The sequence below is a fragment of the Sphingomonas sp. FW306-05-A genome, from assembly GCF_058782275.1.
Genome location: NZ_JBYSXN010000002.1, coordinates 1,311,937 through 1,368,160 on the forward strand (window position 1 = coordinate 1,311,937; position 56,224 = coordinate 1,368,160).

The 56,224-nt window shown below is 66.0% G+C and carries 58 protein-coding genes (2 of these 58 running past the window's edge); 28 read left to right on the top strand and 30 right to left on the bottom strand.

Translation table 11 applies throughout. The features are described 5' to 3' along the window. Positions 1–665: the start of a glucuronate isomerase gene (gene uxaC, locus AC3WJR_RS14840; RefSeq protein ID WP_492725707.1), read on the bottom strand. It extends 760 nt beyond the left edge of the window; the window shows 665 of its 1,425 coding nt (coding positions 1–665); its start codon is at positions 663–665; its stop codon lies off the left edge, out of view. A 149-nt stretch (positions 666–814) separates the two neighbouring features. Here uxaC and AC3WJR_RS14845 point away from each other — a divergent pair, with 149 nt between their 5' ends. Further along, positions 815–2,263 carry a mannitol dehydrogenase family protein gene (locus AC3WJR_RS14845; RefSeq protein ID WP_492725708.1) on the top strand — a complete coding sequence of 483 codons (1,449 nt, stop codon included), beginning with the start codon at positions 815–817 and terminating at the stop codon, positions 2,261–2,263. Positions 2,264–2,267: 4 nt separating this feature from the next. Here the strand turns inward: AC3WJR_RS14845 and AC3WJR_RS14850 are convergent, their stop codons facing one another. The 6 genes from AC3WJR_RS14850 to AC3WJR_RS14875 all read right to left on the bottom strand — a co-directional run bounded on the left by AC3WJR_RS14850 (position 2,268) and on the right by AC3WJR_RS14875 (position 7,308). After that, entirely contained in the window at positions 2,268–2,711 is a 444-nt protein-coding gene (locus AC3WJR_RS14850) for a cytochrome c-type biogenesis protein (RefSeq protein WP_492725709.1), read from the bottom strand. A gap of 77 nt (positions 2,712–2,788) precedes the next feature. Next, the gene (locus AC3WJR_RS14855; protein WP_492725710.1) at positions 2,789–3,316 is read right to left on the bottom strand and encodes a redoxin family protein; all 528 of its coding nucleotides are present in this window, start codon (positions 3,314–3,316) and stop codon (positions 2,789–2,791) included. After that, positions 3,313–5,271: a heme lyase CcmF/NrfE family subunit gene (locus tag AC3WJR_RS14860; protein WP_492725711.1), complete on the bottom strand. Its 1,959-nt coding sequence runs from the start codon at positions 5,269–5,271 to the stop codon at positions 3,313–3,315. The genes AC3WJR_RS14855 and AC3WJR_RS14860 overlap by 4 nt, the downstream gene beginning before the upstream one ends. A gap of 160 nt (positions 5,272–5,431) precedes the next feature. Continuing rightward, complete coding sequence (gene ccmE, locus AC3WJR_RS14865; RefSeq protein WP_354278890.1) at positions 5,432–5,866, bottom strand: cytochrome c maturation protein CcmE; 435 nt, start codon at positions 5,864–5,866, stop codon at positions 5,432–5,434. Between the two features lie 97 nt (positions 5,867–5,963). After that, positions 5,964–6,713, bottom strand: a complete 750-nt coding sequence (gene ccmC, locus AC3WJR_RS14870) for a heme ABC transporter permease CcmC (protein WP_492725712.1) — start codon at positions 6,711–6,713, stop codon at positions 5,964–5,966. Between the two features lie 58 nt (positions 6,714–6,771). Next, positions 6,772–7,308 (bottom strand): winged helix-turn-helix transcriptional regulator, encoded by a 537-nt coding sequence (locus AC3WJR_RS14875; protein WP_492725713.1) that lies wholly within the window; start codon positions 7,306–7,308, stop codon positions 6,772–6,774. Positions 7,309–7,437: 129 nt separating this feature from the next. On the opposite strand from AC3WJR_RS14875, the gene AC3WJR_RS14880 reads away from it, so the two are divergent. The 3 genes from AC3WJR_RS14880 to AC3WJR_RS14890 all read left to right on the top strand — a co-directional run bounded on the left by AC3WJR_RS14880 (position 7,438) and on the right by AC3WJR_RS14890 (position 11,042). Next, complete coding sequence (locus AC3WJR_RS14880; RefSeq protein ID WP_354278887.1) at positions 7,438–7,755, top strand: CC_3452 family protein; 318 nt, start codon at positions 7,438–7,440, stop codon at positions 7,753–7,755. Positions 7,756–7,887: 132 nt separating this feature from the next. Then, positions 7,888–9,978: a RelA/SpoT family protein gene (locus AC3WJR_RS14885; RefSeq protein ID WP_492725714.1), complete on the top strand. Its 2,091-nt coding sequence runs from the start codon at positions 7,888–7,890 to the stop codon at positions 9,976–9,978. Between the two features lie 68 nt (positions 9,979–10,046). After that, a complete protein-coding gene (locus tag AC3WJR_RS14890; RefSeq protein WP_492726178.1) occupies positions 10,047–11,042 on the top strand; it encodes an SDR family oxidoreductase in 996 nt (331 codons plus the stop codon). 26 nt (positions 11,043–11,068) lie between these two features. On the opposite strand, the gene AC3WJR_RS14895 is transcribed toward AC3WJR_RS14890, so the two are convergent. Then, the gene (locus AC3WJR_RS14895; RefSeq protein WP_492726179.1) at positions 11,069–12,358 is read right to left on the bottom strand and encodes a DEAD/DEAH box helicase; all 1,290 of its coding nucleotides are present in this window, start codon (positions 12,356–12,358) and stop codon (positions 11,069–11,071) included. 196 nt (positions 12,359–12,554) lie between these two features. Here AC3WJR_RS14895 and AC3WJR_RS14900 point away from each other — a divergent pair, with 196 nt between their 5' ends. Together AC3WJR_RS14900 and AC3WJR_RS14905 are read left to right on the top strand one after the other, a co-directional pair. Continuing rightward, complete coding sequence (locus tag AC3WJR_RS14900; protein WP_492725715.1) at positions 12,555–14,375, top strand: DUF885 domain-containing protein; 1,821 nt, start codon at positions 12,555–12,557, stop codon at positions 14,373–14,375. 264 nt (positions 14,376–14,639) lie between these two features. Continuing rightward, positions 14,640–15,689, top strand: coding sequence for a glycosyltransferase family 2 protein (locus AC3WJR_RS14905; protein WP_492725716.1), 1,050 nt, complete (start codon positions 14,640–14,642; stop codon positions 15,687–15,689). On the opposite strand, the gene AC3WJR_RS14910 is transcribed toward AC3WJR_RS14905, so the two are convergent. After that, positions 15,608–16,351, bottom strand: a complete 744-nt coding sequence (locus AC3WJR_RS14910; protein WP_492725717.1) for a class I SAM-dependent methyltransferase — start codon at positions 16,349–16,351, stop codon at positions 15,608–15,610. The two genes, AC3WJR_RS14905 and AC3WJR_RS14910, sit on opposite strands and share 82 nt — an antisense overlap. Positions 16,352–16,384: 33 nt before the next feature. Then, the gene (locus AC3WJR_RS14915; RefSeq protein ID WP_354278882.1) at positions 16,385–16,813 is read right to left on the bottom strand and encodes a GtrA family protein; all 429 of its coding nucleotides are present in this window, start codon (positions 16,811–16,813) and stop codon (positions 16,385–16,387) included. Positions 16,814–16,875: 62 nt separating this feature from the next. Here AC3WJR_RS14915 and AC3WJR_RS14920 point away from each other — a divergent pair, with 62 nt between their 5' ends. Then, a complete protein-coding gene (locus AC3WJR_RS14920; protein WP_492725718.1) occupies positions 16,876–18,693 on the top strand; it encodes an AcrB/AcrD/AcrF family protein in 1,818 nt (605 codons plus the stop codon). 228 nt (positions 18,694–18,921) lie between these two features. Here AC3WJR_RS14920 and AC3WJR_RS14925 read toward each other — a convergent pair whose 3' ends face one another. From AC3WJR_RS14925 to AC3WJR_RS14950, 6 genes are all read right to left on the bottom strand, one after another. Further along, positions 18,922–19,314 (bottom strand): hypothetical protein, encoded by a 393-nt coding sequence (locus AC3WJR_RS14925; RefSeq protein ID WP_492725719.1) that lies wholly within the window; start codon positions 19,312–19,314, stop codon positions 18,922–18,924. Positions 19,315–19,446: 132 nt separating this feature from the next. Then, entirely contained in the window at positions 19,447–20,067 is a 621-nt protein-coding gene (locus AC3WJR_RS14930; protein ID WP_354278878.1) for a MarC family protein, read from the bottom strand. 40 nt (positions 20,068–20,107) lie between these two features. Then, complete coding sequence (gene folD / locus AC3WJR_RS14935; protein WP_492725720.1) at positions 20,108–20,983, bottom strand: bifunctional methylenetetrahydrofolate dehydrogenase/methenyltetrahydrofolate cyclohydrolase FolD; 876 nt, start codon at positions 20,981–20,983, stop codon at positions 20,108–20,110. Between the two features lie 16 nt (positions 20,984–20,999). Next, positions 21,000–21,302 (bottom strand): YggT family protein, encoded by a 303-nt coding sequence (locus tag AC3WJR_RS14940; protein ID WP_492725721.1) that lies wholly within the window; start codon positions 21,300–21,302, stop codon positions 21,000–21,002. A 229-nt stretch (positions 21,303–21,531) separates the two neighbouring features. Next, positions 21,532–22,431 (bottom strand): acetylglutamate kinase, encoded by a 900-nt coding sequence (argB, locus tag AC3WJR_RS14945; protein ID WP_354278875.1) that lies wholly within the window; start codon positions 22,429–22,431, stop codon positions 21,532–21,534. Between the two features lie 22 nt (positions 22,432–22,453). Then, positions 22,454–23,128 (bottom strand): queuosine precursor transporter, encoded by a 675-nt coding sequence (locus AC3WJR_RS14950; RefSeq protein ID WP_492725722.1) that lies wholly within the window; start codon positions 23,126–23,128, stop codon positions 22,454–22,456. A gap of 300 nt (positions 23,129–23,428) precedes the next feature. Between AC3WJR_RS14950 and AC3WJR_RS14955 the strand changes: the two genes are divergently transcribed. Further along, positions 23,429–24,694, top strand: a complete 1,266-nt coding sequence (locus AC3WJR_RS14955; protein ID WP_492725723.1) for a NupC/NupG family nucleoside CNT transporter — start codon at positions 23,429–23,431, stop codon at positions 24,692–24,694. 137 nt (positions 24,695–24,831) lie between these two features. Here the strand turns inward: AC3WJR_RS14955 and AC3WJR_RS14960 are convergent, their stop codons facing one another. Next, positions 24,832–25,836 carry a bile acid:sodium symporter family protein gene (locus AC3WJR_RS14960; protein ID WP_492725724.1) on the bottom strand — a complete coding sequence of 335 codons (1,005 nt, stop codon included), beginning with the start codon at positions 25,834–25,836 and terminating at the stop codon, positions 24,832–24,834. 73 nt (positions 25,837–25,909) lie between these two features. Between AC3WJR_RS14960 and AC3WJR_RS14965 the strand changes: the two genes are divergently transcribed. The 4 genes from AC3WJR_RS14965 to AC3WJR_RS14980 all read left to right on the top strand — a co-directional run bounded on the left by AC3WJR_RS14965 (position 25,910) and on the right by AC3WJR_RS14980 (position 28,897). Then, entirely contained in the window at positions 25,910–26,767 is an 858-nt protein-coding gene (locus tag AC3WJR_RS14965) for a LysR family transcriptional regulator (RefSeq protein WP_492726180.1), read from the top strand. A 295-nt stretch (positions 26,768–27,062) separates the two neighbouring features. Beyond that, entirely contained in the window at positions 27,063–28,187 is a 1,125-nt protein-coding gene (locus AC3WJR_RS14970) for a calcium:cation antiporter (RefSeq protein ID WP_492725725.1), read from the top strand. 90 nt (positions 28,188–28,277) lie between these two features. Beyond that, positions 28,278–28,643, top strand: coding sequence for a DUF4440 domain-containing protein (locus tag AC3WJR_RS14975; protein ID WP_492725726.1), 366 nt, complete (start codon positions 28,278–28,280; stop codon positions 28,641–28,643). Positions 28,644–28,657: 14 nt separating this feature from the next. After that, on the top strand, positions 28,658–28,897 hold the full coding sequence (locus tag AC3WJR_RS14980) for a hypothetical protein (protein WP_492725727.1): 240 nt from the start codon (positions 28,658–28,660) through the stop codon (positions 28,895–28,897). A gap of 129 nt (positions 28,898–29,026) precedes the next feature. Here the strand turns inward: AC3WJR_RS14980 and AC3WJR_RS14985 are convergent, their stop codons facing one another. The 8 genes from AC3WJR_RS14985 to AC3WJR_RS15020 form a co-directional block, all read right to left on the bottom strand. After that, positions 29,027–29,767: a sigma-70 family RNA polymerase sigma factor gene (locus AC3WJR_RS14985; RefSeq protein WP_492725728.1), complete on the bottom strand. Its 741-nt coding sequence runs from the start codon at positions 29,765–29,767 to the stop codon at positions 29,027–29,029. After that, entirely contained in the window at positions 29,764–31,815 is a 2,052-nt protein-coding gene (flhA, locus tag AC3WJR_RS14990; RefSeq protein ID WP_492726181.1) for a flagellar biosynthesis protein FlhA, read from the bottom strand. Before flhA ends, AC3WJR_RS14985 begins: the two co-directional genes overlap by 4 nt. A gap of 34 nt (positions 31,816–31,849) precedes the next feature. Continuing rightward, positions 31,850–32,743 (bottom strand): lytic transglycosylase domain-containing protein, encoded by an 894-nt coding sequence (locus tag AC3WJR_RS14995; protein WP_492725729.1) that lies wholly within the window; start codon positions 32,741–32,743, stop codon positions 31,850–31,852. A gap of 226 nt (positions 32,744–32,969) precedes the next feature. After that, on the bottom strand, positions 32,970–33,323 hold the full coding sequence (locus AC3WJR_RS15000) for a flagellar protein FlgN (RefSeq protein WP_354278865.1): 354 nt from the start codon (positions 33,321–33,323) through the stop codon (positions 32,970–32,972). Then, a complete protein-coding gene (locus AC3WJR_RS15005) occupies positions 33,320–33,586 on the bottom strand; it encodes a flagellar biosynthesis anti-sigma factor FlgM (protein WP_492725730.1) in 267 nt (88 codons plus the stop codon). The genes AC3WJR_RS15000 and AC3WJR_RS15005 overlap by 4 nt, the downstream gene beginning before the upstream one ends. Before the next feature lie 93 nt (positions 33,587–33,679). Next, a complete protein-coding gene (locus tag AC3WJR_RS15010; protein WP_354278863.1) occupies positions 33,680–34,219 on the bottom strand; it encodes a flagella basal body P-ring formation protein FlgA in 540 nt (179 codons plus the stop codon). A gap of 6 nt (positions 34,220–34,225) precedes the next feature. Beyond that, complete coding sequence (locus tag AC3WJR_RS15015; RefSeq protein WP_492725731.1) at positions 34,226–34,807, bottom strand: OmpA family protein; 582 nt, start codon at positions 34,805–34,807, stop codon at positions 34,226–34,228. Continuing rightward, positions 34,804–35,463 (bottom strand): motility protein A, encoded by a 660-nt coding sequence (locus tag AC3WJR_RS15020; protein WP_354278861.1) that lies wholly within the window; start codon positions 35,461–35,463, stop codon positions 34,804–34,806. The genes AC3WJR_RS15015 and AC3WJR_RS15020 overlap by 4 nt, the downstream gene beginning before the upstream one ends. Positions 35,464–35,731: 268 nt before the next feature. Between AC3WJR_RS15020 and flgB the strand changes: the two genes are divergently transcribed. The 15 genes from flgB (at position 35,732) to AC3WJR_RS15095 (ending at position 48,065) form a co-directional block, all read left to right on the top strand. Further along, the gene (flgB, locus tag AC3WJR_RS15025) at positions 35,732–36,088 is read left to right on the top strand and encodes a flagellar basal body rod protein FlgB (protein ID WP_354278860.1); all 357 of its coding nucleotides are present in this window, start codon (positions 35,732–35,734) and stop codon (positions 36,086–36,088) included. A gap of 3 nt (positions 36,089–36,091) precedes the next feature. Next, positions 36,092–36,502: a flagellar basal body rod protein FlgC gene (gene flgC, locus AC3WJR_RS15030; RefSeq protein ID WP_354278859.1), complete on the top strand. Its 411-nt coding sequence runs from the start codon at positions 36,092–36,094 to the stop codon at positions 36,500–36,502. A gap of 2 nt (positions 36,503–36,504) precedes the next feature. Then, entirely contained in the window at positions 36,505–37,194 is a 690-nt protein-coding gene (locus tag AC3WJR_RS15035; protein ID WP_492725732.1) for a flagellar hook assembly protein FlgD, read from the top strand. Between the two features lie 40 nt (positions 37,195–37,234). Next, the gene (locus tag AC3WJR_RS15040) at positions 37,235–38,482 is read left to right on the top strand and encodes a flagellar hook protein FlgE (RefSeq protein WP_354278857.1); all 1,248 of its coding nucleotides are present in this window, start codon (positions 37,235–37,237) and stop codon (positions 38,480–38,482) included. 23 nt (positions 38,483–38,505) lie between these two features. Next, entirely contained in the window at positions 38,506–39,249 is a 744-nt protein-coding gene (gene flgF, locus AC3WJR_RS15045) for a flagellar basal-body rod protein FlgF (protein ID WP_492725733.1), read from the top strand. 11 nt (positions 39,250–39,260) lie between these two features. Continuing rightward, entirely contained in the window at positions 39,261–40,049 is a 789-nt protein-coding gene (gene flgG / locus AC3WJR_RS15050; protein ID WP_354278855.1) for a flagellar basal-body rod protein FlgG, read from the top strand. A gap of 11 nt (positions 40,050–40,060) precedes the next feature. Next, positions 40,061–40,738: a flagellar basal body L-ring protein FlgH gene (locus AC3WJR_RS15055; RefSeq protein ID WP_492725734.1), complete on the top strand. Its 678-nt coding sequence runs from the start codon at positions 40,061–40,063 to the stop codon at positions 40,736–40,738. Positions 40,739–40,749: 11 nt separating this feature from the next. After that, positions 40,750–41,844: a flagellar basal body P-ring protein FlgI gene (locus AC3WJR_RS15060; RefSeq protein WP_492725735.1), complete on the top strand. Its 1,095-nt coding sequence runs from the start codon at positions 40,750–40,752 to the stop codon at positions 41,842–41,844. Continuing rightward, a complete protein-coding gene (locus AC3WJR_RS15065; RefSeq protein WP_492725736.1) occupies positions 41,841–42,221 on the top strand; it encodes a rod-binding protein in 381 nt (126 codons plus the stop codon). The genes AC3WJR_RS15060 and AC3WJR_RS15065 overlap by 4 nt, the downstream gene beginning before the upstream one ends. Then, positions 42,218–43,558 (top strand): flagellar hook-associated protein FlgK, encoded by a 1,341-nt coding sequence (gene flgK, locus AC3WJR_RS15070; protein ID WP_492725737.1) that lies wholly within the window; start codon positions 42,218–42,220, stop codon positions 43,556–43,558. The genes AC3WJR_RS15065 and flgK overlap by 4 nt, the downstream gene beginning before the upstream one ends. A 19-nt stretch (positions 43,559–43,577) precedes the next feature. After that, positions 43,578–44,492: a flagellar hook-associated protein FlgL gene (flgL, locus tag AC3WJR_RS15075; protein ID WP_492725738.1), complete on the top strand. Its 915-nt coding sequence runs from the start codon at positions 43,578–43,580 to the stop codon at positions 44,490–44,492. A gap of 200 nt (positions 44,493–44,692) precedes the next feature. Beyond that, positions 44,693–45,556 (top strand): flagellar motor stator protein MotA, encoded by an 864-nt coding sequence (gene motA / locus AC3WJR_RS15080; RefSeq protein ID WP_354278850.1) that lies wholly within the window; start codon positions 44,693–44,695, stop codon positions 45,554–45,556. Then, the gene (locus AC3WJR_RS15085) at positions 45,553–45,960 is read left to right on the top strand and encodes a hypothetical protein (RefSeq protein WP_492725739.1); all 408 of its coding nucleotides are present in this window, start codon (positions 45,553–45,555) and stop codon (positions 45,958–45,960) included. The genes motA and AC3WJR_RS15085 overlap by 4 nt, the downstream gene beginning before the upstream one ends. Next, positions 45,960–46,865, top strand: a complete 906-nt coding sequence (locus AC3WJR_RS15090; RefSeq protein ID WP_492725740.1) for a flagellar motor protein MotB — start codon at positions 45,960–45,962, stop codon at positions 46,863–46,865. The genes AC3WJR_RS15085 and AC3WJR_RS15090 overlap by 1 nt, the downstream gene beginning before the upstream one ends. 63 nt (positions 46,866–46,928) lie before the next feature. Continuing rightward, a complete protein-coding gene (locus tag AC3WJR_RS15095; protein ID WP_492725741.1) occupies positions 46,929–48,065 on the top strand; it encodes a GNAT family N-acetyltransferase in 1,137 nt (378 codons plus the stop codon). Between the two features lie 15 nt (positions 48,066–48,080). Here the strand turns inward: AC3WJR_RS15095 and AC3WJR_RS15100 are convergent, their stop codons facing one another. From AC3WJR_RS15100 to AC3WJR_RS15120, 5 genes are all read right to left on the bottom strand, one after another. Continuing rightward, the gene (locus tag AC3WJR_RS15100) at positions 48,081–49,697 is read right to left on the bottom strand and encodes a hypothetical protein (RefSeq protein WP_492725742.1); all 1,617 of its coding nucleotides are present in this window, start codon (positions 49,695–49,697) and stop codon (positions 48,081–48,083) included. 89 nt (positions 49,698–49,786) lie between these two features. Then, complete coding sequence (gene phbB, locus AC3WJR_RS15105) at positions 49,787–50,509, bottom strand: acetoacetyl-CoA reductase (RefSeq protein ID WP_492725743.1); 723 nt, start codon at positions 50,507–50,509, stop codon at positions 49,787–49,789. 39 nt (positions 50,510–50,548) lie between these two features. Further along, the gene (gene hemH, locus AC3WJR_RS15110) at positions 50,549–51,562 is read right to left on the bottom strand and encodes a ferrochelatase (protein WP_492725744.1); all 1,014 of its coding nucleotides are present in this window, start codon (positions 51,560–51,562) and stop codon (positions 50,549–50,551) included. Then, entirely contained in the window at positions 51,562–53,817 is a 2,256-nt protein-coding gene (locus AC3WJR_RS15115) for a xanthine dehydrogenase family protein molybdopterin-binding subunit (RefSeq protein ID WP_492725745.1), read from the bottom strand. The genes hemH and AC3WJR_RS15115 overlap by 1 nt, the downstream gene beginning before the upstream one ends. A 258-nt stretch (positions 53,818–54,075) precedes the next feature. Further along, a complete protein-coding gene (locus AC3WJR_RS15120; protein WP_492725746.1) occupies positions 54,076–55,770 on the bottom strand; it encodes a class I adenylate-forming enzyme family protein in 1,695 nt (564 codons plus the stop codon). 102 nt (positions 55,771–55,872) lie between these two features. Between AC3WJR_RS15120 and lgt the strand changes: the two genes are divergently transcribed. Continuing rightward, on the top strand, positions 55,873–56,224 hold the beginning of the coding sequence (gene lgt / locus AC3WJR_RS15125; protein ID WP_492725747.1) for a prolipoprotein diacylglyceryl transferase. The gene runs 557 nt beyond the window's last position; 352 of the gene's 909 nt are visible here — the first part of the coding sequence; its start codon is at positions 55,873–55,875; its stop codon lies beyond the right edge, outside the window.

The window sequence follows — 56,224 nt, forward strand, 5'->3', positions numbered from 1 at the left end:
TCCTCGCCGGTCAGCTCGGCGAAGCGCGCCATTGCGGGGGCGAACTGCTCGTGCTCGACGTCGATCACCCCGTCGGGGCGATAGGTGGTGACGACGCGACCGTTCCAGCCCGACTCCTGGATCCGGTGGTGCGCGCCGAGATCGTCCTGCGGCCCCTCGGTGGTCGCGAGAAACGCGATGTCGAACCGGTCGAACAGCGCGCGCGGGCGGAACGCCGGGGTCGCCAGTTTCTCGGCGATCGTATCGAAATACAGGTCGGCGGTCGCGCCCTCGAGCGCGACGTCGAACCCGAACACCTCGGCGAAGACGTGGTCGAGCCACATCTGCGACGGCGTCCCCCGGAACAGTGCGATGTGATCCGCAAAAACGCGCCACGCCGCGCGCGGGTCGGTCGCGGGAACGCCCGAACGGCTCGGGATCGCCAGCGCATCGAGCGGGATCCCCTGGCTGTAGAGCATCCGGAAGATATAGTGATCGGGCGCGAGCAGCAGGCCGGTCGCGTCGGTCCACGGCGCATCGTCGGCGAACCAGCGCGCGTCGGTATGGCCGTGCGGGCTGACGATCGGCAGGTCGGCGATCTCGGCGTAGAGCGTCCGCGCGATCGCGCGCGTGGTCGGGTCGGCGGGAAACAGTCGGTCGGGGTGCAGTTCCAGGCGCCGCGTCATCGTCTTCCTTCCGAACCAGGGTCGTACGGAGTCTGGTAAGCGCTGGTGCCGCCACGAACAAGTTGCGAGAGATTGCTGCTGGCATTGCGCAGGGTGGCGGGGGTAACGCTATCGCTTCCCGCCTTGAGCACCACGGAAGCGAGACGACGATGCAGCATGACCGCCCGCGACTGAGCTACGCCGCGCTGGACCGGCTGCCGTCCTCGATCGCGCGACCCGCGCGGCGCAGTCCTGCGCCGGTCGGGATCGTCCATTTCGGCCCGGGAGCGTTCCACCGCGCGCATCAGGCGAGCTATGTCGACACGCTGCTCGCGACCGATCCGACCTGGGGCATTGCTGCAGTCTCGCTGCGCAGCAAAGGCACCGTTGCCGACCTCGCCGCGCAGGAGGGGCTGTATACGCTGGCCGTGCGCGACGCCGAGTCCGGACACCGCGTAATCGGCGCGCACAGCGCGTTTCTGGGTCCCGACGATGCCGCGCAGATTCGCACGCTGCTTGCGGCCCCGACGACGCGGCTCGTCACCACCACCGTGACCGAAAAGGGCTATTGCCTCGCCGCCGACGGCAGCCTCGATTTCAACCATCCCGACATCGCGCACGATCTTGCCGGGGCTGAAGTCCCGCGCAGCGTGATCGGCTGGATCGTCGCGGGGCTTGAGGCGCGCCATGCCGCGGGGACCGATGCGTTCGTCGTCATGCCGTGCGACAATCTCGCCAATAACGGCGCGAAGCTCCACGCCGCGCTGATTGCTTATGCCGGCGCGCTCGACCCGTATTTCGCGGAATGGATCGCGGGCGAAGTGCGCGTGCCCGGCACGATGGTCGATTCGATCACGCCCGCCTCGGATGCGGCGCTGTACGACGATGTTGCGGAAGCGTTAGGCGTGGAGGATCGCGCCGCAGTCCAGCGCGAGGCGTTCACGCAATGGGTGATCGAGGATCTCGGCGACCCCGCCGGCGCTGCGCTCGCCAGCGCAGGCGCGACGCTCACTGACAATGTCGCGGGTTATGAACAGGCGAAGCTGCGCGTGCTCAACGGATCGCATTCGACGCTCGCTTATGCGGGATTGCTGCGCGGCGCGACCAGCGTGGCGGACGCCATGCGCGATACAGCACTCGCCGCGTTCATCGATGCGATGATCCGCCACGAGATCCTGCCGACGCTGCCGCAGGTCGCGGGGTTCGACCACGACGCCTATCGCCAGCAAATCCTCGCGCGTTTCCGCAACCCCGCGATCGTCCACCGGCTCGACCAGATCGCAGGGGATGGCAGCCAGAAGATCCCGTACCGGCTGGGCGACACGCTCGCCTGGCACCGCGTGCGCGGGGAAATGCCGCGGCATGTCGTCGTGGCGCTCGGATGCTGGATCGCGTTCCTGATGCAGCGGTCACGCGGCGGCATCGCGATCGTCGATCCGGCGGGCGCGGCGCTGGCGACGGCGGCAGCGGAGGGCGACGCGGCGGCGGTGCTCGCGCGGCTGGTGTCGGGCGGGCTTGGGTTCGATCCGGCGTTGGCCGGTGACGATGCGGCGATGGCGGCGATTGCCGATTCGGCGGATGCGGCGTTTGCGGGCGCGTGGGACGGGCTGCTCGGGTAAGCGGTTAGCGCGTTCCCCGCCGCTTGAAGCTCGCCCGCGCGAGCCACGCGCCGAGCGCGAGCAGCACCAGCGGCGTGATCCACAAGGGTGCGGTCACCGCGCTGAACGGCGGATCGTAGCTGATATAGTCGCCATAGCGTGCGATCAGCCAGTCGCGGATCTGCGCGGGGCTCTGCCCGCCTTCGATCCGCGTGCGGACGAGCGAGCGCATGTCGCCCGCCATTTCGGCGTCGCTATCCGCGATCGACTGGCCCTGGCACACCACGCAGCGCAGCGTCGCCATCAACGCCTGCGCCTGCGCTTCCTTGGCGGGGTCCTTGAGCTGGACGTTGGCGAGCGGCGCGGGCGGCAACGTGCTGTCGGCGAGGACCGGCGTGGTGAGGAGGGCCAGTATCAACGCGGCGCTTCCCCGGCGAAGGCCGGGGCCCAGTCGAGGGCGGCCCGACATCGGGCGCAGTCCGCGATAAAACCCGCCATCGCTACTGGGCCCCGGCCTTCGCCGGGGAAGAAGAACGGGGAACCCCCTCACTTCAACCCCCGCACCAGCGCGATCAGCCCCGGCACTTCGTCCTCGCGGATATCGCCGACATGCTGCTGGACGATCCGCCCGCGCCCGTCGATCACGAACGTCTCGGGCACGCCCGACGACCCCAAAGCCAGTTGCAGCGAACTCGTCCTGTCATCGCCGATCGCGGCATAGGGATCGCCGTTGCGCGCGAGGAAGTCGCGGATCGCCGCAGGCGTATCGCGGATCGCGACCGCGTCGATCACCACGCCCGCCTGTTTCAGCCGGAGCAATTGCGGCGCCTCCGCCACGCACGGGATGCACCAGCTCGCGAAGACGTTGAGCAACCGCGGTTTGCCCGTCGCGAACTGCGCGGTGGCAAGACCCGGCTTGGTCGGCACGATCGGCGGCAGGTCGAACGCGGGCAAGGTCTGCCCGACCAGCGCCGAGCGCACGGTGCGGTCCGCCGGCTTGTACAACCCCCAGGCAATCAGCGCGAGCAACCCCAAAGCAAACGCAAACGGGATCCAGATCAACCGCGCGCTCATGCGTAGGCCTCGCCCCGCACGCGCTCGCGGCGACTGCGCGTCAACCGCCCGATCAACGACAACGCCCCGCCCAGCGCGACTAGCGCGCCGCCCAGCCAGATCAGCGTCACGAACGGCTTCCACCACAGCCGCATCTGCCAGCGCCCCTGCGCATCGGGTTCACCGAGCACGGTATAGAGCTGCCCGTCCCAGCGAGTCGCAATCGCGGACTCGCTCGTCACGGTAACGGGATTGGAGAAGAAGCGCGATTGCGGCCGCAGATAGAACACGCCGCCATCCGTCCCCCGCCGCGCGCTCAGCCGCGCCTCGATCGCGGACCAGTTCGGGCCGATCACCGGCTTCACCCCGTCGAGCGTCACGGTGTACGGCCCAACCCGCTGCGGCTCGCCGACGCGCGCCGCGACCAGCGTCGCCTGCGTGAACGCGGTGTCACACGCCATCCCCGCAAGGCTCACCGCGATCCCGAGATGCGCGGTCACCATGCCGTAGGTGAACAGCGGCGTGCGGCGCAAATTGCGCTTCCACAAGGGTGCGACGCTCGCCGCCGCCAGCCCCGCCGCAAGCGCCAAGCCCAGCAACGGCAGCAACGCGATCCCACCGGTCGTCGCCGCGACCACGATCAGCACCACGCCCGTCACCGCAATCGGGATCGTCACGCGCGCGATCGCCGCCTGCGCACTGTCGCGCCGCCAGCGGAGCAACGGCCCGACCGCCATCACCGCGATCAGCACCAGCGCGACCGGCCCCGCCGCCTTGTCGAAGAACGGCGGCCCGACCGACAATTGCGTTCCGAACCCCGCTGCGACGATCGGGTACAACGTCCCGATCAGCACCACGCCGAGGATCACCGTCAGCAACAAATTGTTGGCGACCAAGGCGCCTTCGCGGCTGACGAAATCGAACGTCGTCCCCGCGCGCACCGTCCCCACGCGCAACGCGAACAGCAACAACGCGCCCCCGATATAGATCGCCAGCAGCGCAAGGATGAAACTCCCGCGCGTCGGATCGACCGCAAAGGCATGGACGCTGGTCAGGATGCCCGAGCGGACCAGGAACGTCCCGATCATCGACATCGAGAACGCCACCACCGCGAGCATCAACGTCCAGGCGCGCAGGCCATCGCGCGTCGCCAGCACCGTCACCGAATGGAGCAACGCGGTCGCCGCGAGCCACGGCATCAGCGACGCATTCTCGACCGGGTCCCAGAACCACCAGCCGCCCCAGCCAAGCTCGTAATAGGCCCAGTAGGAGCCCGCGGTGATCCCGAGCGTCAGGAAGATCCACGCGCCCAGCACCCACGGCCGCATCGCGCGCGCAAAAGCGGGGCCGACGTCGCGCGTGATCATCGCGCCGACCGCGAAGGAGAAGGCGATCGAGATGCCGACATAGCCGATGTACAGCGTCGGCGGATGGAACGCCAAGCCGGGGTCCTGCAGCAACGGGTTGAGCCCGTTGCCGTCGGCGGGCGGCGGGTCGATCCGCGCGAACGGGTTCGACGAGAACAGCAGGAACGCGTAGAATCCGAGCGCGATCGCCGCCTGCGCGCCGAGCGTCGCGATCAGGGTCGGGCGTGCAAGCCCGCGTTCGAGCAGCGCCACCGCCGCGCCCGCCACCCCGAGGATCGTCACCCACAGCAGCATCGAGCCCTCGTGGTTCCCCCACGCGCCTGCGATCTTGTACATCAGCGGTTTCGCGGAGTGGCTGTTCTCCGCGACGAGCAGCACCGACATGTCGCTGCGTACGAACAGCTGCACCAGCAACAGCATCGCAACCAGCGCGAGCACCCCTTGCACCACCGCGACCGGACGCACCGCGCGCATCAGATCCTCGGTCATGCTCGCCTCCGCCAGCGCCGGCTTCGCCGAGCGCCAGACGCCGAGTGCGGCCAGCAGAAGCTGCAATGCCGCCAGCGCAGCGGCGAACCAGAGCGCGGCAAGGCCTGCCTCAGCGATCATGTGTTCCTACCCCGGTGGTCGCCGAAGTCTCGTCGTTCTCCCGCGAAAGCCGGAGCCCAGGAGTTCCGAATACCAACAGGCGCGGCGCTACTCAGCCCTGGGTTCCTGCCTGCGCAGGAACACGGCGGAAAACCCAAGGATGCAACCGTCAAACCAGCCCTCATTGCACCAGCGTCTTCGTCTCGTGCATCTTGCCCGCCATTTCGGGGGGCATGTATTTCTCGTCGTGCTTCGCCAGCAGGTTGCTCGCGGTGAAGCTGCCGTCGGGGTTGAACTTGCCTTCCGCGACGACGCCCGAATTTTCCTTGAACAGATCCGGCGCGATCCCGCGGAACGCGACCGGCACGCGCGCGACGCCGTCGGTGACGACGAACTGCATCGTCACGCCGTCCGCCATCCGGTGGAGCGACCCACCCGCGACCATCCCGCCAAGCCGCACCGCGCGCCCGAGCGGCAAGGCATCCCGCTTCACGTCGCCCGGCGCATAGAAAAACGCCGCCTGGTCCTTGAGCGCGGAGAGCGCGAGCGCGCTCGACCCGCCAACCGCGGCGACCGCGAGCGCCGCGAGCGTCAGCCGCTGGTGTTTGGCCTTCACTTTTCCGCCTTTCGCATCGCCAGATAGCTCGAAACCGCCAAAGCGACCGATCCGATTGCGGTTAGGCCGTAGGCGGCGATGATGAAGGGCCAGTGGTTCACGCGGTCACCTCGACATGATGCGCGCGGCGGCGCAGGCGCGCCTCGGCCTTGCTCCGCGCAAGGATCGTCCGCATCCGCATCAGCACGATCCCTGCGAAGAACAGGGTGAAGCCGCTGAGCGTGAACCACAAGGGCCACAGGATCGCAGGGTCGATCGTCGACTTGGTCAGCCCGATGCTCTGCCCCTGGTGGAGCGTGTTCCACCACACCACCGAATAGCGGATGATCGGCAACAGCACCGATCCTGCGACGCCGTACAGCGCGGCGATCCGCCCGCCGCCGCCGAAACCCGCACGCTCGTCCTCCGCACGGACCAGCGCGATGAAGCCGAGATAGACGAAGAACAGCAGCAGCATCGAGGTCAGCCGACCGTCCCACTGCCACCACGTCCCCCATGTAGGACGCCCCCAGATCGACCCCGTCGCAAGGCATATCGCGGCAAAGGTCGCCCCCGGCAGCGCGATCGCACGCGCCGCGATCATCGCCAGCGGATGCCGCCATACCAGGAACACCAGCGACGACACCGCGATCCCGCTCCACCCGCCCATGCCGAGCCATGCAGTGGGAACATGGATGTAAAGGATTCGGACGCTTTCCTTCTGGAGATAGTCTGGCGGGGTCTGGGTCAGCCCGGCCCAGCATCCGAACAGGAGAAGTGCGACGCCCGCCCAGAACAGCACCGGCGTCAACGGCCGTGCGATCGCCAGAAAGCGCGCCGGATTGGCGAGGGCATGAAGGCTAGGCACGTGACAGGGATACGCAAGATTGCGGCGCGAATCCATCGGTCATTGCGGGGTCACCGCGTCATTCCGCCGCGCGCATGGCGGATGCCAGGCCGTCGCCCTCCGGTGCATCCCCGACCGCCTGATCCGCGCTGTCATCGACATCCTCGGGCAGTGCCCACAGCAGATCGCGCTTGGTCAGCACGCGCCCGTCCCACGATCGTACCTCGATCGGGCCGATCGGGCGTCGGTCGCGCGCGTCGACCAGCACGGGCGACGCGCGGAAGCCGGTTTCCCAACGCTCCCCCCATTGCCGCAGCGCCAGCATCGCCGGCAACAGCGCGGCACCCTTTTCGGTCAGTTGATACTGGATCTTGCGCCGGTCCTTGATCATCGCGTCCCGCGTGAGGATGCCGTGCTCGACCAGCCGACCGAGCCGGTTGGCGAGGATATTGCGCGCGATCCCCAGCTCGGACTGGAATTCCTCGAAGTGATGCAGCCCATTGAACGCGGCGCGCAGGATCATGAAGCTCCACCGCTCGCCCATCACTTCCAGCGCGGCAGGCAGGCCGCAATTGACCAGCTGTTCGCGCAACGGTTCTCGCAGTTTTTCGTCCATCGTCCGGTATCGTATCCCATTTTGGCGGCACAAGGAACCGATCCGATCCGCACCCCGTATTTTCAGTTGCAACTCGCAACCTACCTTGTTAATTGCTGCATCGCAACGTTCTCAACGGAGTCGTCCCTCATGTCCTCGATCCTCCGCGCCGCGGCGCCATTCCTGCTGTCTGCCCTTCTTGCGGTGCCGACGATCGGTCACGCCGCCGACGGCGGCCCTTATTATGTCGCCACCCCCAGTGCTGCACCTGCACAGGAAACGCTGATCACCAGCGGCACGATCTGGAAGTGGCATGAGCCCGCCTTCACCGCCAACAAGGGACCCCAGCGCGAGGCGATCATGTGCGAGATGGTCGTGCGGCACACCGGCAAGCTGACCGCCTTCAGCGCGGGCGGGAAGGCGTTCGAGCCCGATGCGCTCGCCAAGTGCAACACCCGCGCAAAGTGATCGCCACCTGACGCGTTTATCCTCCGCTTTGGTGGTGTTTCCCCTCCCGCTCTCGTGCCGCGGGAGGGGTTTTTTCGGCTTATTGCGCAAACAGGTTGCAAAACAAGCCGTCGCAACGCCATCTTGATGCGGATGTTGCGTCAGTATGAACTTGTCGATCGGGTCCTGGACTACGATCCCACGGCGAACGAAGCGCTGCTCAATCGCGCTTATGTCTTTTCGATGCAGGCGCATGGCAGCCAGAAACGGGCGAACGGCGACCCGTATTTCAGCCATCCGATCGAAGTCGCGGGGATCCTGACCGACCTTCATCTCGACGACGAGACGATCGCAACCGCGATTCTCCACGATACGATCGAGGATACGGTCGCGACGCCGGAAGAAATTACGCGGCTGTTCGGGGCGAACGTCGCGCGGCTGGTCGACGGCGTCACCAAACTCTCCAAGATCGAGGCGCAGACCGAAAACGAGCGCGCCGCCGAGAATCTGCGCAAGTTCCTGCTCGCGATGTCGGACGACATCCGCGTGCTGCTGGTCAAGCTTGCTGACCGGCTCCACAACATGCGCACGCTGCATTTCATCAAGAACCCCGACAAGCGCAAACGCATCGCGCGCGAGACGATGGACATCTACGCGCCGCTCGCCGAGCGGATCGGCATGTACGAGTTCATGAAGGAGATGCAGACGCTCGCCTTCGAACAGCTCGAACCCGAAGCGTATGAATCGATCGTGCGACGCCTGGCGCAGCTTAAGGAAGGTGGCGGCGACCGGATCGCCAAGATCGGATCGGGGCTGAAGCTGCTGCTCTCGCGCCACGGGCTCGAGGCAGAGTTATCGGGGCGCGAGAAACACCCCTTCTCGATCTGGAAGAAGATGGCCGAACGGCACATCAGTTTCGAGCAGCTGAGCGACATCATGGCGTTCCGCGCGATCGTGCCGAGCGAGGAAGCCTGTTACGAAGCGCTGGGCGTGATCCACCGCCGCTGGCCGATGGTGCCGGGACGGTTCAAGGATTATATCTCGACCCCCAAGCGCAACGGCTATCGCTCGCTCCACACGACGGTTATCCACGCCGACAACACCCGCGTCGAGATCCAGATCCGCACGCACGAGATGCACGAGGAAGCCGAACTCGGCCTCGCGGCGCACTGGGCGTACAAGCAGGACAAGGTTCGCCCCGACACCCAGCACAGCTGGATCACCGATCTGGTCGAGATCCTCGACAATGCCGAGAGCCCGGAAGAGCTGCTCGAACATACCCGCATGGCGATGTACCAGGACCGGATCTTCGCCTTCACCCCCAAGGGCGAGCTGCACCAGCTTCCCAAGGGTGCGACGCCGATCGATTTCGCTTATGCGGTGCATACCGATCTTGGCGACCAGGCAGTCGGCGCGAAGATCAACGGGCGCGTCGTGCCGCTACGCACCACGATCGACAATGGGGATCAGGTGCAAATTCTGCGCTCAAAGGCGCAGGAACCGCAGCCAAACTGGCTTAATTTTGCTATAACCGGCAAGGCGCGTGCTGCAATCCGACGTCATTTGCGTCAAAAAGAACGCACCGAGACGCAGGCATTGGGCCGCAAGATGTACGACGAACTCGTCTCGCGCCTCCCCGCGCCGCTGTCGAGCGAGGCGCAGGCGGTCGCGCTCCAGCGGCTGAAGGTGGTCGACGAACCCGCGCTGCTCGAAGCGATCGCGCGGCGCCGGATCACGGATGCCGCTGTAATGGAAGCACTTATGCCGGGGTCGGCGGGCACCGAAGCGATGCGCGACCTGCCCCCGCAGTCGAGCGCGATCTCGATCCTCGGGCTGACGCCGGGCGTCGCGTTCGATCTCGCCGAATGCTGCCATCCGGTCCCCGGCGACCGCATCGTCGGCCTGCGCCGCCCCGAAGCCGGGATCGAAGTCCATGCAATTGATTGTGAAATTCTGAGCGACGCGGACGATGCCGATTGGGTTGACCTGTCGTGGGGCGACGAATCCGAGGGCGCGACCGGGCGAATCTCGGTCGAGGTCAAGAACGAACCCGGCGCGCTCGGCACGATCGCGACGATCATCGGCGCGCAAAAGGCGAACATCGTCAACCTGCGGCTCGACAATCGCGATACCGGTTTCCACACCAATACGATCGACGTCGAGGTCCACGACGTCCATCATCTGATGCGCGTGATCGGCGCGTTGCGCGCGGCGGACGCGGTCAACGGGGTCGCGCGGGTCTGAGGTTCCCGCGCTGAACCAAAGGGTTCATGGCTCGTTCCCCACCCGATGACGGCGACGGGACACTGGCGATGGACAACGGAACTTCACGACGCGGCGTGCTTGGCGCGGCGGCAATCGGCATCGGCGGGCTGGCGGCAACGCAAGGCGTGAGCGCACAGGGCGCTGCGGCAACCCCGGGCACCACGCCGCTCCGCGACCCGCGCACCAAATACACCAACACCCCCTTCCCCGAACAGCGCCAGCAATGGCCAGGTCTCCAGTCCAAGATGACCCCCAAACCCGATTGCGGCGAGCGCAGCTATCGCGGGTCGGGCAAGCTCGCCGGGCGCAAGGCATTGCTGACAGGCGCAGATTCTGGAATTGGGCGCGCCGCCGCGATCGCTTTCGCGCGCGAGGGGGCCGACGTTGCAATCAACTATCACCCCGACGAGGAGCCCGACGCGCGCGAAGTGGTCGACCTGATCCGCCAGGCCGGTCGTAAGGCGGTCGCGATCCCGTGCGACCTGCGCACACTCGAAGGCTGTGAGGCGATCGTCGCGGCCGCGCGCAAGGGGCTTGGCGGGATCGACCTGCTGGTCAACAACGCCGCCTATCAGCAGTCGAAGGAGGACATCTTCGCGATCAGCGACGAGCAGATGGTCCGCACCTTCGAGACCAACATCTTCGCCTATTTCCGCATTGCCAAGGCGGTGGCGAAGGACATGCCGCCGGGCTCGGTGATCCTCAACACGGGGTCGGTCAATTCCTACGATCCGGGGGTCGAACTGCTCGATTACGCCTCAACCAAGGGCGCGATCCTGATCTTTACCAAAGGGCTGGCGAAGCAACTCGCCAAGCGCGGGATCCGCGTCAACATGATAGCGCCGGGGCCGATCTGGACCCCCCTGCAAGTCGCTGGCGGGCAGTTGCCGGGGCAGATGGGCGAGTTCGGGCAGGACACGCCGCTGGGCCGCGCGGGCCAGCCGGCCGAACTCGCGGCGTTGTATGTGATGCTCGCCTCGGACGACACGAGCTTCTCGACCGGCACCGCGGTCGGCGCCCATGGCGGCAAGGGGAGCCCGTAACCCCTTCCGCCCGGTTTACCCGTCGCTCAGGCGGCCTGCGCCGCGAGCCGTGCGGCGAGCTTCTCTTCTTCGGTCCACACCTTGCGCTCGCGCGGTGGCTTGGGCGGCTTGACCTGCTTGACCGGGCCGCCGCCGAGCACGGGCGCGCGCTTGGTCGAGTGACGCGCGACTTCACAATGCCATTCGTGATCGTCGTGGACCGCGAGCGTCCGCCCGATTTCGCGCTCGACGTCGTGCAGCCATGCGCGCTGCTCGGCATCGCACAGCGTGATCGCAAAGCCGCTGCGCCCGGCACGCCCGGTCCGGCCGATGCGGTGGACATAGCTTTCGGGCAGGCTTGGCAGATCGTGATTGAACACGTGCGTCACCGTGTCGACGTCGATCCCGCGCGCGGCGATGTCGGTCGCGACCAGCACCTGCACGGTGCCAGCCCGGAAGGCATCGAGCGCGCGCTCGCGCTGGCCCTGCGACTTGTTGCCGTGAAGCGCCTCGGCGGTGATCCCCGCCTCGGTGATGAACGCGCAGACTTCGTTGGCGATGTTCTTCTGCAGCGTGAAGACGACCGCCTGGCCGATCTCGGGGGTCCGGAGCAATTCCAGCAACGCGGCTTTCTTGTGCGCCGCATCGAGGAACATCACCGACTGCGCGATCCGGTCAACGGTCGTCGAAGGGCGCGCGATTTCGACGCTGGCGGGGTCGGTGAGCAGGCTTTCGGCGAGCGCCGCGATCGCCTTGGGCATCGTTGCCGAGAACAGCAATGTGTGCCGGTCCTTGGGCAGCGTCGCGACGAGCCGCTCGATCGGCTTGGCGAAGCCCATGTCGAGCATCTGGTCCGCCTCGTCGAGCACCAGCGCCTCGAGCGCGGACAGGTCGCACAGCCCCTGCTCGACCAGATCGAGCAACCGTCCCGGAGCGGCAACGAGGATGTCGACGCCCGCGTTCAGCGCCGCGACCTGATGAAACTGGCTGACGCCGCCGAAGATCGTGGTGACGCTGAGCGACAGGTGACGCCCGAAACTCTCGAACCCCGCGGCGATCTGCGACACCAGTTCGCGCGTCGGCGCGAGCACTAGGATGCGCGCGCCGCCCTTGGGCGCGGGGCGGGGGTTGGCGGCGAGACGATGGAGCAGCGGCAGCGCGAAGGCAGCGGTCTTGCCGGTGCCGGTCTGTGCCATGCCGAGTATGTCGCGGCCCTCGATCAGCAGCGGGATCGACTGCGCCTGGATTGGCGTCGGCGTAGTATAGCCTTCTTCGGCCAGCGCATCGAGGATACGCGGCGACAAGGCGAGATCGGCGAAGGTCATTGTCGGGGTCATGGTCACGGGGCGCCTCCAGCGCTGGGCAAGGCTGCGCCTGGACGGGCTTAGCGTAGGAGCGCGGGCTGGTAGGTTTTATGCTGCACTGCGTCAATGTGGAAACCTGCCCCTACCGCCCGATTGCCCCGCCGCCCCTTGCCGATCCGATCGACGCTGATACGATCCCCGCCAAATCGTCATACGAGAGGACTGCCCCTTGGAACGTCGTACTTTTCTCAGTGCAGGCAGCGCTGCTGCTGCGCTTGCGTTTGCGCCCCGTGCCGCCGGTGCCGCCGCCCCCGCCGGGGACGCCGCGCTCAACGCGGCGTTCCAGAAGATCTTCGAACAGAACGTCCAGGAATCGCCCGAACAGGCGAGCAGTCTCGGACTGGACAAGGGCGCGAACGCCGCGCTCAAGAGCCGCCTTGACGATCGCACCGCCGCGGATCGCGCAGAAGCGCTCGCGCGGACCAAGAAGGCGATCGCCGCGGTGCAGGCAGTCCCCGTCGCCGGCCTGTCTCGCAGCGGCAAGCTCAACCGCGAGGTCGTGCTCTATTCGCTAACGCAGCGGACCGTCGGCCCCGAGAAGTTCGGGCTTGGCTCGCCCAACCGGCCCTATGTGCTGTCGCAGCAGTCGGGCGCGTATTTCGAGATCCCGGATTTCCTCAACAGCACGCACACGATCGTCACCACCGCTGATGCCGACGCTTATTGCGCGCGTGTCGATGCGTTTGCGACCGCGCTCGACCAGGACAGTGCGATGCAGCAAAGCGAAGCCGCCCGCGGGATCGTCGCGCCGGACTTCCTGCTCGACCTGACATTGGGGCAGCTTGCGAAGCTGCGCGCGCCCGCCGCTGCCGATAGCTCGATCGTCTCCTCGGTCGCGACCCGTGCCAAGGCGCGCGGGCTTTCCGGCGACTGGGATAAGCGCGCCGCCGCGAGCTTGAACGACAAGGTCTACCCGGCACTCGATCGCCAGATCGCGCTCGTGAAGAAGCTCCGCGCGAACGCGCGCAACACCGCGGGGATCGCCCCGCTGCCGCGCGGGAGCGAGATCTACGCCGCCGCCCTCGCCGCCGCGACCACGACCAGCTTCACGCCGGACGAAGTCCACAAGATCGGGCTCGACCAGGTCGCCGACCTCAGTGCGCAGCTCGATGCGCTGCTCAAGACGCAGGGACTGACCCAAGGGTCGACCGGGGCGCGATTGACCGCGCTCAACGAGCGGCCAGAACAGCTCTATCCCGACAGCTCGGCTGGCCGCGCGGACTTGATCGCGGGGCTCAACACCGGGGTCGCCGCGATGCAGGCGAAGCTGGGCCAAGCGTTCCTCAACCCGCCATCTGCGCCGCTCGACATCCGTGCGGTCCCGGTCGAGATCCAGGACGGCGCGCCCAACGGCTATTACAAGCGCGCCGCGCTCGACGGGTCGCGGCCCGCGATTTACTTCATCAATCTCAAGAGCATCGAGAACTGGCCGAAATACACGCTCCCCTCGCTCAGCTATCACGAGGGCGTGCCGGGGCATCATCTCCAGCTCAGCCTGGTCGCCGCACTCGACATGCCGGTGCTGCGCAAGCTCGGTTTCTTCAGCGCGTATGGCGAAGGCTGGGCGCATTATGCCGAGCAGCTCGCCGAACCGCTCGGCGGCTATGCGACGCCGATCGAGCGCGCGGGCTATATCCAGTCGTTCCTGTTCCGCGCGGCGCGGCTCGTGGTCGATACCGGGATCCATTCCAAGGGCTGGAGCCGCGACAAGGCGACCGACTATTTCGTCGAGGTCGTCGGCTTCACCCGCGCGCGCTCACAAAGCGAGATCGAGCGATACTGTGCGATGCCGGGGCAGGCGTGCAGCTACAAGCTCGGGCATTTGAGCTGGATGCGTGCGCGGGAGAAGGCGCAGAAGATCCTGGGCGCGAAGTTCGACCAGAAGCAGTTCCACGAAGTGCTGCGCGACGGCCCGGTCCCGCTGACGATCCTCGAGCGGCTGAGCGAGGAACGCGCGCGCGCGCAACTGGCGGGGGCGCCGATCGCGTAACGTACACCCTTCGCTGCCCTTCCTAAACGCTTACCCAACCAAACGCTTCCCCGGCGAAGGCCGGGGTCCAGTAGCGAAGGCTTTTCTAACTGTGCGCTGCCTGCGACCATTCAGGTTGCGCTGCTGGGCCCCGGCCTTCGCCGGGGAAGCGAGAAGGGGGCGAAGCGCAAGAGGGGATGGGAAGCGGAGCCTATCGCGCGCGCCCGGGGGAAGCATCGAACCGATCGCTTCCCCTCAAACCGAAACAATTCTAGACCGGCGCGCATGACCCGTCCCGTTTCGGCCCCCGCTCTTTCCGTCGTCATCCCCTGCTATAACGAAGCGGCGTGCCTGGACGTGCTCCACGCCCGCGTTGCGGCGGCGGCGCGGAGCGCTGTCGGGGACGATTACGAGATCCTCCTGATCAACGATGGCTCGCGCGACGACAGCTGGCCGGTGATGCAGCGCCTCGCCGCCGCCGACCCGCGGCTGGTCGTCATCAACCTGTCGCGCAACCACGGGCACCAGCTCGCGCTGACCGCGGGGCTCGATCTGTGCAGCGGCGCGCAGATCCTGATCATCGATGCCGATCTGCAGGATCCCCCGGAGTTACTAAACGACATGCGCGCCGCGATGGCATCGCAGGGCGCGGACGTGGTCTATGCGGTGCGGCGCAAGCGCGACGGCGAGACGCTGTTCAAGAAAGCCACCGCCGCCGCTTTCTATCGCTTGCTTGACCGTGTCACCGATACCGCAATCCCGCTCGATACGGGCGACTTCCGGCTGATGAGCCGCCGGGCGCTCGATGCATTCCTGTCGATGCCCGAACAAGCGCGGTTCATTCGCGGAATGGTCGCGTGGGTCGGGTTCAAGCAGATCCCCTTCCCGTATGATCGCGCCGAGCGGCATGCGGGCGAAACCAATTACCCCTTGAGCAAAATGATCCGGCTCGCGTTCGACGCGGTCACCGGCTTCTCGACCGCGCCGTTGCGCTTCGCCAGCCACCTCGGGCTCGCGCTGACGGGCGCGTCGTTGCTGCTGTTCCTCTATATCGCGGTCGGATTCTTCAGCGGCAGTGCGGTCGCGGGCTGGACCTCGACGATGCTCGTCGTGGTGCTGCTCGGTGCGTTCCAGATGTTCGTGCTCGGGATGATCGGCGAATATCTCGGGCGGCTCTACGTCGAATCGAAGCGCCGCCCGCTGTACATCGTCGGCGACGTCATCGGCCCGATCCAGGGCCGCGCGACGCTCGGTTATCGCGCCGAGGAACCCACGGGCGAGAGCAACGTCACGATCGAGACCCCCGGCGACAGCGGGACCCTGCCGACCAGGTGACGCTCGAACCGGAAGATCGTCTCGAACAGGCGGTTGAGCACGGGCGGCGGGGGTGAATCGTCGCTGTCGTCGCGCCCGGTCATCCGCCCCGCGACGCGCGCCGCCGCGGCAAGCGGGAACAGCAGTGAGTTGAAATAGCGCAACCCGTTCGAGCGGAGGCCCGCATCGCCGATCGCCTTCGCAAGCGTTGCCTTGGAATAGCGCCGGTGGTGATGGTTGACCACGTCATGCGCGCTCCACATCCAGCGATGCGCGGGGACGGTGACGAGGATCTTACCGCCGGGCTTGAGGCATGCCGCCATTGCGCGGAGCGCCGCGACATCGTCCTCGATGTGCTCGACCACGTCGAGCACCGCAATCAGGTCATACGCCCCGCGCTCGATCCCCGGCAGGGCGGGAAGCGGCGCGTTGCTGACCGGCCGCCCCAGCCGTTCGGCCGCGATCTCGCGCGCGGCCGGGTCGATCTCGATCGCCTCGACCGTGCCGAACGCCGCGAGCATGGGGAGATTGTGCCCGGTGCCGCAACCGATCTCGAGAATGCGCGCATGCTTGGGCAAACCGCCCTCACGCGTCAGGTAATCCGCCAGGATGTCGCGGCGTGCGCGATACCACCAGTGCGTCGAATCATGCGCCGCCATGCGGTCGTAGACGATTCTATCCACGGTCGGCCCTATTCTCGGTTGGAGCGCTTTCGCTCATTTGAACACCAATTGGCGGTTGAGCAAGAAGGTCAGCACGGTCGCCATCAGGATCGCGGGCAACAGCGGTGCCCAGGCGGGATAGCCGAGGACCGCGGTCCCGAACCAGGTGATCGCCGCGTTGAGCGCCATGCCTGACGCCTGCACCATCACGAACTGTACTTGCTGCTTCGCGCCGGGATCGCGCGTGCCGTGCCCCTTGAAGCTCCACCGGCTGTGCAGGAAATACCCTGCCGCCACCGCCACCAGGAATGCGAACGGCACCGCATACACCGCGTGCTTCCGATCGAACACGTACAGCGACAGCGGTAGATAGACCGCGCTGTAGATGACGGTCGAAAGCCCGCCCGCAACACCAAAGCGGATGATCTGCCCGAGCAGTCCGCTCTCGCGTAAGTTCTGGATCTGTCTGTTGAGTGCCGTCACGGTCGCTTGCCCTTTACGCGTGCCGCACTAGAGGGCGTTCTCGTTCTAGGAAAGCGTTTTGGATGAATGACGGTTCGCTGGCGCGTACATTGGAGCGCGATTGGGTTCGGCTTAGCCTGCTCGCCTGGGGCCTGATCGCGCTCTATTACGTCATCAACCGCTGGACCGGCATCCACTACCTCCAGCTCGGCGACACCGACGACAACATGCGGCTGATGCAAGTCCGCGCGTGGCTCGGTGGGCAGGGCTGGTACGACCTGCGGCAATATCGCCTTAATCCGCCGACCGGCTTCGACATTCACTGGAGCCGCATCGTAGATTTGCCGATCGCGGCACTAATCGTGCTGTTGCGCCCATTCGTGGGGGTGCGCGAAGCGGAAATGCTGGCGTGCGGGATCGCGCCGTTGCTGCCGCTCGGGATCACCATCCTTGGGCTGGGCGCCACCGTGCGGCGGCTGGTCAGCCCGGTCGCCTGGCCGCTCGCGATCGCGCTGCTCGTCTTCTGCTGCGTTGCCACGATGCTGATGTACATGCCGGAGCGGATCGACCACCACGGCTGGCAGCTTGCGATGCTCAGCCTGACGGTGGCGGGCCTGTGCGACCCGCGCGGACCCCGCGGGGGCGCGATCGTCGGGTTGGCGAGTGCGGTTTCGCTCACGATCGGGCTCGAGATGTTGCCCTATGCGGCGATGGCGGGTGCGATCCTCGCTTTGCGCTGGATCTGGGATCACGACGGTGCAGCACGGCTTAGCGTCTATGCGCTGACGCTCGGCGGGGGCTGTGCGATCGGTTATGCGGCGTTCGCGTCTTATGCCAATGCGGCGCTGCGCTGCGACGCGCTGACCCCGGTGTGGCTAAGCGTGATGGTCGTGGCGGGGGCCTTGCTGTTCGCGATGGCGTGGGCGAACCCGGCGAACCGTTGGGTCCGGCTCGGCCTTGCGGTGGTGGCGGGCGGCGTGATCGTCGCCGGGTTTGCAATGGTCTTCCCGCAATGCCTCGGGCGGCCCGAGCAGGTCTCGCCCGAACTCGCGGCCAACTGGCTCAACAACGTCCGCGAAGCCAAGCCGATCTACCAGCATCCGTTCCGCACCGCTTTCCCGATCGTGGTCCTGCCGATCGTCGGCGTGATCGGCGCGGCGCTCGCGACGTGGCGCGCACGCGGCACCGCGCGGGGTGGATTGTGGGCTCCCGTGCTGCTGTTCGTCACCTTCGCCGCGCTGATGCTGTTGTGGCAGGCGCGCGCCGGGCCGGCGGCGCAATTGCTCGCGGTGCCGGGGTCGGTCGCGCTGATCTGGTGGCTCGCGCCGGTGATGCTGGCGAGCAGGAACATCTTCGTCCGCGTGTTCGGGACGGCGGCGGTCGTGCTGGTCGCCTCGGGCAGCTTCGCGGGCGCGGTGATGACCCCGGTCGACTTGCGTTGGACCGGGCTCAACCTGCGCTACAGCCCGCCCGATCGCCCGACCAAGCGCGTCCAGACGATCAACCGTGCGAGCGCTTCCTGCCCGACGATGACCGCGATGACCCCGCTCAACCGGGTGCCGGCGCAAACGGTGTTCACCTTCACCGATCTGGGCCCGCGGCTGATCACGCTGACGCACCACAATGCGATCGCGGGGCCATATCATCGCAACGGCGACGCGATCCTCGACGTCCAGCACGCGTTCAAGGGGACGCCGGAGAACTTCCGCGCGATCGCCAAGCGGCACGGCGCGACGCTGTTGCTGGTGTGCCCGAACATGTCGGAGTCGACCAATTACCGGGTGCGTGCGCCCGGCGGTTTCTATGCGCAGCTCGCGCACCGCAAGGCGTTCGACTGGCTCGAACCGATCGACTTGCCGCGCGGGTCGCCGCTGCGGCTGTTCCGGATCAAGCCGGAGTAAGGGCAGTGCGCTATCGCTTGGCAGTACCCGTCCGTTCGGGCTGAGCGAAGTCGAAGCCCCGCTCGCGCTACAAGCTCCGGTTTGTCTTGCGGGAGGCCCTTCGACTTCGCTCAGGGCAAACGGGGGGGGGGGGGAGAACGCAACACCTCACAAGCAACACTTGTGGATCATGGGGCACCCGCTTTTCTGGCGACCAGTACGTTAGCTGCCCTTGAACGCGACGCCCGGTCACCGTCTATGCAAGGTCAACGCTGCGATGACACTGCCAGCGAAAATCGGAATGGGTGAAAACAGCATCACGATACCCAGTCCAATATTGGCCCCACCACCCTCGTAAGGGCGCGCAATTTCAAAGAGATAGAATCCCCAGAAGGCGCAGGTCAGGGCCAATCCGACGAACCATGGCCGACGGGCAACAACACCGCCTGCCGCAAGGGCCAGATACGGTGCGCTCGCGAGGAGAACCTGCACCGGACTCTCGGCCCCCCAGAGTGTTGCAAGGGGCCTGCCTCTAGAAATCGCCCAAACGGTATTGCACGCACCGACAACACCCAAACCGAGCAGCAGTGCAGCGAGAACGTCCACCGCCGCTCGTTTTGGATACCCGTAGAGCGCTTTCACGCCCATTGAAGCGAATACCCCCAACCATCCATTCGGTGATCGTGAACCAAAGCCTGCCGACCGGCAAGTCGGCCGTCATGTCGTGCGGCAACGAAGGGATGACTCCCCGATCGGCGGCAGCCCCTGCTACCTTTACGCCAGACTCACCCGCACCCCGTCGATCACGAACTGCACCGCCAGCGCCGCGAGCAGCACGCCCAGCAGCCGTGTGATCACCGCCTCGATCTTCGCGCCGAGCACGCGCATGATCGGCCCTGCCGCGAGCAACGCCACCAGCGTCAGCAGCAGGATCGTGATCAGCGCAGCCAGCACGACCGCGGAGCGTTCGATCCCCTCGTTGCGGCTCATCAACAGCATCACCGACGCGATCGACCCCGGCCCCGCAATCATCGGCATCGCCATCGGGAAGATCGACACGTCCTCAACCTCGGGATCGTTGGCGACCTTGGCGGCGCGGTCCTCTCGGCGTTCGGTGCGCTTTTCGAACACCATTTCCAAAGCGATCAGGAACAGCATGATCCCGCCTGCGATGCGGAACGAGGCGAGGCTGATCCCAAGCCCGTGGAGCAAGGCCTCCCCGAACAACGCGAACACCAGCAGGATGCCCGATGCGACCAGCACAGCGCGAAATGCCATCGCACGCGAATGGGTGGGCGATGCGCCCGCGGTCAGCCCTGCATAGATCGGCGCGCAGCCGGGGGGATCGATCACCACGAAGAAGGTGATCAGCGAAGAAATATAGAGTTCGATCATTCGCCGCCCCCCGCCCGTGCGCCCCCCGCCTGCGCGGGCGTCACAACGCCGCCTCGTCGAGCACCACGCCTTCGCGCCGCGCGGCCGACACCAAGGTATTGCGCAGCAGGCACGCGATCGTCATCGGCCCGACCCCGCCCGGGACCGGCGTCACCGCGCCTGCGACGCTCATCGCACCCGCGAAATCGACGTCGCCGACGAGGCCCGCCTCGGTCCGGTTGATCCCGACGTCGATCACGGTCGCGCCGGGCTTGAGCCAGTCGCCCTTGACCATCTCGGGCCGGCCGACTGCCGCGATCACGATGTCCGCGCGCTTGACCACGCTCGACAGGTCGCGCGTGCGCGAATGCGCGACGGTAACGGTGCAGCTTTCGGCGATCAGCAATTGCGCCATCGGCTTACCGACGATGTTCGACCGGCCAATGACCACGGCGTCGAGCCCGGTCAGGTCGCCGAGCGTATCTTTCAGAAGCATCACGCAGCCGAGCGGGGTGCACGGCACGAACCCGGTGATCCCCGTCGCTAGCCGTCCGGCGTTGACCGGGTGGAAGCCGTCGACGTCCTTGTCGGGGTCGATCCGCGTCGTCACCGCGCGCTCGTCGATATGGCCGGGGAGCGGGAGCTGGACGAGGATCCCGTCGATCGCGGGATCGGCGTTGAGCACGTCGACCAGCGCGAGCAGATCATCCTGCGCAACATCGGCGGGCATGCGGTGCTCGACGCTGATCATCCCGGCGCCGCGCGTCGCCTTGCCCTTGTTGCGGACATAGACCGCGGAGGCGGCGTCCTCCCCCACCAGCACGACCGCGAGCCCCGGCGCGCGACCTGCAGCCTCCGCAAAGGTCGCGACTTGCGCGGCGATGCGCGTGCGTAAGGCAGCGGCGAACGCCTTGCCGTCGATGATCGTAGCGGTCATGCCGTCAGGCTCCGGCTTAGAGCGGCGCGCCGACGAGCAGATGCGCGTCGTAATTGGTGAGGATGATGCTGACGATCTTGAGCGTCAGCAGCAACGCGAACGGCGCAAGGTCGATCTGCCCGAAATCGGGGAGGATCCGACGGAACGGGCGATACAGCGGCTCAGTCCCGCGCTCGAGCCCGTTGTAGATCGACCGCACGAGTTCGTTATGCGTGTTGATGATGTTGAACGACACGAGCAGTGACAGGACCACCTGAATCAGCACGATCGTCGTGATCGCGCTGATCAGGACCTGCAATATCTGGATGATCGTATGCAAATGGCGTCTCCGGGCGTTGAGCTGTGCGATCCTAGCGGTATCTCGCAAATGCGAACACCCCCTTAGCGTCTGGCCCGAAGCGTTCGTTTCGTGGTGCGCGGGACGCCACCCACCCCCGCCGTCATGCTGAACTCGTTTCAGCATCCACCGCGCAACGGGCACGGACCGGAAGTGCGGCACGGTGGACCCTGAAACAAGTTCAGGGTGACGGCGGAAATAAAAGCGAACGTCAGCGCCGCACCAGCGTCCCCGCCCCGCGATCGGTGAAGATCTCGAGCAGCATCGCATGCGGCACACGCCCGTCGAGAATGACCGCAGCCCCGACCCCGCCCTCGACCGCATGGACGCACGTCTCGAGCTTGGGAATCATCCCCCCCGAAATCGTCCCGTCGGCGCGCAGCCGCGCGACCCCTGCGGGGTCGAGATCGGTGACGAGCTGCTTGTCCTTGTCGAGCACGCCGACCACGTCGGTCAGCATGAACAACCGTTCCGCGCCCAACGCTGCGGCGATCGCGCCCGCCATCGTGTCGGCATTGATGTTGTAGGTATGGCCATCGGTCCCGATCGCGATCGGCGCGATCACCGGGATGATCCCCGCCGCCGACATCGTGTCGATGATCCGGCGATCGACCCCGACCGGCGTGCCGACGAAGCCCAGATCGACATGCCGTTCGATCCCCTGCAGCGTATCCGGCGTCTCGCGCCCGACCTTGGTCGCGGTGACGAGGTTGGCGTCCTTCCCCGAAATCCCGACCGCGCGGCCGCCCGCCTGCCCAATCCAGCCAACGATTTCCTTGTTGATCGACCCTGCGAGCACCATTTCGGCGATCCGGGCGGTTTCGGCGTCGGTCACGCGCAGGCCATCGACGAAGCGCGATTCGACGCCCAGTCGCTTGAGCATAGCGCCGATCTGCGGGCCGCCGCCGTGGACGACGACCGGATTGATCCCGACCGCCTTCATCAACACGACGTCCTCGGCGAAGTCACGCGCCGCCTCGGGATCGCCCATCGCGTGCCCGCCATATTTCACGACGAACGTCGCACCGGCATAGCGCTGCATGTAAGGTAGCGCCTCGACCAGCGTTTCGGCCTTGGCAAGCAAGGCGGGGGCGGGGGAATAATCGGTCATGCCCGCGCCCTTATCGCGTAAGTCAGCCGCGATCCAGTCGCCGCCCGATCCCGACCACCAGATAGATCAACGGCGGCACCAGCACAGCCGACAGCGTTACCTTCGCGAGCATCTGCCCGGCGAGCAGCGCCCCGATCGGGAAAACCCCATAAAAGGCGATCGTCACGAACAGCAGCGTATCAACAATCTGGCTGAGGATGCTCGCGATGCCGGCGCGCAGCCACAACAGCCCACCGCGCTCGTTGCGCTTGAGCCAGCTGAAGATCGTCACGTTGAGCGTCTGCGAAATCCCGTAGGCGACGATCCCGCCGAGCCAGATCCGCGGCGTACCGCCCATCATCAGCGCGAACGCATCACGCCGCGCTGGTTCCATCTCAGGCGCGGCGGGCGCGGCGAGCACGACGACCGACAGCAGGATCGACGCTACCAGCGGCACGAACCCCACTTGCACGAGCCGGTTCGCGGTGGTCCGCCCGTGCAATTCGGCCACCGCGCTCGACACCACGACGAGGAGCAGGAACGCGAAGATTCCTGCCTCGACCGCGAGCGGACCGATTCCCACCAGCGGCCCGAGCAGCGAGATCGGCCCGAGCGAGACCTGCTTGTTGCCGAGCACGCCCGCGATGCAGACCATCCCGCCGTAGAAGATCGAAAAAGCGAAAAGCGAACGCGGGATCGCAGGAGCAGGTGTCGTCATCGCGCGGGACGCTAGCGGAATGTTGTGGGGAAGGGAATCTGTTCTCGGGCGGCCCGACGCATCCAAAAAGCTGCCGTCATGCTGAACGTGTTTCAGCATCCACTGCGCAACAGGTATAGTCCGGACTCGCGGAGCGCTGGATCCTGAAACGCGTTCATGATGACGCAGGTTTTACAAAGCCCGCCCACACCCCACACCCACCACTTTCTCCCCCGCCCCCTAGCCCTATCCGCGTCTGCGTGTATGGTCCGCTCCCGTTGCGCGCCAAAACTGGAGTGCGCGCGAAACTGCGGGGAATACGTGGACAAATTTCCGATCGGCATCCTGGGTATCGTCGTGATCCTGGGGCTTGCCGTCCTGCTGTCGACCAATCGCCGCGCGATCCGCCTGCGCGTCGTGGGGGCGGCGTTCGCGTTGCAGGTGATCATCGCTGTCCTCGTGCTCCACAGCACGATCGGTCGCCAGATGATCGAAGGCATGTCGCGCGGGGTGTGGAACCTGCTCGGCTATGCCAAGGCCGGCACCACGACGATCTTCGGCGGGCTTGCGAGCGACCCGACCTTCGGGACGGCGTTCGCCTTCTCGGCGCTCCCCGTCATCATCTTTTTCGCGGCCCTGGTGTCGATCCTCTACCATCTCGGGATCATGCAGTTCGTGATCCGCTGGGTCGGCGGCGCGATCGAGAAGGTGATCGGCGTGTCCAAGGTGGAAGCCTTGTGCGCCGCCGCCAACATCTTCGTCGGGCAAAGCGAATCGCCGCTGGTGATCCGCCCCTATCTCGCCGGGCTGACCCCGCCGCAATTGTTTGCGGTGATGACGGTCGGCATGTCGGGCGTCGCGGGCACGATTCTGCTCGCCTACGCCACCTTCCTCGGCCAGGGCGCTTTGCCCTATCTGCTCGCCGCGTCGTTCATGTCCGCGCCGGGCGGATTGCTGATGGCCAAGATCATCATGCCCGACGAGACGACAGCCCCCGCGGGCGAGCTCGCGCTCGGCGACGATCCGGAGGAAGCGGTGCTCCACGTCGCCGAAAAGGCGCTCGAGGAAGAACGCGCCGCCAACATCATCATGGCCGCCGCCAACGGCGCGCAGACCGGCGTGCGGATCGCGGTCGCTGTCGGCGCGATGGTGCTTGCGTTCGTTGGGCTGGTCGCGCTGGCGAACGGGATCCTCGGCGGGATCGGCGGGTGGTTCGGCTATCCCGATTTGAGCTTCCAGGGCATCCTTGGCTTCGTCTTCGCGCCGGTGATGTTCCTGCTCGACATTCCGTGGACCGAAGCGCAGGCAGCGGGCGAATTGTTCGGGCAGAAGATCGTGCTCAACGAATTCGTCGCGTTCATCGATCTCGGCAAGATGCAGAACCTCTCGCCGCATACCACCGCGGTGGTGACGTTCGCGTTGTGCGGTTTCGCCAATTTCTCGTCGATCGCGATCCAGATGGCGTCGGCGGGGAGCCTCGCCCCCAACCAGCGCCCGATGATCGCCAAGCTCGGCCTGCGCGCACTCGCGGCGGGGAGCCTTGCAAACCTGATGTCGGCGGCGCTCGCGGGCCTGCTGATCGGGTAACGGTTCTGGTGTCGCGTTAACGATCGCCCCCCGACATCCGTTCGCCCTGAGCGGAGTCGAAGGGCCGGCGTGTCGCGGGGGGCTCCGACTGCGCTCAGCCCGAACGGATGGTAGGAGTGCAACCGGGTCGGGTGCGGCTAAGCCGGCACCGCATCCCCCTCGCCCCCCTCCGGGCGCCGCGCATATCGCCGCGCGAGAATCGCGCAGGCGAACAATTGCGCCTGATGAAACAGCATCAGCGGCAGCACGATCAGGCTGACCGAATGCCCAGCGAACAGGATCGTCGCCATCGGCAGCCCGCTCGCCATGCTCTTCTTGGACCCGCAGAAGACGAGTGCGATCTCGTCCTCGGTGGTGAACCCGAGCCACCGGCCAAGCGCGGTCGTCACACACAGGATCACCGCCAGGATCGCAAGGTCGATCGCCAGCACCACCGCCAGGTCGATCGGCGACAGGCTGGTCCATACCCCCGCCACCACCCCGGCGCTGAACGCGGTATAGACCACCAGCAGGATCGAGCCGCGATCGACCACCGAGGTCAGCGTGCGATGTGCGACCAGCCACTTCCCGATCACTGGGCGGGCGACCTGCCCGACGACGAACGGCAACAGGATCTGGAGCGCAATCCCCTCGATCGCGCGCAACGAGAAGCCGCCCCCCGCCGACTGGAGCAATGCCGCGACCAGCAGCGGGGTGACTACCACGCCCAGGAGGTTGGACACCGATGCGCTGCACAAAGCAGCGGGCACGTTGCCGCGCGCGATCGAGGTGAACGCGATCGACGACTGGACCGTCGAGGGCAACAGGCACAGATACAGCAGCCCGATCGCAATCCCCTCGGGCAACCACCCGCGCGTCCCCCAATAGGTCGCGAGGCCGATGATCGGGAAGATCACGAAGGTGCTCGCCAGGACGAGCGACTGGAGCCGCCAGTGCGTGATCCCCGCCCAGACGGCAGCAGGCGAAAGCCGCGCGCCATACAGGAAGAACAACAGCCCGACCGCGACCAGCACGCTGTCCTCGGCAATGTCCTGCCCGACTCCGCGCGCAGGCAGGACGAACGCGAACGCCACCGTCCCGATCAGCAGCAGCATATAGGCATCGATCGGCAGGCGGCCGAGCAGCGATCGGATAGCGGTCATAGGGTCGGTTGCTACGCTACGCGTGCGTCATCCACAATTGTGATGGGACCGATAACGGTTATCATGATCCGTGATGGACATCACGCGGATCACCCCGGAGCTGTTGCGCGCCTTCCTTGCAGTGGTCGAAGCAGGAACGTTCACCCGCGCAGCACGGACGCTCGGGACCGGCCAGTCGACCGTCAGCCAGCAGATCAAGCGGCTCGAGACGATCACCGGGCGCCGCCTGCTCGCGCGCGATACGCACCGGGTCGCACTCACGGTCGACGGCGAAGTGCTGGTCGATCATGCGCGCCGGATCCTCGAAAGCTATGCCGCGCTCGATCGGCAGTTGTCGGGCGTCCCGTTGCGGGGGCGGTTGCGCTTCGGTGCTTCCGAAGATTTCGTCCTGTCCGCGCTCCCCGACGTGTTGGCCAATTTCGCGCGCCGCCATCCCGAAGTCGACATGGTCGTGACCGCGCGGCTGAGCCAGGACCTGTACGACGCTTATGATGCGGGACAGCTTGACATCATCCTTGCCAAGCGTCGCGCGGGCGACCCGCGCGGGGTGACCGCATGGGGCGAGCAAGCGGTGTGGATCGCCCGGCCCGACTATCTCCACGATGCCGACGCGCCCGTACCGCTGCTGCTCTACCCCCCACCAAGCGTTACGCGTGCGATGGCGATTGCCACGCTCGACGCCAGCCGCCGGGCGTGGCGTGTCGCCTTCACAAGCGCGAGCCTGAGCGGCCTTACCGCGGCTGCGCGGGCTGGGCTCGGAGTCCTGCCGCATTCGCTTCGCCTGCTCCCGACCGGCCTCGCAAGAGTCGCTGCGGACAACACGCTTCCCGACCTGCCGCACATGGAGTTCGTCATCATTGGCCCGGGCGGGGGAACCCCGGTGTCAGACGCGCTGACCAAGGCGATCCTGCAGTGGGCGAATGTCGGCTGAACCGCCGCATCGGATCGTTGCGGTCCCGCACGACATCATGATCCGGCAGCTTGCTCTAAACCTGCGTGGCTCTGGGATCTGGTCCCTCCACGCATCGCCATCTCAGCCGGCCGGCCATTGCCTCAACCGTACCCAACACCGCCTTTAAACGATTGGGAACAGGGCGTGGATTACCATCCTTGCCGAGTCGCTAAAGTTCCGCGTCATTATATTATCTTTGATGAAAACCGGACCTTTCTCCAGCCCGGGCTATTGATCCGGCACCGATACTCGGACTGCATTACAAGGATTTTTCATGGTCATCGAAGTCGCGCCGGACCCGATCGTGTGCGCGGATGGCGCGATGCCCGATCGGCTGGCGCTGCCGTTATGGACCCTCGTCGCGCCAGTGCTGGGCCTGCTTGCAGCCTTGTTCGGCGTCGCCAAGATGGGATCGGGCGGAACCGTTGTCGCGGTCGTCGTGCTGATCGCGAGCGTACTCGCGGCGGTGCATCATGCCGAGGTCATCGCGCACAAGGTCGGCGAACCCTTCGGCACGCTGGTGCTGGCGATCGCAGTGACGGTGATCGAAGTTTCGCTGATCGTGTCGCTCATGCTGTCGGATGCAGGCGGCGCGACCGAACTTGCGCGTGACACCGTATTCGCCGCGATCATGATCATCCTCAATTTCATCATCGGACTGTGCCTCGTCGCAGGTGCCGCGCGGCATGTCGAACAGCGCTTCACACTGACCGGCATGAGCGCGGCGCTCGGGGTGTTGACCGCGATGGCAGTGCTGTCGCTAATCCTCCCCAATTACACGTCCTCGACCAGCGGGCCGACCTACGCGACGTCGCAACTGGTGTTCGTCGCGGTGGTGTCGCTGATTCTCTACGGCACCTTCATCCTCGTCCAAACGGTGCGGCACCGCGACTACTTCCTCCCCGCCAGCGACGATCACGACGACCACGCCGCCCCGCCATCGACGCGCGCGACGGGGATCGCGTTCGGCGTCCTGCTGGTTGCGTTGGCTTCGGTCGTGCTGCTTGCCAAGACGCTGTCGCCGACGATCGAGGCCGCGGTGCTTGGCGCCGGGTTGCCGCTCGCGGTGGTCGGCGTCGTCATTGCGGCGCTGGTCCTCGCGCCGGAAAGCCTCGCCGCGTACAAGGCCGCAAAACGCAACCGACTGCAGACCAGCCTGAACCTCGCGCTCGGCTCCGCGCTTGCGACGATCGGACTCACGATCCCAAGCGTGGCGATCGTCTCTCTCGTGCTCGGCCTTCCCCTGTCGCTGGGGATCGACCCCAAGAGCATGACGCTGCTCGCGCTGTCGCTGTTCGTTGCGACGCTGTCGCTTGGCACTGGGCGAACGACGGTGTTGCAGGGGGTCGTCCACCTGGTGATCTTCGCGGCCTATCTGTTCACCACGATCGTGCCATAGATCCGGCGCGTTCCGGGCACCCGTCGCACGATTGCGCGGAACGTTTTGCCGCCTCCGGCCTTCCTCCCCTTGCTATTGGGAGAGACGGACATGGACGACAACCGCTTGTGGAGCTTCGAGGAAAGCCTCTGGACCGAAGGGCCTGACAATTACCGCGAGAAGGTCGATGCGGAAGTCGTCATGGTGCTGCCACGCCCGCCGTTCGTGCTGCAGGGAACTGAAGCGATCGACGCGGTCGCGGATACGCCCGTCTGGGACAGCGCCGAGTTGAGAGAGCGGACCGTCTCGCGCCCGCAGGAGGGGCTGATCGTGATCGGCTATCACGTCCATGCACAGCGCGGCGACGAAGCCTATGAAGCGCATTGCAGCTCGGTCATCCGCCGCCTGGAGCATGAAGTCTGGCGCGTTGTCCAGCATCAGCAAACGCCGGTGCTGACCAAGTCGGTCGAGCGGTAATTAAGGAGGCGATGATGAGCGACGACACCACAGTCCGGGTCCGCCAGCGCGAGATCGCGACCGAGCATCTGCTGTTCAAGCTGATGGAATATGTCGAGGACAAGCATCCGGGGCTGCTCGACTATCTCGAAGGGAGCCTGGATCACCTAGGGGATCCGGCGAGCGACGGGACGCAGGATGACGACGCTGTGCGTGGTATCGCGAAGAAGATGATCGTGGGCGCGCGGAAGCAGGGGATGGCTACCGCCGACTAACGGGGATGAACCTGATATTGGGTTAGGGCTACCCCCTCCCCCCGTTTGCCCTGAGCGAGGTCGAAGGGCCCTCGCTTCGTGCGAGGCTTCGACTTCGCTCAGCCCGAACGGAGGATGGTAAGAGGGACTCTACCCCAGCATCGCCTTCTTGAGCTTGGCATGCGCCGACGCCTTGATCTGGCACACCCGCGCAGAACCGACGCCGATCACCAGCCCGATCTCCTCGAGGTTCATTTCCTCGACATAATAGAGCTGGATCACCAGCGCCTCGCGCTCGGGCAGCGACGTGATCGCGGCGATCAGCGTATCGCGCTCTTCGCTCTCCGAGAGCTGCGCGAAGGCATCAGGCTCGTCGCTCGCGAACCACGGGCCTTCGTCCGAATAGAGATCCTCGATTGGTTCGAGCCGCACCGGCTGCGCGCTCGCATAATCGATCCGCAGCTTGTCGCGCGATACACCGAGCCGCGCTGCGACCGCCGCTTCCTCCGGCGCACGCCCCAGCTCAGTCGTCATCGCCGCGACCGTCTGCGCATACATCCGCTTGCGCTGCATCGCACCGCGCGTGAGCGTTGCCGAGCGGCGCAGCGCATCGATCATCGCGCCACGCACCCGCGTCATCAGATATTGCTCGAACGTCACCTGCCCGCGCTCCTCGAACGCGCCCGCCGCCTCGACCAAGGCGACCAGCCCGATCTGGACGAGATCCTCGACTTCGACCGAGGAGGACATGCTGCCGTGGACGTGCCACGCGATCCGCCGGACCAGCGGCAGATGCTTTTTCGCCAGCAACTTGAGGTCGGGCGCGGCGGCGGTGCGGCCATAGACGAGCGGCTGGGCATCGCTGAAGGCGGTGGGCGAAAGCTGCATCATGCTGGGAGAGCTCCGGGAGCGCCGATCACGGCGACGACTTCGACGGCTTTTTCTTCCGGCACTTCGAAGAAGCTCATCACCGGAATGTCGGGCAGGCAGGTCTTGACCAGCTTGCGGATCGCGACGCGGATCGCGGGCTGGACGACGAGCGCGAACGGCTTGGCCTCGTCGACCAGCGGCTGTGCCGCGCGTTGCAGCGCATCGACGATGCGACGACCGAGATCGGGTTCGATCGTGTGGCGGCGCGACGGATCGGCGCGCATCGCCTGGCCGAGCAGCCCCTCGAGCCCGCCCTCCAGCGTCATCACGCGCAGCGGCTCGCGCACGCCGCAGATCTTGCCGATGATCAGCCCGCCGAGATCGGGGCGAATCGCCTCGATGATTTCCTCGGCGTCGGCGGTGCGCTGTGCGGCGACCGCGATCGCGGCGGCGATCCGGCGGAATTCCTTGAGCGGGATGTTCTCCGCGAGCAGCCCCTTGAGCACTTGCGTCAGCGTCGTCAGCGGCAGCGGGTTGGGCGACAGCGACGCGACGAGGCTGGCCGCACGGTCCTTCAACCCGTCGAGCAGAGACTGGACTTCGTCCGGGCCGAGCAGCTCGGCGGAATGTTGCGTCAACTGGTGGTTGAGGTGCGTCGCCATGACGGTGCCCGGATCGACCACGAGATAGCCCGCCCCCGTCGCCGCATCGGAATCACCCGCTGCGATCCACACCGCGTCGAGCCCGAAGGTCGGGTCCTTGGCGGGTTTGCCCATCAGTCCGCCGATCGCCTGCCCAGTATCGAGCGCGAGCATCTCGTCGGGCGAAACGCTGTCCTCGCCGACCACGACGCCACCGACGATGATGCGGTAAGTGTAGGGTGGCAGGTTGATGTCGTCCCGCACGCGGACCTGCGGGATGACGAAGCCCATGTCCTTCGACAATTGGCGGCGGACCCCGGTGATCCGGCCCATCAAAGGCGCACCGCGGCGTTCGTCGACCAGCGGCACCAGGCCGTAGCCGATGTCGAGATTGACCTGCATGAGGTCCGAGACTTCGTCCCAGCCGATCTTGGAATGGTCGACCGGCTCGGGCGCAAGCACTTCGACCGGCACGGGGCGAAGCGACGCCTGGCGCATCTTCCACGCGGCGAACCCAGCAAGCCCGGCGGCGGGGAGGATGATCAGATGCGGCATCCCCGGCATCACCCCGAGCAAAGCGAGGATGATCGCGACCGGCGTCCAGGTCCGCGCCGAGCCGAACTGGCTGCCGATCTGGCCCGCGAGATCCATGCTCGAGGTGACGCGAGTCACGATCGCGGCGGCGGCGATCGACAGCATCAGCGACGGGATCTGCGCGACGAGTGCATCGCCGATCGCGAGCAGCACGTAATTGTGCGCCGCGTCCGCGATCGTCATGCCGTGGCTCACGGGGCCGAGGATCAGCCCGCCGACGATGTTCGCCGCGAGGATCAGCAGGCCGGCGACCGCATCGCCCTTCACGAACTTGGACGAGCCGTCCATCGAGCCGTAGAAATCGGCCTCGGTCGAAACCTCGATCCGGCGCGCCTTGGCTTCGTCGGGGGTGATCAGCCCGGCATTGAGATCGGCGTCGATCGCCATCTGCTTGCCCGGCAGCGCATCGAGCGTGAAGCGCGCGCTGACTTCGGACACGCGGCCCGCGCCCTTGGTCACGACGATCATGTTGATGATCACCAGGATCGCGAAGACGAACAGGCCGACGACATAATCGCCGCCGATCAGGAACGTCCCAAACGCCTCAATCACATGGCCCGCCGCGCTCTCGCCCTCATGCCCGTGGACCAGCACGACGCGGGTGGAGGCGACGTTGAGGCTCAGGCGGAACAGCGTGGCGAACAGCAGCACCGTCGGGAAGGCGGAGAAATCGAGCGGCTTCTGCGCGTTGAGGCTGACCATCAGCACCGCAAGGCTGATCGTGATGTTCATGATGAAGAACACGTCGAGCATCGCCGCCGGAATCGGCACGACCATCAGCACGACCAGCAACAGGATCGCGACCGGCAGCGCGGCGGAACGCAGTAGCGGCATCACGCCACCGGTCTTGGGGGACAAGGCCACTGGATCAGGCTCCCATCGTCGCGAGCATCATGTACGCGAGCCGCGCGGTATTCGGGGTCGGGCGGAGCAGGCTCGCGGTTTCGGTGCGGGTACCCGCCAAACTGTTGGTGCCGCTCAGCTGCGCGAGCGTGTTCTGCGCCCAGACCGCGGCGTTGGAGGTCGATTCCTCGCCATTGCCGGGAATAACGTCCGCGCCCCATTCGCCGAGCCGCGTCGCGGACAGACCCGAGGTTGCATCGATCGTCTGCGGCGCGCCCGCCGCATCGAGCTTGGCGGCGAAGCGGTTGTAGATTTGCGAGAGCGAGCGAGGCGCGCCGGCGGAATCATAGAAGACGTTGCGATTGGCGTTGGCGGCGGCGGGGAACATCGCGGCGCCGCTGCGGTCGGGGTTTGCCTGCATCGCGGTGAGGAACTGCCGCGCGCCGCCCAAGCCCAGGAAATGCGCCATATAGAGATCGGTGCTGGTCGCGCTGCGCCCGAGCGTTCCCTCGATCGCGCCCTTGTTGTCGCTGGCGTGCTCGGCGGCCATCAGCGACGCGGCGGTGGGGTCGTTGCGGAGCGATAGGATCGCCTGGCGCGTCGCGGGATCGTTGACGACCGCCTTGCCGCTCGCGCTGGTCGAGATCGCGTTCGCTGCCCAGCCGAGGCCGTGTTCGGCGCCATGCGCCTTGACCACGCGCAGCCAGCTCTGGTCGACGAACTGATACAGGCCGCTCGCGCTCGACGTGCCCGAATGCGCGTTGCTGCGCATCCCGCTCTCGAGCTTGGCCTGGCCCATCAGATAGTTGAAATCGATGCCGGTTTTCTGGCTGGCATTGGCGATCGCGCTGCGAATCGATCCGCCCGCGCCGCTCGCGTCGACGGCACCGTTCAGGATGGAAAGCGGATTGAAAGGCATTGGTCCCCTGTTCGCCCGCGTTCAGACGGACGAGGGGGGATCAGCAAGAGACGTGCCAGTTTTTGCCTATGCGCCGCTTCCCCCAACTTGCCGCTTCCCCGGCGAAGGCCGGGGCCCAGGAGAGAGGCAGCAGTGGCGGAGGTCAGCGCTTCGTTAGAAAAACCTGCGCGACTGGGCCCCGGCCTTCGCCGGGGAAGCGGTTATGAAAAGGGCGTCACATCGCCCCTCAGGCGAACGCCGCGAGCCCCATCCCGGCACGATACACGCTCCCCGGTGCCGCCCCCATTGCCGCTCCGGCCGAACCGGTCAGATTTTGCAGGCGGCGGCGGACATTTGCCGCCATCAGGTTGACGTAGATCCGGCACGTGTCGTTAAGCCGTTGCGCTTCCTCGGCAAGCGCGCGAGTTTCCGTCTCCGGAGGCGTATCCCCAAACGCCGCAACCGCCTCGATCCGCATCAGCTTGTCGGTTGTAGCCTGTTCCAACGCACGGACATCGTTGGTCTTAAGCGCCGCGATTTCGGCGTGCAGCGCTTCGATCACCGCGATCAGAGCATCACGGCGCGTTGCGGGAGGCGTCATTTCGAGGGGCTCCAGTTGAGCTTCAGCGCGAGCATTCGATCGGCGATCGTGTCGGGAGTGATCGGGTACGTCCCGTTGCGGACCGCACGGCGGACATCCTCGACATGCTGGGTGTCGACCGGCACGCCCTTGCCGGTTTCGGACGCGATTGCCGACAATTCCAGTTGCTGGGTTGCCGTCGCTGCCGGCTTGTTCGCGGCGCTGACCGTCGACGCGACCGATCCGGTCGACGCAACGGCGGACACGGCCAGCCGCTCGGGCATTGAAACAGTCTTGGGTCCGATCGCGTCTACCACATCAGCACCTTTGGGAAGAGATGACGAAAGGTATAACGACCGGCTTGGGCAAAGCTTAAATCATTCTGTCCAACCCGGCAGCGTGGCGCTTCCGGCGGCGACCGCGACCGCCTGGACCGGGTTCTTCTGGTCATCCACCTTCACCATGAACCGCCCGCCGACGACCGCATCGCCAGCCGCGACGCCCTCGCGCGTGATCGAGAAGCCCGACGAGCCTGCACTGATCGTCACCGGATCGCCACGCTTGATGACATAGACCGGCCTGACCGCGGCGGCCTGCACACCGGGGGTGATCACAAGCGGGGCAGCCCCCCTGGGCGCTGCGGCGGCCAGCTTGACCGGCACGAACAACCGCCACTCCGGACCGGTGCAGGTCACCACGACCGCATCGTGGTTTTCGGTACGCCACGCCATCGACACCATCGGACAGGCGGCCAGTTTGAGCCGCCCGTCGACCGGCGTGCGCGCGCCGCCTTCGTTGCCGACTCCGTGGCCGGTAAACGCAGCCACCGCGCGGTCGATCGCCCCGGTATCCTGGAACGAGGCGGCAGACAGCGGGCTGGCGACGAGCCCGAGGATGAGCAACGGCAGACGGCGCATCGGCAATCAGATCCTTGTGGGTTGTGTTGTGGAAGCGGCAGCCGGAACGGCAGGCCTTTGCCGGTTGCCGGCAAATCCCGTCGTCACGCTGACGCCGCGTCGGCCGGCGCGACCCGCGGCGGTGATGGTGATGCGATCGGATGCGATCCCGTGGGCGATCAACACCCCGACGATCGTCCGCGCGCGATCGGCGGCAAGCACGGCGGCGTTTTGGGTGACCGGATCGACGTCGTCGCTCGATCCGTCGACCATCCCCGTCACCGCAAGCATTGCGCGCGGATCGCCCAAGGCTTCGCGCGCCCACGCGACCAGTGGAGCGACCGGACCCGGCAACGCGGCAGATCCAACCGCAAAACCGTGCAGTCCGCTTGCGGAAACCGGCATCGGCGCGGGCGGCACGATCGCGGGCGTATCGACCGCGCCGAACCCGGCGCGGATCCCGCGCGCGAGGGTGTCGCCATCCAGTTGCTGATTGGCCTGGATGAACACGAAGAACGCGACCAGCAATAGCGCGAGGTCGGCAAGCGTCATCAGCCACGCCGGGCGTGCCGGTGTGATCTCGGGCAGGACGTCCTCGGACGCGATCATGCCGATGCCGCCACGGCAAGCGGACGACGCGGCTGTTCGCGCAGCGCAAGCGCGATCAATGGGGGTTCGAGCCGCAGCCGCTCGACCGCTTCATCGCGCGCGATCCGCCGCAACCGCGCGGCAATTGGTGCCAGGACGAGATTGGCGATCAGCGCACCATAAAGCGTCGCCAGCAACGCCACTGCCATCGACGCCCCGATCGCGCGCGGATCCTGCATTTTGACGAACATGCCGACCAGACCGATCAGCGTCCCGACCATGCCCATCGCGGGCGCGGTATCCGCCGCGGTCGACCACAGTTCAGCGGTCGCAACGGCGCGTTCGGCGCGCGTACGGCGACGCTGACGGAGCAGTTCGGCAATATCCTCGGGCGAATCCCCGTCGACAATCGCCGAGACCGCCGCAGCGATATCCGGGTCCGCGATCACCGAGCGGTCCAGCGTCAGCACACCGTGGCGCTTGGCGATCCGGCCGAACGCTGCGATCTGGTCGAGTAACGGATCTGCGGCGAAGCGTGGCGCGCCCAGCATCCGCAATGCCGCCACCCCCCGCCCAAGGTCCCGCGCGGGGGTGCGGAGGACCGCGGCGGCCAGCGTCCCGCCAACAACGATGGCAAAGGCAAGCGGATCAAGGAAAGGCGCAAGGGTAAAGGGCATCCTGGCCAGCTCTGCAAGCGGTGGGCCAATTTGGTAAACGGACCGATCCCGATCCCTGCGTCCCATCCACCCGGCCCGCCATACCCGGCGACGGCGCGATCGGCGGCAAAGCCAGCGACCGCCCGGCCAGACGACCGGCTGCCGACTTGCCGCCGCCCGGCAAGCGTTTGCCGCTTTGTGTGCCCCGGACTGCTAGGCCAAGCCCGCACCGCAATTGGCACGACCTTTGCTGATCGACCGGCGCGCAATCATGCGCTGGAGACGGGCGATGCCCAGCGACAGTTTGTTCGGGGTACACGGTGCGGCACTCGAAGTGCGCTCGCAGCGCATGGGTGTGCTCGCGTCGAACATCGCGAACGCCTCGACCCCGGGGTTCAAGGCGCAGGACATCGATTTCCAGAGCGCACTGTCGACCGCCGAGACCGCAATGGACACGGGCGGGAACGCCAGCATCAGCGGGGCAATGCGCTATCGCACCGCGTCGCAGCCCTCGCTCGACGGCAACACGGTCGAACTGTCTACCGAGCAGACCGCCTTCGCTGAAAACGCCGTCGCCTATCAGACGACGCTCTCGTTCCTCAACGGGCGGATCGGCCAGATCACCCGTGCCTTGAAGGGCGAATAAGAAATGGCCGACCAGCCGCTTTCCATCTTCCAGGTCGCCGGGCGCGCGATGTCCGCACAACTCGTGCGGATGAACACGACTGCGTCCAACCTCGCCAATGCGGGCGCGGTGACGAGCAGCGAAGAGACCGCGTACAAGACGATCAAGCCGATCTTCCGCACACAATATGACAAGGCGTCGGGTCTCGCGACGGTCAACGTCGAGAGCATCGTCACCGCCGGCGAAGGTGCCACCAAGGTCTACGATCCGTCGCATCCGCTCGCCGACAAGGATGGCAACATCTGGCAGTCGGGCGTCGATGAGACGCGCGAGCTGGTCGACATGATGGAGACCGCGCGCAGCTACCAGAACAACGTCGAGGTCATGCAGACCGCGAAGTCGCTCATCCTCGACACCCTCAAACTGGGACGCTGATCATGGCCTCCACTTTCGACTCTACGCTGACCAGCCTCGGCATCAACGCCAGCTCCACCGCTGCGGCAAATGCGGCAAAGACATCGTCCACGTCGTCGTCGCTCGGTGCATCGGACTTCCTCAAGTTGATGACCGCGCAGCTCAACAACCAGGATCCGTTCTCCCCGACCGACAATACCCAGATGGTCGCGCAGCTCGCGCAGATCTCCAGCACGTCGGGGATCGCGGAAATGGGAACGACGCTGAAGGCGATCCAGGACAAGCTCGGCGCGACCAGCGCCAGCGACGCGCTCGCCTATGTCGGGCGGACCGTACTGACCGAAGGGTCGAGCGCCTACGGGCGTTCGGCAGGCGGCCTCGCCGGTGCGGTCGAGCTCGACAAGGATGCGACCGACGTGACCGTGTCGATCAGGGACGCCAACGGGCAGACGCTCAACACGCTGTCGCTCGGCGCGCAGAAGGCGGGCACGGCGAGCTATGACTGGAACGGCAAGACCGCGAGCGGCGACGATGCCGGCACCGGCCCGTTCACGGTTTCGGTCGATGCTGCCAACGGCGGCGAAGCGGTCACCTCGCGCAATCTCGTCTGGGCACCCGTCGCCGCCGTTTCGGTGCCCGCATCGGGCAGCCCCGTCCTCACCGTCCCCGGCATCGGGCAGGTCGCCGTCAGCGCCGTCCGCCAGGTCGGCTGATCCCATCACCGCGTAATTCTCTTCGTCCAGGAGCAAATTCATGTCCTTCTACACTTCGCTCAGCGGCCTGCAGGCAGCCCAGACCGAACTCTCGACCGTGTCGCACAACCTCGCCAACGTCGGCACCAACGGCTTCAAGAAGAGCCGCACCGACTTCGCCGACGTCATCGCGTCGAGCATCACAACCGACCCCACCAAGCTGGTCGGATCGGGTGCGGTGGTGAAGTCGAACCGCCAGCAGTTCACCGTCGGCAACCTGAAGACGACGGGCTCGTCGCTCGACCTCGCGATTACCGGGGACGGCTTCTTCGCGGTCAAGACCAGCGGCGTGAACTCGGCGACCGCTTATACCCGCAACGGCGCATTCCAGATCGATCCGGCGACCCACAACGTCGTCGATGCACAGGGTTCCGCGCTGCTCGGCTATCCGGTCGACGCGAAGGGCAATACGACGGCAACCGGCGCCGACGGGCTGATCCCGCTCAACCTGCCGGAAACCAACGGGACGCCGGCAGCAACCGGCAACGTCTCGCTCAAGCTGAACCTGTATGCAGCAGCATCGGTGCCGACTGCGGCGTTCTCGCCCACCAATGCGTCGAGCTACAACAGCTCGACCCCGACGACGATCTACGATTCGGCAGGCAAGGCGAGCACGCTCACCAATTACTACGTTCATTCGGGCAACAACGAATGGACCGTGCACAGCTTCGTGGGCGATCAGGAACTCAAGGTCGGTGGATCGACCACGGGCACACCAGTGAAGTTCGATGCGTCGGGCAACATTACCGCGCCAGCCGCACCGATCACCTATGACGCGTTCAATCCGATCAGCGGCGGTGTCGCACAGACGCTCAAGCTCGACCTCGCGGGCACGACGCAGCAGTCGAGCCCGTTCTCGGTCAACGCACGTGTTGCCGACGGTGCATCGGTCGGCGAGCTTGCCGGCGTGTCGATCGACAAGCAGGGCATTGTCTCGGCAAATTATTCGAACGGCGACACGGTCGCGCTCGGCAAGGTTGCGCTTGCGAACTTCTCCAACCCGACGGGCCTTCGTCAGACCGGTAACAGCTATTGGTCGGCAACCGGCATTTCGGGTGGTGCGGCACTCGGTGCGGCGAATGAGAACGGCTTCGGCTCGCTCAGCGCGGGGATCCTCGAGGGCTCGAACGTCGATATCACCGAGGAACTGGTCGACCTGATCGCCGCGCAGCGCAACTTCCAGGCGAATGCCAAGGCGCTCGATATCAACGGCCAGATCTCGCAGACCATCTTCAACATCCGCAACTGATCTGAACGGAGCGGGAGCGGCATATGGACAAGCTGGTCTACACGGCAGCAACGGGGCTCAAGGCGCATCTCGCGTCGCAGGCCGCGATCGCTAACAACATGGCGAACGCCTCGACGATCGGGTTTCGGGCCGATCGCGTCGTGTTCGACCGGCTGTCGCTCAAGGGATCGCCGCTCGAAACGCGCGAGCCGACCTCGGCGGACGTGCTCGACGCGGATCGCGCGACCGGCGCGATCCAGCAGACCGGTCGCTCGCTCGACGTAGCGATGACCGGCGACAGCTGGCTCGCGGTGCAGTCGCCCGACGGGAAGGAAGCCTATACCCGGCGCGGCGACTTGCAGGTCGCAGCGTCGGGAGTGCTCCAGACCGGTGACGGGTTTCCGGTGATCGGGTCGGGTGGCCCGATCACGGTGCCGCCCGCGCAAAGCATCTCGATCTCCGCGGACGGAACGGTCTCGATCGTCCCGATGGGCGGGGACGCGCGCAACCTGGAAGTGCTCGATCAACTCAAGCTCACCAACCCCAAGGGCACGACCACGGTCAAGGGGCTCGACAATCTGCTCTACGTCAAGGGCGGCGGAACGCTGCCGCAGGACATGGACGCGAAGGTCGAGAGCGGTGCGCTCGAGGGATCGAACGTCAACATGACTCAAGCGCTGGTCGACATGATCGAGAACCAGCGCAGCTACGAGGTCCAGGCCAATCTGATGAAGTCGGCCAAGGACATGGACGAAAGCGCCGCATCCGTGATGCGGCTTCCAGGCTGAAGGAATAGACGATGGGCAGTGCAGCCATGCATATCGCGCGGACCGGGCTTGATGCCCAGGACATGCGCATGCGAGTCATCTCGAACAACCTCGCGAACGTCAACACGACCGCGTACAAGAAGGATCGCGCCGCGTTCGAGACGCTGGCGTACCAGACGGTGACCGCACCGGGCGCGCCAAGCACGTCCGAGACGAAATACGCGACCGGGCTCAACCTCGGCACCGGCGTCAAGATCCAGGGCACCGCGCGGATCGACACGCAGGGGTCGTTCCAGTCGACCAACAACAGCCTCGACCTCGCGCTCGACGGCGACGGCTACTTCCAGGTCCAGATGCCGGGCGGCACGCTCGGCTATACCCGCGCGGGCAATTTCTCGCGCTCGCCTGAGGGCCTGATGATCACGAGCGAAGGCTATCAGGTCCAGCCCGGCATCACCGTGCCCGAGGGCGCAACCGCGATCACGATCGGGACCGATGGCACGGTCTCCGCGACCATTCCCGGCCAGACCACGCCGAGCGAACTCGGCCAGATCCAGGTCGCGAGCTTTCCCAATGCTTCGGGGTTGCTGAGCAAGGGCGACAATTACCTCGTCGAGACCGCCGCCAGCGGTGCCGCCAACCTCGGTGTTGCCGGGCAGGACGGGCGTGGCAACGTCCGTCAGGGGCAGCTCGAAGGGTCGAACGTCAACGTCGTTGAAGAGCTGGTCGACATGATCGAAACCCAGCGCGCGTATGAGGTTAATTCAAAAATGATCTCCGCGACCGACGAAATGCTCAAATATGTTAATCAAAATATCTGATGGCTAAGGTCATGAAGCCGTTCGCCATCCAGCTGATCGTCGGAATTGCGTTGTTTTTGCCCAGCGCGGCCGAGTCGCGCGTGTTCGGCAAGAAGGCGCCGCCGGTCGATTTTTCGTCGGCGATGCCCCAACCGGCCCTCACACCGGTCGTGGCGACCGGATCGATCTTCCAGGTCGATGAGGGCTATGCAGGCCTGTACGAAGGCACGCGCGCGCGCCGGGTCGGCGATCCGCTGACGATCGTACTCGTCGAGCGCACCGCCGCGTCCAAGTCGGCAAGCTCGAAGCTCGATTCGTCGGGCAATCTCGCTTTCACGCCGCCCACGACCGGGCGGCTGGCGCTGTTCCAGGGCACCGACATCGCCACCAGCGGCAACCGCGGGTTCAAGGGCAGCGGCGGGGCCGACCAGTCGAACACGCTGTCGGGCGAGATCAGCGTCACCGTCAGTCGCGTTCTCCCCAACGGCACGATGCTGGTCCAGGGGCAGAAGCGCGTCACGCTCAACCGTGGCGACGAGTTCGTCCAGATCAAGGGCCTAATCCGCACCGCCGACATCGACGCCAATAATCGCGTCCCCTCCACGCGCGTCGCCGACGCCCAGATCGCCTACACCGGCAAGGGCGACGTCGCGCGTGCGAGCCGCCAGGGCTGGCTCGGCCGCTTCTTCTCCGTCGTGAGCCCGTTCTGAGGATGCGCCCGATGCTTCGCCTTATGCTCGCAGCGTTCGTCTCGCTGCTGATCGCGGCCCCTGCGTCCGCCGACCGGATCAAGGATCTCGGCGGGTTCCAGGGTATCCGTACCAACCAGTTGACCGGCTACGGCGTGGTGGTCGGGCTGCCGGGCACGGGCGACGACAATCTCGAATATACCATCCAGTCGATGAAGGCAGTGACGTCACGCTTCGGGCTGCAGCTCCCCGCGAACGTCAATCCCGGCCTCAAGAACACGGCGGTCGTGATGATCACCGCCGAATTGCCCGCCTTCGCCAAGCCCGGCCAGAAGCTCGACATCACCGTCGCGTCGATGGGCAAGGCCAAGAGCTTGCGCGGCGGCGCGCTGATCCTGACGCCGCTGCAAGGCGCGGACGGACAGATCTATGCGATGGCGCAGGGCAATCTCGCGGTCGGCGGTCTCGGTGCCGAGGGCAAGGACGGATCGCAGATTGTCATCAACATCCCCTCGACCGGCCGCATTCCCGAAGGCGCGACGGTCGAGCGCGCGGTCAAGACCGGGTTCGAAAACACGCCCGCGCTGACTTTCAACCTGGCGCGCGCCGACTTCACCACCGCGCAGAACGTCGCCGGGTCGATCAACGCGCGCTTCGGCAACGGTGTGGCGCAAGCGGTCGACGCGGTGTCGGTATCAGTCCGCGCACCGATGGGTGGCGACGTGCGCGCAACGTTGATGAGCGAGATCGAGAACCTCAGCGTCGTCTCGGCCGAGCCATCCGCCAAGGTCATCGTCAACGCGCGTACGGGCACCGTCGTGATCAATTCCGCGGTCCGCGTCAGCACGGCTGCGATCACCCACGGCAAGCTCACCGTTCGCATCGACGAGAACGAACGGATCAGCCAGCCCGCGCCGTTCAGCCAGGGCCAGACCGCCAAGGCACAGAAATCGGGCGTCTCGGTCGATGAAGAGAAGCGCCCGATGTTCCTGATCTCGCCCGGTCCGAAGCTGTCCGACGTGGTCAAGGCGATCAACGCGATCGGCGCGTCGCCGGCCGATCTGGTCGCGATCCTCGAGGCGCTCAAGGAAGCGGGATCGCTGAAAGCGGAGTTGATCGTCTTGTGAGTGACGTTCCTGCCCTCCCCCCGGTCAACGCGCCCTCGGCCGTCGGTGGTATCGCGACCGATACCAGCCGGCTGTCGAACCGTGCCAATCTGGAAGCGGCGGGCAAGAAGTTCGAAGCGGTGTTCACCGGCATGATGGTCAAGGCGATGCGCTCGACGCATCTTGCCGAGGACGGCCTGTTCGCGTCCAAGGGCATGGATACGTTTAAGGAAATGCAGGACACGCAAGTCGCGCAGAACATGGCCGCACACGCCCCGCTCGGCATCGGCAAGGCGATGACGGAGTTTCTGGCAAAGTCTCAGGCAGGCGTTGAAGCCGGACTGGCGAAGTCGACTACCCCCGCCCCCGCCGCAGCAGATGAGGGCAAGACGCCATGAGCGACATGCTGAGCATCGGCGCGAGTGGCGTCCGCGCGTATCAGACCGCGTTGAGCACCGTGTCGGACAACATCGCGAACGTAGCGACGCCGGGCTATGCCAAGCGTACGTCGACCCTGTCGGAGATCGAGCCCGCCACCGGATTGCATTCCGGTGGCGTTGCGGCGACCGGACAGGGTGCCGTTGTTTCGGGGCTTACACGCTCCGCAGACGTGTTGCGCGATGCCGATGTCCGCACTGCCGGATCGGATCTGGCACGCAGCGAAACCAGCGTTGCCTGGCTCGGTCGGATCGAGACCGCGCTGACCGGCAATCAACTGGGTGACCGGCTGACCGGCTTCTTCAACGCATCCAAGACGGTGGCCGCAGACCCGACCGCCACCACGCCGCGCAGCGCGATGCTTGAGCAGGCAAGTGCGGTTGCGGGCGCATTCCGTGCGACGGGCAAGGCGCTCGACCTGCTGGATGCCAATCTCGATGCGACCGCGTCGGCTGCCGTGACGACGCTCAACGCACTCGGCAGCACGCTTGCCAAGGTCAACGAGGGGATCGCGCGAACCAAGGGCGGATCGGCTGCAGCGGCGTCGCTGGCCGACCAGCGCGATTCGATCCTTGAGCAGATGAGCGCGATCAGCAACGTCTCGGTCTCGATCGACGACTATGGCCGTGCCACGGTCAAGCTTGGCGATGCGGGCGGGCCGACGTTCGTCTCCGGTCCGCAATCCGATTCCTTGCAGGTCGCACGGGGCACCGACGGGATGATCGCGTTCACGCTCCAGCGATCGCAGTCGACCGTCAGCCCGTCGGGGGGGGCGCTTGCGGGCGTGGTCGAGGCTGGCCAGCGAATTTCGGACACGCGCATCAATCTCAACACGATCGCAACCGCCTTCGCCAACGACGTCAACGCGGTTCAGACCGGCGGCGAGGATCTCGATTCCAAGGCCGGGGCCGCGCTGTTCGAGATCGGTACCAATCCGACCGACATCACCGTCAAGCTCACCGACCCGCGTGGCATCGCCGCAGCAGACGCCGGCAAGGGCCCGCGCGACAACGGCAACCTCGGCAAGCTCGATGCGCTGCGCACCAGCGGCGCATTCGAGGGCAAGACCACCGCGCTCGTGTCGAGCAATGCCTCGGCGCTCGCTGCACGCAAGCAGGTAGCGCTGGCGCAGGGCGCGATGCGCGACAATGCGGTGTCGGCGCGCGATGCCGTCTCCGGCATCAACCTCGACAGCGAGGCGGTCGATCTGCTGCGCTTTCAGCAAGCCTATCAAGCCTCGAGCCGCGTGATCCAGGTTGCCAAGGACACGCTCCAGTCGATTCTCGACATCCGCTAGCCCCGAACCGGACCCGCTCATGCAAATCGGCACCAGCCTGTTCTTTGATCGCACCTCGTCGCAGATGACCAATCTGTCGGCGCAGACGAGCACGCTCAACACACAGATCGCGACCGGCAAGAAGCTGAGCGCCCCGTCGCAGGATGTGGTCGCCTACAACCGGCTGGCGTCGATCAAGCAGGCCACCGCGGACCAGGCGGCCTATGCGGGCAACACCAGTCTCGCCAAATCCCTGTTGCAGCAATCCGATTCAACGCTGACGCAGGTTTCGACGCAATTGCAGCGCGCGTCCGAACTAACGCTCCGCGCCAATACCGGCACGCTCAACGACGGCGATCGCAAGACGATTGCGATCGAGCTCAAGAGCATCCTCGACGACCTCGTCAACCTCGCCAATACCAGCGATGCACGCGGCCAGCCGCTGTTCGGCGCAGCAACCGGAACCAAGGCGGTGGTGCAGGGCGCGGACGGACGCGTGACGCTGGGCGGCACCGGCGAGCTGCCGGCAATTCCGGTCGGCGACGGCACGGCCGTCGCAGCGACCGACAGCGCGGAGCGCGTATTCGGCAACATCCCGACGAAGGCCGGCGGCAAGACGGACGTCTTTGCCATATTGTCCGATTACATCACCGCGCTCGACGCGGGCGGGGACATCTCGGATGCCTCGGCCACCGCGATCGACGGATTGAACGCATCGCAATCGCAGGTCAGCAACGTCCAGGGGTCGGTCGGCGCACGCGCTGCCCGACTCGACATCGTTTCGTCGCAGGCAACCGACGCCGCCGCCGCGCGCGAGAGCGATCGTACCGAGCTGGAGGACACCGATCTGTCCGCAGCGATCACCGAATTGCAGAAGCAGATGACGATCCTGTCCGCGACACAGGCGAGCTTCAGCAAGCTGAGCAGCCTGTCGCTGTTCACCTATCTGCGCTGATACTTGCCGGTGCGACGCTGTCTTGCGGCGTATGATTCCAGGTTCTCCGCTTGTTGCGGCACATCGATTAACGCCAACGCCTCGCTGGTTAACCGTTTTGCTACGGAATCGCCCTAAACCGAAAGTATAGCGGCCGATGCGGGTCGCGAGCGTCGTGCAGCAACGTTAATCGCAGCGTTTACAGGGGCATATCGCCACTCATGTTTCCCGCAATCGGCCTTGTCGTCCTGCTCGTGATGATCTTCGGGGGTTTCGCCATTACCGGCGGCGCGCTCGGCCCGGTGATGGAAGCCATTCCGCACGAAATGCTGATCATTGGCGGCGCCGCGGTCGGCGCGCTCATCATCGGCAATTCGATGAAGGAGCTGAAGGCGCTCGGCGGCGGCTTCATGAAGGTCTTCAAGGGGCCGAAGTACAAGAAGCAGGACTATCTCGACGTCATCTTCCTCGTGTCGAAGCTGATGAAGATGCTTCGTACCGAAGGGCCGATCGCGCTCGAGCCGCATGTCGAGGATCCCAAGTCGTCGGCGGTCTTCGCTGAATATCCTCGGCTGCTGTCGGATCACACGCTCATCAACCTGATCGCGGACACGTTACGGCTGGTGGTCGTGTCGTCGGGCACGCTCGACGTCCATGCGGTCGAGGACGTGATGGACAATATGATCAAGACCCACCACCACGAGGTCGAAGGCCCGCACGGGACGATCTCGAGCCTTGCCGACGCTTTGCCCGCGCTCGGCATCGTCGCCGCGGTGCTTGGCGTGGTGAAGACGATGGGCTCGATCGACAAGCCGCCTGCGATCCTCGGCGCGATGATTGGGTCGGCGCTGGTCGGCACGTTCATGGGCGTGCTGCTCGCCTACGGCATCGTCGCCCCGCTCGCCAACCGGCTGAAGCAGGTGATCGACGCAGATGGCGCCATCTATCACGTCGTGAAGCAGATCATCATCGCCTCGCTCCACGGCCACCCGCAGCCGCTGGTGATCGAAGCGGCGCGTTCGGGAATCGCGCATTCGAATCAGCCGGGCTTCGCCGAAGTCTTCGACGGCCTGCGGGCGCGGTGATGCGCGCGTTGTGCCAACTTCCCGCGAAGCTTCGGATTCTCGAGGCGTTCCTTTCGTTTGCTGCGGCAAAAAAAGGGAATCTCACGCAAAGCCGCAAAGCCGCGAAGCGGCCGGCCTCGATCATACGCCCGGTCCTAAGCCCGAACGCGAGCCGAGTAGAGACTTCTTCTCTTAGCGCCTTTGCGCCTTTGCGTGATCAATCCCTTCTTGCGACAGAAGATCTCGCACAAAGCCAAAAAGCCACGAAGTGGCGCGCATCAACGGCACGCTTCATCCAGACCCCGGATAACGACGACCGGAAGCCCTTTTTTCTTTGGGGCTTTGTGGCTTTGTGCGAAACAAACCCGCCCCGTTTTACGCGTCCGATCAGTAGCGATGCGCTCCGCGCGATGGCGGCTCTCTAATGGCCGCGCGTGCGCCGCATGGTGCCAATCAGCCACCCAAGATCATCTACAAGAAGATCTATGTCGAGGGCCACGGCGGCCATCACGGCGGTGCGTGGAAAGTCGCCTACGCCGACTTCGTCACCGCGATGATGGCGTTCTTTCTGCTGATGTGGCTGCTCGGCGCGACCAACGAGAAACAGCGCAAGGCGCTTGCGGACTATTTCTCGCCCACCCTGGTCCAGCTGAAGCAGAACAGCGCGGGATCGATGGGGCTGTTCGGTGGATCGTCGATCACCGACAAGGACAGTTACCAGCACAAGGCATCGCAGACCGGCACGCGCGCCATGACCGTTCCGATCGATGCGACCGGGGGGACGCAAGTTGGCTCGGGGCAACGCGGCACGCTTAAAGATCGCGCTGCGATGTCAGCGGAGGACCGGAAGAATTTCGAGAAGATGCGGCGCCAGGTGGCGGCTGCGATGGCATCGAGTCCGCAGCTCAAGAAGTTGTCGTCGCATGTCCGTTTCGTTCGCACGCAAAGCGGGCTGCGGATCGACCTGCTCGACGATGCGGATTATTCGATGTTCGATCTCGGCACGACGCAACTTGAACCGCGCGCGTCCGCGCTGCTTGGGCTCATCGCCGAATCGATCAAGGGCACCGCCAATCCGATCATGATCCGCGGGCACACCGATAGCCTCGGCTATGGCAATCCGCTCGCAATGAACAACTGGATGCTGTCCAGTGCGCGGGCCGAGGCGACGCGGCGACGGCTGGCGGCGGGGGGGACGCCCGAAAACCGCTTCAACCGGATCGAAGGCGTTGCCGATCGCGAGCCGATCATTCCCAATGCCCCGTCCGATCCGCGGAACCGCCGTGTTGCGATCACGCTGCTGTACCGTGCGACCGCGTTCGGCGAATGACCTAGCCGCGGGATCGGCATCGCACCGGTTGAGAAGCGCCGCGCGAACCCCTAGCTTGAGGCGGTGAGCAACACCGCCGTCACCGCCCGTATCGCCGACGGCATCGCCGCCCTTCCCGCGGCCGACTGGGATGCCTGCGCCGGTAGCGCAAATCCCTTCGTCGGCCATGCCTTCCTCTCGATCCTCGAAACCTCGGGCAGCGCGACCGCGCGCGCCGGGTGGCAGCCGATCCCGATCATCGTCGACGGCGCGGACGGGCATCCTGCCGCGATCGCTCCGGCCTATGCCAAGAGCCACAGCCAGGGCGAATATGTCTTCGACCACGCCTGGGCGGACGCGTGGGAGCGCGCCGGGGGCAGCTATTACCCAAAGCTGCAGATCGCGGTGCCCTTCTCGCCCGTTCCCGGGCCACGCCTGCTCCTGCGAGATCCCGCGCAGGCACCCGCGCTGATCGCGGCGATCGAGGCGGTCACCGACCAGCACCAACTGTCCTCCGCGCACGCGACCTTCGTCTCGCCCGAGCAACTGCCCGCGTTCGAGGCGGCGGGGTGGTTGCTGCGCGAGGGGACGCAATTCCATTGGCAGAATGACGGCTATGCCCGGTTCGACGATTTCCTCGGCGCGCTCGCCAGCCGCAAGCGGAAGGCGATCCGCAAGGAGCGTGCCGCCGCGGTCGAGGGGCTGACGATCCGCCACGTCACGGGCGCGGACATCAGCGAAGCCGATTGGGACGCGTTCTGGCGCTTCTATCAGGACACGGGCGCGCGCAAATGGGGCCAGCCGTATCTGACGCGGCGCTTCTTCACGCTGCTCGGGCAGACGATGGCGGACAAGGTGCTGCTGATCTTCGCCGAGCGCGACGGTCGCCCGATCGCGGGGGCGCTCAACCTGATCGGGGAAGAGACGCTCTACGGCCGCTATTGGGGCTGTACCGAAGAGGTGCCGTTCCTCCACTTCGAGCTGTGCTATTATCAGGCGATCGACGCCGCGATCGCGCGCGGATTGCGGACGGTCGAGGCGGGCGCGCAAGGGGAACACAAGCTCGCGCGCGGCTACGTCCCCGTGCCGACCTGGTCCGCGCATTACATTCCCGACCGCAACTTCCGCCGCGCGATCGCGGACTTCCTCGCGCGCGAACGCGAGTCGGTCGAGGCGGATCAGGAGTATCTCGGCGAACTGACCCCGTTCCGCCGCGGCTGACTCAGAACGCGGGGCTCAGAACGGGGCGGGCATCGGGCGCGAACGCAGGCGGAGCGACTCGTCGCTGACCTTGATCCCGGGTGCTCCGTGATCGACGCGGAACAGCACGCTCGTCCCGTCGCGCCAGATCGGCACCAGCCCTTCGTTGAAGCGCTGGTCATAGGGCGGCGGGCGGATCAGCCAGACGTAATCGAACGCGTCGCGCGGGAATCGCGCCATCGCCATGTTGATCGGGCGCCACCATTCGCGCGGGCATTGCACGCTCGTCACGATCTGCGACGGATCGTGCGCGAAGCGGCGCGCGGGCAGATAGCGCGTGGTCAGCAACTGTGCGCCCGCCATTGACCATTGGTCGTTGGTATAGGCGAGCCGCCGCTCCAGCGCGATTGCGGGGAGATGCTCGAGCCGGCTCATCACCCACGGATTCCCGCATTGCTCGCCGACGAACGAGATCAGCCGCGCGCCGATCGGGACGCGGTCGAGCGCCTTCAGTTCGCGGTCGTAATCGTTGGCGAACATCCAGAAGCTGACCGTCGTCGCGCCGGTCCGCGCGAGCACGAAGGCAAGCCCCAAGGCAGCCAAGGTTGCACTGCCGCGCATCGACAGGCCGGGCTTGGGACGGAGCGCGATCACCGCAACCCCCAGCATGAACGGTGCAAGCCGCATGTCGGCATAAGCCGAGCCGAACACGATGCGCGGCAGCAAAATGTAGACGAGCAGCAGAAAGAGAGCCGATAACAACAGATTACGCGAATACTGGATGCTCGGGTCGCGAATGCCCTTGAACAGGATCAGCAGGACGACCGCCATCGACGCGATGTCGAAGGTCATCCAGCGATCCTTGAACGTCATCGTCAGCCAGCGCAGCTTGGCGCGCCAGTCGAACCAGTCCGCGGTCTGCCCGGTGACATGGTCACCGCTACGCCACACCACCATCGCAACCAGCGGCAGCGCGAGTGGAAGGCAGCCAAGTCCAGCGTAAAACACCGCCTTTACCCAGCTTTTTACGCCACGTTCACCGCGCGTATCGTGCTGGCGGATCAGTTCGCCCGAGAAGGCCAAGACACCGAGCACACCCCAGCCGAACGTGTGACACACCCACAAAGCGCAGGAAAACGGCACGAAGATCGCCGTGCGCAACCGCAACCGCCCGAGCCGCCCTAGCCTGAGCCACAACGCATAGGCGTTGAGCGCGATCGCCATCGACAGCGCGAAGTTCACGAAGCCGAACTGGATCGGATAGCTGTAGGCAATCGGGAGCGCGAACAAGGCGGTCGGCGGAATCCGACCGTGAACTTCGCGCGCGATCCACAGATAGCCCGTTACGATCAGCAACGGGATCGTCATGACGATCAGCTTGACCGCGAGTTCAAGCCCGAACAGCTTGGACAAGGGGATGACGAGGATGTCGATCCCGAGATTGCCGATCAACTGCCAGCTGAAATTATACCAGTTTCCGAGCCACGGATGGTCGCCGATCGAGAGCTGAACGCGGTAGCGGCCCATGTGCCCGGGCAGATCGACCAGCGGCGCAATTTCCGGACGCAGCAACGGGATCAGCGCGACGAGCGCCATCACGGCCACGAACGTGCGCGTCTGCCACCAGTGAAGCGGTCCGGTATCCCCCTGCATCCCGGGCCCTTACCGCGCCCGTCCGGGTCGAGACAAGCCGCGTTCGTCGCGGTTGCCCCGGTCCTTGGCCGTGGTCGAATGCCGTGGCATCAATACATGTGCTGCCCGCCGTTGATGCTCAGCGTCGATCCGGTGACGAAACCGCCCTCTTCCGAGCACAGGAACGCCACGCCGCGCGCGATTTCGCTCGCTTGCCCGAGCCGGCCGACCGGGATTTTGGCGACGATCTTCTCGAGCACATCGGCGGGGACCGCGGCGACCATGTCGGTGTCGATATAGCCCGGCGCGATCGCATTGACCGTCACCCCGGCACGCGCGCCTTCCTGCGCGAGCGCCTTGGTGAAGCCGTGGATGCCCGATTTGGCGGCGGCATAATTGACCTGGCCATATTGACCGGCCTGCCCGTTGATCGACCCGATGTTGACGATCCGCCCCCATTTGCGGTCACGCATCCCCGGGAACACGCCCTTGGCCATGTTGAAGCAACCGCCCAGATTGGTGTCGATCACCTCTTTCCACGCCTGGTAGCTGAGCTTCATGATCGTGCCGTCGCGCGTGATGCCCGCGTTGTTGACGAGCACGTCGATCGGTCCGAGCTGCTCGGCGACCTGCGCGCAGCCCGCCTGGCATGCGTCGTAATCCGACACGTCCCATTTGAACGCCGCGATCCCGGTGCGTTCGGTGAAGGCACGCGCGCGATCGTCATTCCCCGCATAATTGGCGGCGACGGTCATCCCGGCATCTTTCAACGCAAGGCTGATAGCCTCGCCGATACCGCGGGTGCCGCCGGTTACGATCGCGACGCGTGCCATGCATACTCTCCTGGTGGATCTTTTAGTCCCACGCCCTTGCTATGCCGGGTTGGCCCAGCCTTCAAGTTCGCGTGAGAGTAAAGTGCGCAACATTTTGATACCGATATCACCGGCGTTAAGGCACGGAATATAGGCAAAATGCGTACCGCCCTTCTCCTCGAAGCTCTCGCGTCCGCGGATCGCGAGTTCCTCGAGCGTTTCCAGGCAGTCCGCCGAAAAGCCCGGCGCGAAAATCGCGACCTTCTTTACGCCCTTCGCGGGTAGCTCCTCGAGCGTCATGTCGGTCGCGGGTTCGAGCCATTTGGCCGGGCCGAAGCGCGACTGGAACGACACGATCAACGGCTTGCCGAGCCGTTCGCCGAGCAACCGTCCGGTTTTCTGGCAATGGCAATGATAGGGGTCCCCCAGTTCCAGCGTGCGCTTGGGCATGCCGTGGAAACTGGCGATCAGCGCGTCGGGCTCGAAATCGAGTGCCGCAACGCCCGCTTCGATCGATTGCGCGAGCGCCTCGATATAGGCGGGTTCGTCATGATAGGGCGGGAGCGTGCGCAGCGCCGGCTGCCAGCGCATTTTCGCCAGTTCGGCGAACGCCTTGTCGTTGGCGGTCGCGGTCGTCGCAGCGCAATATTGTGGATAGAGCGGCGCGATCAAAATGCGGTCACACCCTGCGTCCTTCATCGCCTGCAACCGATCACCGATCGCGGGCTTCCCGTAGCGCATCGCCCAGTCGACCACCACGTTCGGCCCGAATGCGCCCTGGAGCGCGTTGCTCTGCGCCTTGGTGATCGCGGCGAGCGGCGAGCCGTCCTCGGTCCACACCATCGAATAGGCATGCGCCGACTTCTTAGGGCGGGTATTGAGGATGATCCCGCGCAGGATCGGCTGCCACAGCAAGGGCGGGATCTCGACCACACGCCGATCCGACAGGAATTCGCCGAGATAGCGTTTGACCGAGCGGACGTCGGAGCCATCGGGCGTGCCGAGATTGGTCAGCAACACGCCGATCCGGCGTGGCTTTACCGGCGGATGACCGGCGGGGAGAACAGCTTGCATCACTTGGATCCCGGAACGAGCGGCAGACCGCGCAGACGATAGCCCGTAGCGGCTTGCAGCGCATTGGCAATCGCAGGCGCAACCGGCGGGACCGCGAGTTCGCTGACGCCGCCCGGATCGGCCTCGCTCGAGATGAGCTCGACCGTGATATCGGGCGTGCCGGCAAGCCGCGGCAAGCCGAGATCGTTTAGCCTGCGCGTATCGGGCATCCCCCGCGTGATGCCGATCGATTCGCCGATCGCTGCGGCCATGCCAAACAGCAACCCGCCCTCGATCTGCTGGCGGACCAGATCGGGGTTGATCTGCCGCCCGCAATCGACCGCGGCGACGATCCGGTCGACGCTGACCGCGCCGCCCTCCCCGACATGTGCTTCGACCAGCACCGCGATATGGCTGCCGCGGAAGCTGTGGCAGGCGATCCCCTGCCCGCTCCCGGCGATCCCGCCTTCCCAGCCGCCGAGCGACGCCGCGGTCGACAGGCAGCGCGCAAGCCGCGGATTGCCGCCGAGCATCCCGATCCGGAACGACAGCGCCTCGGTCCCGCTGAGATGCGCGAGCTCGTCGAGGAAACATTCGGTGAAGAAGGCGGTGTAGCTGTGGGCGCCCGAGCGCCAATGCCCGGTCGGTACGCCGATCTCGGCGGGGTGATGATCGATCGCATAAGCGGGTATGCGATAAGGGGGTGCGGCACCCGCCACCGCATAGCGGTCTCCAGCGGGCGCAAGCGCCTGGGTGGCGCGGAACCCCGCGTCGTGCGCGAACAGACGGGCGGCGATCTCCTGCCCAGTCGCGGGCGCAGCGATCCGCGCGCGCCAGCCGAGGATCCGGCCATCGGGACCGAGCCGCGCCGCCATCCGTGCCATCGCGGGCGGGCGGAAGCGATCATGAAGCAAATCCTCAACGCGCGACCAGGTGAGTTGCACCGGGCGCTTGAGCGTTACAGCAAGCACCGCCGCCTGCTCCGCGCAAAGGTGATCGAGGTTCGCGCCGAACGATCCGCCGATCAGCATCGGATGGATGATGACCTTTTCGGCGGCGAGCCCGGTTGCCGCCGCGGCAGCATCGCGCGCCATCGCGGGCGCGAGCGTCGGGAGCCACAGTTCGAGCCGTCCGTCGGTAAAACGGGCGGTCGCGCTCATCGTCTCGATTGCGGCGTGGGCGGCGAGTCCGGCGCGATAGTCAGCGGTGACCGGGCGCGCGGCGTCGAGCACCGCCTCCACGTCGCCGACCGTTTCGATCCGCTGGCCCGGCGCATCGAGCGCGGCGCGGAGCGCGGCGTCGATCGTTGCGCTGGTGACGACGGTCCCGCGCGTCTCGAACCGCGGGGCGAGCGCGTCGAGCGCGCGATTGGCGGCCCACCAATTGTTGCCGATCGCCGCGACCCAGCGATCGTTGGTGACGACCTGCAGCACGCCCGGAATGCGGTCGGCCGCGGCACGATCGACCCGCAGCAGTTTCGACTCGCCGATCGGTCCCTGCCGGATGCTTGCGAAGACCATGTCGGGCAACCGGACGTCGCCCGTGAAATTGGCCGATCCGTCGACCTTGGACGGCGCATCGAGCCGCGGCAGCGACTGGCCCGACAGGCGGCTGTCATCCTGGTTGATCCGCATCGGCAGCGCATCGGGAAGCGTCCCGCCCGCGGCTTCGGCGGCGAGATCGGCGAAACGGAGGCGGTCGGTGCCGTGGACGACGAAACCCGCCTTGGTGTCGCACGCCTGCCAGTCGATGCCCCAGCGCGCGGCGGCGACCTTGCACAACAGCACGCGCGCGGCGGCGCCCGCCTGGCGCAGATCGTCCTCGAATGCGCGGACCGAACTCGACCCGGCGGTGAGCATCATCCCGATCCGCACCGCATGCACATCGCGCCAGCGCGCCGCGAGCGTGGTGGTGGTGGTCTCGAACAGCTCGTTCGCGCCGAGCGGATTGGCGTAGAGCGGGTTGAGCGGCGCTGGCTCGACCGCGACGGCGCGCCAGTCCGCGCCGAGTTCGTCCGCGACGATCTGCGGTAGCGCTGTGTAGACGCCTTGGCCATGCTCGGCCTGCGGCACAGCGACCGTGACGTGCCCGTCGTCGCCGATCTTGATCCACGCGCCGAAGACGGTCTCGCCCTTGTCCGCGGTGAGGTTCGGGAGATACCGCCGCGGCCACACCGCCCACGCCAGCACCAGACCGACGCCCGCGCCGCCACCGATCAGCAACCCGCGGCGGGTGACTCCGCCGGACGATTGGGATGGGGGAAGACGTTTGCGCATCGCGGTTGCTGTATCGTGCCGATCGGGCGGGGGAAAGCGCGCGGCGCACGGGGCGGGGGTTGCGGCGTCCTTGCCCCTTCCCGTCATCCCCGCGCAGGCGCGAGTTCTGCAAACCGTCCGTCATCCTGAACTCGTTTCAGGATCCAGCCCTCCACGAGTTCGGACTATGCCTGTTGCGCGGTGGATGCTGAAACAAGTTCAGCATGACGGCAGCTTTTGGAGCGAAGGGTGACCATCACGCCCCCGCACCGTTTCGCGTTATGCCACCACTCCCGTCTGCGCCCCGGCCTGCTCCCCCTCCACCAGCGCGCGATAGGTCGTACGCAAACTGACCTTGTCGATCTTCTCCGTCCCCAGCCGCGGCAACGGCGAATCGACGATCCAGATCCGTTGCGGCACCTTGAACGCGGCGACGTGCGCGAACAGGAACGCGCTCAGTTCGTCGGTACTGACGCGCGAATCCGCGCGCACCTGGACGACTGCGCCCGGGACTTCCCCCAAGCGTTCGTCGGGCAGGCCGAACACCGCCGCCTCCGCCACCGCGGGATGCTGGTAGATCGCCGCCTCGACTTCCTGACACGAAATGTTCTCGCCGCCGCGGATGATGATGTCCTTCTTGCGATCGACGATGAACAGATAGCCGTCCGCGTCGAGGTAGCCGACGTCGCCGGTCAGGAAATAACGGTCGGCGGTGAAGGCGGCGGCGGTCGCATCGGGGCGGCCATAATATTCGCGGAAGTTGCAGATCGAGCGAATGCCGACCTCACCGCGCTGCCCCTGCGCAACCGGCCGCCCGAAATCGTCGAGGATCGCCAGGTCGACCAGCGGCGCGGACGGACGCCCTGTGGAGTTGGGCTTGTCGAGGTAATTGTCGCGGAAATTGCCGCATCCGATCCCGTTGGTCTCGGTCAGGCCGTAGCCGAGCAACGGCTTTGGCCCGCCCATCTCGTCCGCGATCCGGCGGACATGCTCGACCGGGCGCGGGGCACCGCCCGCCGCGAAATCGGTGACGCTCGACAGGTCGTAGTCGGCGCGGTTGGGGTGCGTCAGGATCTCGAAGCTCATCAGCGGTACACCGACGAAATAGGTGACATGCTCGGCCGCGATCAACCGCATCGCCTCCTCGGCGTCCCATTTGGGCATCAGCACCAGTTTGCGCCCCATCGCAAAGCTCTGGAGGAACACCGGGACCTCCGCCGTGACGTGGAACAGCGGCACGTTGAGCAGAGTCGCGGGCTGGCCGTCGGGTGGGCTGCCGTCCTGCGTCGCGATGCTGAGCATCATCAGCGCCTGTGCCAGATAATTGTACACGCCCTGCGTCACCGCGCGATGATCACTGATCGCGCCCTTCGACTGGCCGGTCGAGCCCGAGGTGAAGAGGATCGTCGCGGGGTCCGTCGGGCTGACGACGGGCAGCTCGACCGTCGCGGGATCCAGCCCGGCGAGCGCCTGCTTGAGCGGCAGACTGTCGTCGATCGTGACCGTGGGAACGCTGAGCGCGCCGATCGCGCACATGCGGCGGCCGCGCGCGGGATCGGCGAAGACGAGGCTGCATTCGACATCCGCCATCGCGGCGCCAAGCTCCTCGGCCTGCCACCAGCCATTGAGCAGCGTTGCCACGCCCCCCGCCATCACGATCCCCATGTACAGCACGATCCACGAAGGCGAGTTGCGCATCGCGATACCGACACGCTTGCCAGGAACAATGCGATACCGTGCGACCAGCGCCTGCGCGACGCACTGCGCGGCGGCATGGACCTGCGCGAAGGTCAGCCGTTCCTCGCCCGCGACGAGAAAGATCTTGTCGGCGTGTTCGGCACAGTAATGTGCAAAATAGGGAGGCAGTGTCTGGGGCACACCGGTAATGATCGGCAGCTCCTGCCCATCCACCGAAACGCGCCCCACCGCCAACGGCCCCTCCGGTCCGGTCAACGCAGCAAGGGTCGCATCCATGCGGCCGTCCAATATGCTCGGCATCTCATCCTCCGTTATGTCTTGTCGCTTGGTCTTGTCGCCAGACGCCAGTATGGAGGCGCAAATCCCGGGGGAAAAGCCTTGATCCTGACTGCCGCCCTGCCCCTGCTCGCCGATGCGACGAATGCCGCCACCGCCGCCGTATCGGGCGGTCACCTGCGGTTCGAGGACCTGCATCTCGACCCGGTCGCGCTCGACCTCGGGTTCTTCCAGATCAAATGGTATTCGCTGGCGTATATCACCGGGATCCTGGTCGGCTGGTGGTATCTGCTCAAGCTGATCGCGCAGCCCGGCAGCCCGATGGCGCGGCGGCATGTCGACGATCTGGTGTTCTACGCGACGCTCGGGATCATCCTCGGCGGGCGGCTCGGTTATGCGATCTTCTATTCGCCCGACATGCTGCTCAGCCCGTGGCGGCTGATCCGGCTGTGGG

Bases quoted from the DNA above. Each gene is read 5' to 3' on its own strand.
- flgF (WP_492725733.1), top strand. From the start codon at position 38,506: ATGGACAAGCTGGTCTACACGGCAGCAACGGGGCTCAAGGCGCATCTC.
- AC3WJR_RS14995 (WP_492725729.1), bottom strand. From the start codon at position 32,743: ATGCCTTTCAATCCGCTTTCCATCCTGAACGGTGCCGTCGACGCGAGC.
- AC3WJR_RS14880 (WP_354278887.1), top strand. From the start codon at position 7,438: ATGTCCTCGATCCTCCGCGCCGCGGCGCCATTCCTGCTGTCTGCCCTT.
- AC3WJR_RS15100 (WP_492725742.1), bottom strand. From the start codon at position 49,697: ATGCAGGGGGATACCGGACCGCTTCACTGGTGGCAGACGCGCACGTTC.
- AC3WJR_RS15055 (WP_492725734.1), top strand. From the start codon at position 40,061: ATGAAGCCGTTCGCCATCCAGCTGATCGTCGGAATTGCGTTGTTTTTG.
- AC3WJR_RS15005 (WP_492725730.1), bottom strand. From the start codon at position 33,586: ATGCCCGAGCGGCTGGCCGTGTCCGCCGTTGCGTCGACCGGATCGGTC.
- AC3WJR_RS15060 (WP_492725735.1), top strand. From the start codon at position 40,750: ATGCTTCGCCTTATGCTCGCAGCGTTCGTCTCGCTGCTGATCGCGGCC.
- AC3WJR_RS15035 (WP_492725732.1), top strand. From the start codon at position 36,505: ATGGCCTCCACTTTCGACTCTACGCTGACCAGCCTCGGCATCAACGCC.
- AC3WJR_RS14890 (WP_492726178.1), top strand. From the start codon at position 10,047: ATGGACAACGGAACTTCACGACGCGGCGTGCTTGGCGCGGCGGCAATC.
- AC3WJR_RS15040 (WP_354278857.1), top strand. From the start codon at position 37,235: ATGTCCTTCTACACTTCGCTCAGCGGCCTGCAGGCAGCCCAGACCGAA.
- flgC (WP_354278859.1), top strand. From the start codon at position 36,092: ATGGCCGACCAGCCGCTTTCCATCTTCCAGGTCGCCGGGCGCGCGATG.
- AC3WJR_RS15010 (WP_354278863.1), bottom strand. From the start codon at position 34,219: ATGCGCCGTCTGCCGTTGCTCATCCTCGGGCTCGTCGCCAGCCCGCTG.
- argB (WP_354278875.1), bottom strand. From the start codon at position 22,431: ATGACCGATTATTCCCCCGCCCCCGCCTTGCTTGCCAAGGCCGAAACG.
- flgB (WP_354278860.1), top strand. From the start codon at position 35,732: ATGCCCAGCGACAGTTTGTTCGGGGTACACGGTGCGGCACTCGAAGTG.
- phbB (WP_492725743.1), bottom strand. From the start codon at position 50,509: ATGGCACGCGTCGCGATCGTAACCGGCGGCACCCGCGGTATCGGCGAG.
- flgK (WP_492725737.1), top strand. From the start codon at position 42,218: ATGAGCGACATGCTGAGCATCGGCGCGAGTGGCGTCCGCGCGTATCAG.
- AC3WJR_RS14860 (WP_492725711.1), bottom strand. From the start codon at position 5,271: ATGATCGCTGAGGCAGGCCTTGCCGCGCTCTGGTTCGCCGCTGCGCTG.
- AC3WJR_RS14875 (WP_492725713.1), bottom strand. From the start codon at position 7,308: ATGGACGAAAAACTGCGAGAACCGTTGCGCGAACAGCTGGTCAATTGC.
- AC3WJR_RS14970 (WP_492725725.1), top strand. From the start codon at position 27,063: ATGGTCATCGAAGTCGCGCCGGACCCGATCGTGTGCGCGGATGGCGCG.
- AC3WJR_RS15120 (WP_492725746.1), bottom strand. From the start codon at position 55,770: ATGGATGCGACCCTTGCTGCGTTGACCGGACCGGAGGGGCCGTTGGCG.
- AC3WJR_RS14975 (WP_492725726.1), top strand. From the start codon at position 28,278: ATGGACGACAACCGCTTGTGGAGCTTCGAGGAAAGCCTCTGGACCGAA.
- flhA (WP_492726181.1), bottom strand. From the start codon at position 31,815: ATGCCGCTACTGCGTTCCGCCGCGCTGCCGGTCGCGATCCTGTTGCTG.
- AC3WJR_RS14845 (WP_492725708.1), top strand. From the start codon at position 815: ATGCAGCATGACCGCCCGCGACTGAGCTACGCCGCGCTGGACCGGCTG.
- AC3WJR_RS14855 (WP_492725710.1), bottom strand. From the start codon at position 3,316: ATGAGCGCGCGGTTGATCTGGATCCCGTTTGCGTTTGCTTTGGGGTTG.
- AC3WJR_RS14895 (WP_492726179.1), bottom strand. From the start codon at position 12,358: ATGACCCCGACAATGACCTTCGCCGATCTCGCCTTGTCGCCGCGTATC.
- AC3WJR_RS14850 (WP_492725709.1), bottom strand. From the start codon at position 2,711: ATGTCGGGCCGCCCTCGACTGGGCCCCGGCCTTCGCCGGGGAAGCGCC.
- AC3WJR_RS14960 (WP_492725724.1), bottom strand. From the start codon at position 25,836: ATGACCGCTATCCGATCGCTGCTCGGCCGCCTGCCGATCGATGCCTAT.
- AC3WJR_RS15115 (WP_492725745.1), bottom strand. From the start codon at position 53,817: ATGCGCAAACGTCTTCCCCCATCCCAATCGTCCGGCGGAGTCACCCGC.
- AC3WJR_RS15015 (WP_492725731.1), bottom strand. From the start codon at position 34,807: ATGATCGCGTCCGAGGACGTCCTGCCCGAGATCACACCGGCACGCCCG.
- motA (WP_354278850.1), top strand. From the start codon at position 44,693: ATGTTTCCCGCAATCGGCCTTGTCGTCCTGCTCGTGATGATCTTCGGG.
- AC3WJR_RS14965 (WP_492726180.1), top strand. From the start codon at position 25,910: ATGGACATCACGCGGATCACCCCGGAGCTGTTGCGCGCCTTCCTTGCA.
- AC3WJR_RS14980 (WP_492725727.1), top strand. From the start codon at position 28,658: ATGAGCGACGACACCACAGTCCGGGTCCGCCAGCGCGAGATCGCGACC.
- AC3WJR_RS15000 (WP_354278865.1), bottom strand. From the start codon at position 33,323: ATGACGCCTCCCGCAACGCGCCGTGATGCTCTGATCGCGGTGATCGAA.
- AC3WJR_RS14930 (WP_354278878.1), bottom strand. From the start codon at position 20,067: ATGATCGAACTCTATATTTCTTCGCTGATCACCTTCTTCGTGGTGATC.
- AC3WJR_RS14885 (WP_492725714.1), top strand. From the start codon at position 7,888: ATGTTGCGTCAGTATGAACTTGTCGATCGGGTCCTGGACTACGATCCC.
- AC3WJR_RS14985 (WP_492725728.1), bottom strand. From the start codon at position 29,767: ATGATGCAGCTTTCGCCCACCGCCTTCAGCGATGCCCAGCCGCTCGTC.
- AC3WJR_RS15020 (WP_354278861.1), bottom strand. From the start codon at position 35,463: ATGCCCTTTACCCTTGCGCCTTTCCTTGATCCGCTTGCCTTTGCCATC.
- flgL (WP_492725738.1), top strand. From the start codon at position 43,578: ATGCAAATCGGCACCAGCCTGTTCTTTGATCGCACCTCGTCGCAGATG.
- AC3WJR_RS15090 (WP_492725740.1), top strand. From the start codon at position 45,960: ATGGCCGCGCGTGCGCCGCATGGTGCCAATCAGCCACCCAAGATCATC.
- folD (WP_492725720.1), bottom strand. From the start codon at position 20,983: ATGACCGCTACGATCATCGACGGCAAGGCGTTCGCCGCTGCCTTACGC.
- AC3WJR_RS14905 (WP_492725716.1), top strand. From the start codon at position 14,640: ATGACCCGTCCCGTTTCGGCCCCCGCTCTTTCCGTCGTCATCCCCTGC.
- hemH (WP_492725744.1), bottom strand. From the start codon at position 51,562: ATGCAAGCTGTTCTCCCCGCCGGTCATCCGCCGGTAAAGCCACGCCGG.
- flgG (WP_354278855.1), top strand. From the start codon at position 39,261: ATGGGCAGTGCAGCCATGCATATCGCGCGGACCGGGCTTGATGCCCAG.
- AC3WJR_RS14950 (WP_492725722.1), bottom strand. From the start codon at position 23,128: ATGACGACACCTGCTCCTGCGATCCCGCGTTCGCTTTTCGCTTTTTCG.
- AC3WJR_RS14920 (WP_492725718.1), top strand. From the start codon at position 16,876: ATGAATGACGGTTCGCTGGCGCGTACATTGGAGCGCGATTGGGTTCGG.